Annotated in this window: 32 protein-coding genes and 4 pseudogenes; 12 read left to right on the top strand and 24 right to left on the bottom strand. The window is 60.1% G+C overall.

The genetic code is table 11. The features are described from left to right. The first annotated feature begins 273 nt into the window (after positions 1-273). Together ACZIRK_RS38605 and ACZIRK_RS38600 are read left to right on the top strand one after the other, a co-directional pair. A complete protein-coding gene (locus tag ACZIRK_RS38605) occupies positions 274-966 on the top strand; it encodes an O-methyltransferase (protein ID WP_130230477.1) in 693 nt (230 codons plus the stop codon). Positions 967-1,097: 131 nt separating this feature from the next. Continuing rightward, positions 1,098-1,766: a siderophore-interacting protein gene (locus tag ACZIRK_RS38600; RefSeq protein ID WP_245475109.1), complete on the top strand. Its 669-nt coding sequence runs from the start codon at positions 1,098-1,100 to the stop codon at positions 1,764-1,766. A gap of 340 nt (positions 1,767-2,106) precedes the next feature. On the opposite strand, the gene ACZIRK_RS38595 is transcribed toward ACZIRK_RS38600, so the two are convergent. Beyond that, positions 2,107-2,250, bottom strand: coding sequence for a hypothetical protein (locus tag ACZIRK_RS38595; protein WP_165435596.1), 144 nt, complete (start codon positions 2,248-2,250; stop codon positions 2,107-2,109). A 299-nt stretch (positions 2,251-2,549) separates the two neighbouring features. Between ACZIRK_RS38595 and ACZIRK_RS38590 the strand changes: the two genes are divergently transcribed. Then, positions 2,550-2,726, top strand: a complete 177-nt coding sequence (locus tag ACZIRK_RS38590; RefSeq protein WP_165435595.1) for a hypothetical protein — start codon at positions 2,550-2,552, stop codon at positions 2,724-2,726. Between the two features lie 266 nt (positions 2,727-2,992). Here the strand turns inward: ACZIRK_RS38590 and ACZIRK_RS38585 are convergent, their stop codons facing one another. The 14 genes and pseudogenes from ACZIRK_RS38585 to ACZIRK_RS38520 form a co-directional block, all read right to left on the bottom strand. Beyond that, entirely contained in the window at positions 2,993-3,964 is a 972-nt protein-coding gene (locus ACZIRK_RS38585; protein ID WP_028168179.1) for an ArdC family protein, read from the bottom strand. A 577-nt stretch (positions 3,965-4,541) separates the two neighbouring features. Continuing rightward, positions 4,542-5,066, bottom strand: a complete 525-nt coding sequence (locus ACZIRK_RS38580) for a cysteine hydrolase family protein (protein ID WP_130229736.1) — start codon at positions 5,064-5,066, stop codon at positions 4,542-4,544. A gap of 4 nt (positions 5,067-5,070) precedes the next feature. Continuing rightward, entirely contained in the window at positions 5,071-5,742 is a 672-nt protein-coding gene (locus ACZIRK_RS38575) for an acyl-homoserine-lactone synthase (protein WP_196237407.1), read from the bottom strand. 192 nt (positions 5,743-5,934) lie between these two features. Then, positions 5,935-6,663 carry an autoinducer binding domain-containing protein gene (locus ACZIRK_RS38570; RefSeq protein WP_474419289.1) on the bottom strand — a complete coding sequence of 243 codons (729 nt, stop codon included), beginning with the start codon at positions 6,661-6,663 and terminating at the stop codon, positions 5,935-5,937. A 118-nt stretch (positions 6,664-6,781) separates the two neighbouring features. Then, complete coding sequence (locus ACZIRK_RS38565) at positions 6,782-7,633, bottom strand: energy transducer TonB (RefSeq protein WP_130229738.1); 852 nt, start codon at positions 7,631-7,633, stop codon at positions 6,782-6,784. Further along, positions 7,630-8,106 (bottom strand): TonB system transport protein ExbD, encoded by a 477-nt coding sequence (gene exbD / locus ACZIRK_RS38560; protein ID WP_028168183.1) that lies wholly within the window; start codon positions 8,104-8,106, stop codon positions 7,630-7,632. Before exbD ends, ACZIRK_RS38565 begins: the two co-directional genes overlap by 4 nt. Positions 8,107-8,111: 5 nt before the next feature. Beyond that, positions 8,112-9,062 carry a tonB-system energizer ExbB gene (gene exbB, locus ACZIRK_RS38555; RefSeq protein ID WP_035692264.1) on the bottom strand — a complete coding sequence of 317 codons (951 nt, stop codon included), beginning with the start codon at positions 9,060-9,062 and terminating at the stop codon, positions 8,112-8,114. Between the two features lie 432 nt (positions 9,063-9,494). Further along, entirely contained in the window at positions 9,495-10,805 is a 1,311-nt protein-coding gene (locus ACZIRK_RS38550) for an HlyD family type I secretion periplasmic adaptor subunit (protein ID WP_130229739.1), read from the bottom strand. After that, positions 10,798-12,609 (bottom strand): type I secretion system permease/ATPase, encoded by a 1,812-nt coding sequence (locus ACZIRK_RS38545; RefSeq protein WP_474419288.1) that lies wholly within the window; start codon positions 12,607-12,609, stop codon positions 10,798-10,800. Before ACZIRK_RS38545 ends, ACZIRK_RS38550 begins: the two co-directional genes overlap by 8 nt. Before the next feature lie 23 nt (positions 12,610-12,632). Continuing rightward, a complete protein-coding gene (locus ACZIRK_RS38540; protein WP_051397185.1) occupies positions 12,633-13,436 on the bottom strand; it encodes a hypothetical protein in 804 nt (267 codons plus the stop codon). A 182-nt stretch (positions 13,437-13,618) separates the two neighbouring features. Beyond that, positions 13,619-17,005, bottom strand: a complete 3,387-nt coding sequence (locus ACZIRK_RS38535) for a TonB-dependent receptor domain-containing protein (RefSeq protein WP_165435555.1) — start codon at positions 17,003-17,005, stop codon at positions 13,619-13,621. 284 nt (positions 17,006-17,289) lie between these two features. Then, the gene (locus ACZIRK_RS38530) at positions 17,290-18,144 is read right to left on the bottom strand and encodes a FecR family protein (protein ID WP_245287585.1); all 855 of its coding nucleotides are present in this window, start codon (positions 18,142-18,144) and stop codon (positions 17,290-17,292) included. A gap of 24 nt (positions 18,145-18,168) precedes the next feature. Next, positions 18,169-18,315: pseudogene (locus tag ACZIRK_RS38525) on the bottom strand (DUF4880 domain-containing protein); the annotation flags it as partial. Positions 18,316-18,420: 105 nt separating this feature from the next. Next, positions 18,421-18,945, bottom strand: a complete 525-nt coding sequence (locus ACZIRK_RS38520; RefSeq protein ID WP_474419287.1) for an RNA polymerase sigma factor — start codon at positions 18,943-18,945, stop codon at positions 18,421-18,423. Between the two features lie 1,184 nt (positions 18,946-20,129). Here ACZIRK_RS38520 and ACZIRK_RS38515 point away from each other — a divergent pair. From ACZIRK_RS38515 to ACZIRK_RS38505, 3 genes and pseudogenes are all read left to right on the top strand, one after another. After that, positions 20,130-20,390 carry a hypothetical protein gene (locus tag ACZIRK_RS38515; protein WP_130232013.1) on the top strand — a complete coding sequence of 87 codons (261 nt, stop codon included), beginning with the start codon at positions 20,130-20,132 and terminating at the stop codon, positions 20,388-20,390. 110 nt (positions 20,391-20,500) lie between these two features. Further along, positions 20,501-20,887, top strand: a pseudogene (locus ACZIRK_RS38510) (transposase); the annotation flags it as partial. Between the two features lie 352 nt (positions 20,888-21,239). Then, on the top strand, positions 21,240-22,997 hold the full coding sequence (locus ACZIRK_RS38505) for a Rieske (2Fe-2S) protein (RefSeq protein ID WP_474419286.1): 1,758 nt from the start codon (positions 21,240-21,242) through the stop codon (positions 22,995-22,997). A gap of 207 nt (positions 22,998-23,204) precedes the next feature. On the opposite strand, the gene ACZIRK_RS38500 is transcribed toward ACZIRK_RS38505, so the two are convergent. From ACZIRK_RS38500 to ACZIRK_RS38480, 5 genes and pseudogenes are all read right to left on the bottom strand, one after another. Then, the gene (locus ACZIRK_RS38500) at positions 23,205-24,212 is read right to left on the bottom strand and encodes an integrase core domain-containing protein (RefSeq protein WP_245475152.1); all 1,008 of its coding nucleotides are present in this window, start codon (positions 24,210-24,212) and stop codon (positions 23,205-23,207) included. A gap of 493 nt (positions 24,213-24,705) precedes the next feature. Then, positions 24,706-26,595 (bottom strand): sulfate adenylyltransferase subunit CysN, encoded by a 1,890-nt coding sequence (gene cysN / locus ACZIRK_RS38495; protein WP_474419285.1) that lies wholly within the window; start codon positions 26,593-26,595, stop codon positions 24,706-24,708. Further along, complete coding sequence (gene cysD, locus ACZIRK_RS38490) at positions 26,595-27,494, bottom strand: sulfate adenylyltransferase subunit CysD (RefSeq protein WP_245475153.1); 900 nt, start codon at positions 27,492-27,494, stop codon at positions 26,595-26,597. Before cysD ends, cysN begins: the two co-directional genes overlap by 1 nt. 366 nt (positions 27,495-27,860) lie before the next feature. Beyond that, positions 27,861-28,582 (bottom strand): annotated as a pseudogene (locus ACZIRK_RS38485) (transposase family protein); the annotation flags it as partial. A 979-nt stretch (positions 28,583-29,561) separates the two neighbouring features. Then, on the bottom strand, positions 29,562-30,626 hold the full coding sequence (locus tag ACZIRK_RS38480; RefSeq protein ID WP_245474928.1) for an ABC transporter substrate-binding protein: 1,065 nt from the start codon (positions 30,624-30,626) through the stop codon (positions 29,562-29,564). A gap of 1,394 nt (positions 30,627-32,020) precedes the next feature. On the opposite strand from ACZIRK_RS38480, the gene ACZIRK_RS38475 reads away from it, so the two are divergent. From ACZIRK_RS38475 to ACZIRK_RS38460, 4 genes and pseudogenes are all read left to right on the top strand, one after another. Beyond that, positions 32,021-33,610, top strand: coding sequence for an amidophosphoribosyltransferase (locus ACZIRK_RS38475; RefSeq protein ID WP_245474929.1), 1,590 nt, complete (start codon positions 32,021-32,023; stop codon positions 33,608-33,610). Positions 33,611-33,617: 7 nt separating this feature from the next. Continuing rightward, complete coding sequence (locus ACZIRK_RS38470; RefSeq protein WP_130228486.1) at positions 33,618-34,298, top strand: HAD family hydrolase; 681 nt, start codon at positions 33,618-33,620, stop codon at positions 34,296-34,298. 11 nt (positions 34,299-34,309) lie between these two features. Next, on the top strand, positions 34,310-35,212 hold the full coding sequence (locus tag ACZIRK_RS38465; RefSeq protein ID WP_130228487.1) for an NAD(P)-dependent oxidoreductase: 903 nt from the start codon (positions 34,310-34,312) through the stop codon (positions 35,210-35,212). Positions 35,213-35,661: 449 nt separating this feature from the next. Then, positions 35,662-35,980, top strand: a pseudogene (locus ACZIRK_RS38460) (transposase); the annotation flags it as partial. Between the two features lie 14 nt (positions 35,981-35,994). Here ACZIRK_RS38460 and ACZIRK_RS38455 read toward each other — a convergent pair. After that, on the bottom strand, positions 35,995-37,293 hold the full coding sequence (locus ACZIRK_RS38455) for an FAD-dependent oxidoreductase (RefSeq protein WP_130228488.1): 1,299 nt from the start codon (positions 37,291-37,293) through the stop codon (positions 35,995-35,997). A gap of 465 nt (positions 37,294-37,758) precedes the next feature. Beyond that, positions 37,759-38,601, bottom strand: a complete 843-nt coding sequence (locus tag ACZIRK_RS38450) for an electron transfer flavoprotein subunit beta/FixA family protein (protein WP_028168869.1) — start codon at positions 38,599-38,601, stop codon at positions 37,759-37,761. 436 nt (positions 38,602-39,037) lie between these two features. Between ACZIRK_RS38450 and ACZIRK_RS38445 the strand changes: the two genes are divergently transcribed. Next, positions 39,038-39,223 (top strand): hypothetical protein, encoded by a 186-nt coding sequence (locus ACZIRK_RS38445; protein WP_130228489.1) that lies wholly within the window; start codon positions 39,038-39,040, stop codon positions 39,221-39,223. On the opposite strand, the gene nifA is transcribed toward ACZIRK_RS38445, so the two are convergent. Further along, positions 39,181-40,935, bottom strand: coding sequence for a nif-specific transcriptional activator NifA (nifA, locus tag ACZIRK_RS38440; protein ID WP_245474930.1), 1,755 nt, complete (start codon positions 40,933-40,935; stop codon positions 39,181-39,183). The two genes, ACZIRK_RS38445 and nifA, sit on opposite strands and share 43 nt — an antisense overlap. Here nifA and ACZIRK_RS38435 point away from each other — a divergent pair. Further along, entirely contained in the window at positions 40,927-41,100 is a 174-nt protein-coding gene (locus tag ACZIRK_RS38435) for a hypothetical protein (RefSeq protein ID WP_165435427.1), read from the top strand. The two genes, nifA and ACZIRK_RS38435, sit on opposite strands and share 9 nt — an antisense overlap. Positions 41,101-41,232: 132 nt before the next feature. Here the strand turns inward: ACZIRK_RS38435 and ACZIRK_RS38430 are convergent, their stop codons facing one another. Next, entirely contained in the window at positions 41,233-42,069 is an 837-nt protein-coding gene (locus ACZIRK_RS38430) for an SDR family NAD(P)-dependent oxidoreductase (protein ID WP_028168866.1), read from the bottom strand. Positions 42,070-42,801 lie beyond the last annotated feature (732 nt).

Below are 42,801 nucleotides of genomic sequence, written 5' to 3'. Positions count from 1 at the left end.
CAGGCGACGATCGCCAAATCGCCCCAGCCCCACCTCCATCGACATACGACCGCTCTCCACAAGACCGCCTCCCGCCAGGGAATCAGTCTTCGCCGATCTTCGCAACAAAGATGTGTGCATTAGATAGTGGCGCGCCGGGGGGCGCATTCTAGAAACCGGTTGTCCCTCGCGACCAAAGCAAGGCGTTTGCGTGGGAAGATCGTGTGCAAAACAAAGAGATGAGATCGTGATCGGATTCCATCCAATCGGATCATGACCGAAGGAGCCCGATACATGGATTCACTCAGCAGCGGCCCGGTCGCGGAGGTTCTTAAACGCCTGCATGGGGAAGCGGAAGCGGCCGATGCACCGTTGATGCAAACCTACGCGAGCGAGATGACCAATGCCGAGCAGGTGATCAGCCAGGTCATCGAGGCTGAGACCAAGGATCTGGCGGGACTGTATCACGGTTTCGCCGGCAATTTCCTCAGCGTCTCCCCGGAATTCGGGCGGTTTCTCTACATGTGCGCCCGCAGCTGCAAGGCTAGGCGCATTGTCGAGTTCGGCTCGTCGATGGGGGTTTCCGCCATCTACATGGCGGCAGCGCTGCGCGACATGGGCGGCGGCCGTCTGATCGGGACCGATCTCGAACCCAGCAAGGCGGAGCGCGCGTGGGCGAACCTCGCTGCCGCCGGGCTGGACGACCTGGTCGAGTTTCGGGTCGGCGATGCGCGCGAAACCCTCAAGCCCGGCGTCGGCGGCGACATCGACATGGTGATGCTCGACGGCGCCTTCATCCTCTATCTTCCCATTCTCAAGCTGCTGGAGCCGCATCTGAAGCCCGGCGCGATCATCATCGGCGAGAACGCGTTCTCGGAAGCCTCAGGCTATATCGACTACGTGCGCGATCCGCAGAACGGTTATCTCTCGCTGCCGCTGCCTGTCGATCCCGGGCGCGGCAATGAATTCACGGTGAAGACGAAGTGATCCGCTCGGGGCTGCGACCTCGACATGTCGGTGAATGGAGCGAATTTTTGATGCAACCCGTTCGCAGGCAAATTTCTACGCCGCCGCTCGCGCCCCCGGGCCGACTCACGCGGACGCTGCTGCGATGGCTGATGCGTCCTGCGCGCGTTGCCGCAGTCGAGACGCTCTCGCCGCAGTTTCGGCTGGCCGAGCTGGAAGGCGAAGCGCTCAGGAACGTCGCCTGGACGGCTGGCCAAAAGGTCCAGGTGGCGATCGGCTCGGGCCTCAGCGCGCGGACCTACACACCGATGTCGTGGGACGCCGGCAACGGCAGGATACGCATGCTCACCTTCGCGCATGGCGACGGTCCCGGCAGCCGATGGGCAAGGGACTTGAGCGCAGGCGACACCTGCCAGTTCTTCGGTCCGCGCCGCTCGCTCGATCTATCGGGCCTTGAATCGCCGGTGGTCCTGTTCGGCGATGAAACCTCGTTCGGCCTGGCGGCGGCGCTCCGCGAGTGCCCGCAGGCCGCCGGTGCAATCCATGTGCTCGAGGTCTCGGACGTCGCGGAGTCGCGGCCGGTGCTGGAGGCGATCGGCCTCGGCCAAGCGACGTTGATCGAGCGCCTCGCCGACGACGCCCATCTCGCAGCGGCGGAAGCCGAGATGTTGCGCCTTGCCGCACGCGGCGCGCATTTCGTTCTTACCGGCAAGGCATCGTCGATCCAGCGCGTAAGCCGGGCCCTGAAAGCAGCCGGCCTCGCATCATCGCGGGTGAAGACCAAGGCCTATTGGGCGCAGGGCAAGACCGGGTTGGACTAGATCATGATCCGATTGGACGGAAGCGGATCATGATCTCATCTCCTTGTTTGAGCATGACCTTTTCGGAAAACCGGTTTCCACTTTCCGGATCATCCTCTAGCCATCCTGTGCCAGTGGAGCGCCGTGCGCTCCGGCTGTTGAATTTGCCTGCGTTGGTGATCCAGGCCCGACGCGGATGGAAACGGTGCTTCCGTGAGCTCTGGAGCATTTTCGGTTCTGATTGAATCAGAACCGAAGCTCTCGATTCCTGTTTTGACGCGTTTTCTGCGCAGATAAGTCTACGCAATCTGCGTAAACGTGATTGCCATGCGAACCGGTGTCCACCTCGCTTGAAAACGCTCTAGCGCAGCCCGTGCATGATGGACGTCGTCAGCAGCACGGCGGTCGACGCCAGCGCCGACAGGCCGACGATGGCCTGAGCGAGGCAGATGCGCCTGAGCGTTGTTGCTTGCGGGTCCGGAAACCCCCTGAACGGGCTCGCCATCTCAGGCTCCATGATGCAGTGCACGCGCTTGCTTTTTGCGAGCTATAGAGCGAGTCGCGCCGATCGCGATCCACTAAATTTGCAGCCTGCCAGGTTGACTCGTCCGCGACTCGGCAACGGAAAAATTCGGCTCCGGATCAGGCCGCCGCGCCCGAATCGGGCAGCACAAGCTCAAGTAAACAAAGCATTAATGGCTTTGCATGCGCCGGCACTTTTCCGTGTCGTGTCCGGGATCAAATGGCTGATCGGAAACGCATGCATCGCGGCGCGGAGCTTTCGGCACAAGGGCGTTCCTCGCCATGCAGATGATCGCGGATGATCGTGTTCAGCGTGTTGGCGGGCTCGATAGATTTGCACCCGCATCGGGCGGCGCCGCATCATCTGCCTCTTTCATCACGCCACCGAACGAGGTCGACGTGCTGATGATCGTCATGGGCATCTTCCTGGTGGCCGCCGTGCTCTGGTTCGGACATTGACCGGCGCTCTGATGAGCTCGCTGAGGGCAATGTTGCGCAGTCGAGGTTCGCTCTCCCTTTGTGGTGCGGGTGGGCCCAGTTGGTTGCTGCGGCCGTGTCGACGAGGTCCGAGGTCGAGAGGCTTTGTGATCGGCGAGATGGCCTGTGGTCGCGCCGGCGGCGCCAGCCGCAAGCCGCAGCCAGAGGCGGGGAATTCCCGGCGGGCATCAGCTCGCCGGCTTGCGTGATTTGCCTTTGGGCTTGCGCCGGTCTCGCCGATAGACCCATCACGACGCGTCATCACCTTGGGCTGCTTGCGCGGCGGAGCCGCCCGCGCCGAACGCCAGCAGGAAGTCGGCGGCTTTGGAGGCTTTGCTCGCGGCGCGGAAGACGGCGCGGCTGTCCTCGCGAAGGACGTTTAGCCAGGCGCCGAGATAGTCGGCATGCCGCACGGTCGGCTTGATCGACAGCGCAGCGCAGACGAAGGCAGCCGTCAGTTCTGCGACCAGCTCTTCATTGGCATAGAGCCTTGACCCGAACGCGCCGGACAGATCACGGTTGAGGCGGCTGGCATGGCCGGTCCAATGGCCGAGCTCATGAAACAGCGTCCGGTAATAGTTGATCTGCTCGAAGAAGGCGGGCTGCGGTGGAATCTGGACGTTGTCGTTTGCGCGATCGTAGAAGGCTTTGGTGCCGCCGATGCGGATCGTGGCGCGGGTTGCCGCCGCCAGCGCCTCGGCCTGCGGCACGATCTCGCGATCCGGCAGCGCGGGTGTGTGCGCAAAGCAGTGGTCGGGCAGGCCGTCGCATTGGTCGACGTTGAAAACCGTATAGCGGCGCAGGAACGGAACGGCGGCCTGTTCCTCGTCCGCTTCCGTGCTCTCGGATCTTGCCTGCTCGGCCGCTCGCCGGTTCCGCTTCGGGACAAAGCGGTCGGCGTAGCAAACGGTGACGCCGTGCTGGCCTTTGCGGACGCTTCCGCCGAGCGTTGTTGCCTGGCGAAAGGTGAGCCAGCGCTGCGAGGTAAAGCCGGCCTCGAACAGCCTGCCCCACAAGATCAGGATATTGATGCCGGAGTACCTCGTGCCTGTCGCGGCGTTTCGCGGCAGCGCGAACGCCTGGCTGCCGCCACCGGTGCCCCACGGCCGCGCCCATGGGAAGACGCCCGCCTCAAGCTCGGCGATGATCCGAGAGGTGATTTCTTGATAGAGGCTTTGTTTCGTCGTTGTGGCACGGCGTTGCGCTGACGTTTTGGACATGACGATCTCCGCTCGCTCCTCTTCCACGCCCGGCCCCCGGAAGGCGGGGTGGGCGGCGAAGAGCGACCGGACAGCCCCGAACAGCAGAGGCAGGCAGCACCGGAACGGCCGGAGCGGATGCGGAGGACCGCGGCCAACGCAAATGATCGTCATGAGCGGCTTTGGCGGGGCGTGGTTGCGGCCTGCCGGTTCGGGGCTATACGGGAGCGCCGCCCACCCCGCCGCCGCGGGCCAGATCAAAATGTGCCGGCCGCCGGCGGCCGGCTCCATCAGGTCTGCTTGTTCGCCGTGGCCGGCGCATCCACGACGCGCTTGACCATCCGATTGGACGGAATCGGATCGATCCGATCTGTTTGTTTGAGGTGACCTTCCGATGCAAACGCTTTGCGTTTGTCGCGACCGGTTTCCACTTCTCAAGATTGTGCTTTTGACACCCTTTTTTCACAAAGGCGCGTGCGGCCAATGAGGATCGCAGTGCGGCGGCTGCGCCAGGGATTGAAGCCGAAGGCCGAGACCGCAAGACGGGCTCGGTTCACGAGAGCCCGGCCCGCAAGCGGGAGCTTGCGGGAGGCGCCTGCTACGAAAGCAAGCCTTGAATTTTTCGGCTCACGGCCGGATCGTCCAGCGACACCGCCCATTCCAACAAGGCCTGCCGGATTGTGGTCGCGACGATTCCATGGTGGGCGAGCCGATCGAGAACCAGCGCACGGTCGGCTTCCAGGCGCGCCACCGCCAGGTCTGCGAGCAGCCGGATATCGTAACCCTGTCGTGCCCCCTCCAGCGCCGCAATGAGGACCTCTTCCTCCAGAAATCCTCCGCCCAGGAAAATGACACTGACATCGGCGCGGGCAAGACGCTCTGCAAATCGATGATCTCGCCACAAGGTCAGAGCGTCCAGATCAACATGCTCAAGTGAAGCGGTGATCTGATCCGGAAGCGCGTCCCGTTCATACGCGCCGACCGCGAACTGAGGCACGGCAAAGAACTCGTGACAGACCGGAAGCAGGAACAGACTTCCGCTGCGCAGCGCGGCAAGCGCATCCGTTCTGCCACGCGTCGGGTTCAACAGAACAATGCAGCTATGGTGAGGATCGGCCAACATCGGTTCATCCTGTTTGAGCCGTGAACTCGAGACTGACCAGGCCGGCCGTCGCCCCTGCACCGGGAAGCACAACAACGGCACCGTCAAGACCGGCGTGATGGTACATCGCCTCAAGCACCCGATCGGAATCGTGCAGCAGTCCGGCCAGCGCGGTGGTTTGACCAAGTACCTGCGGCGGAGCCAATCTTTCAAGCGGCCACCCGGCGCGCCTGAGGATGCGCTCCATCCTGGTGTCAGTGACGGTTACGATTGACCGAGCGCCCCTTGCTCGCATGGTCTCCAACATCGCAGCGAACAGGGCGAAGGTCGCTCGATTGACACCCGCATGGCCGATCTGAGGCGCACGCTCGGTGTCGACGCAGAATCTCGAGCTCTCCAGGACGTGCTCGCTTCGTGGTGCGTCCTTGCAACCGAGCAAGACCGCAAAGGTATCCGACAGCATGTTCGGACCGGTGGTGGGCAGAAGCCGCACACAGCCCAAGACCGTCCCCTGCTCCGAGATAGCCAGAAGATACGTCGGATCCAGGGTGTCATATATGTCGATTTCAAAATCTCCCGACACGGAGACGGTCCAGCCAAGACGATCCTTGAAGACGCGGCGGCGCAGCCGAAACATCTCGGCAAGCAAATGGAGATGCTGTCCGGCCTGACGATGATCGAGAACAATGACGCGCATGGCGAGCTCCCTTTAAGCGAGAGCGCAGCAGAGCAGAACGCGCGCCGTCGAGCGCCTGTGCTATTTGACAGGTCAGCTGCCAAGGTCAGGAAGCTTGAGCAACCGTTAGCAAGCAAGCAGAAGCGTTTCCAGACGAAGTGAATACGCTTTTTTTGAGCTGAGCCGTATCCGGAAAGGTCGGCGCCCGCGGCGCTAGGACAGAAGGCCGCGACGGAGCGCCAGTGCGACACAATGCGCAATCGATACCGCGCCGAGCTTGCGCCGGGCGTTCTCCACGTGAAACGCGATGGTGCGAGGCGTAACGCCAACCAGGACTGCGGTCTCGGCCAACGTCTTGCCGCGCGCGGCCCATGACAGACACTGCCGCTCCCGCTGGCTGAGAATGGCCTCACCGCTGCCGGCGTCGTCTGTTGCGACTGGCGGCTTGGAAACATGGGTGTGGAAGTAGAGGCCGATCAGTTGCAGGATGTCGCCTGAGCTAGCGAGCAACCGGTCGAGCTGCAAGTTACGATCGTCGGTTGCCAAGGTGAATGCGGCGGTTCGCCCGAAACCGCTTCTGATCGGGATGGTGATGCCGGACTTGATGCCGAAGGTCGCGGCCTCGACGAAGAACCGTCGCTGCTCGTTGCTGCGCAGGCGGATTGGTCCCTGCGTGGTCCAGCCGAACAGGCTGTGTTCATGGCGGGCGCGGTGAATGACCGGATCAAGGCGCTGATAGTTCAGACGGAAGTAACGGTCGGTCCAGGATCTCGGATAAGAGGAGATCAACTTCGGCGCGTTCTCGGTCATGCTCAAATACGCAAACCATCGAAAGCCGAGGCCGTGCGCCGACCGTGCTGCCAACCGTTCGAATTCGCGATCATGCCTCGCCGTTTGCAGGGCGTCGATAAACTCTTGAAACAGGTGTTCGGGCCGGCTCATGTTTGAATCCACCGTCCAGAACGGTGTTCCTTGCTTTCACGCCCTCCTTTCGCCAGGGCGGGGTTCGAGCGAAAATCAGGACAGTAGCTTTGTCGATCCTCTGGCGCCTTGAAGCGCGCTAATTGACGTTGAAGTTCACCGGCACGGTGATCGTCCGGCTGACGCCCGGCGGTGGCGCCGGAACGGGCGAGGCCCGGTGCACCAGCGCCACCACCTCCTGATCGAGTTCTGCGAATCCGGACGATCGCACCAGGCTTGCCGACAGCACCTTGCCGGCGCCGTCGATCGTGAAGCGCACATAGGCGATCCCGCGCGCGCCGCGCTCTCTTGCGTCCGACGGATAGCGCTTGCGGCGCTCAAGATGAGCCATCAGCAGCGACTGCCAATTGGCGGGCGACATTGACGACAGTCCCGAGGCGGTCTGCGCGGCGGCAATGCGGTCCGATTGCCGAGCCTCCACGTGCGCCTGCCAGGCGACCTTCGATTCGGCAGCGGCTTGCTGCTTGCGAAGAGGCGGCTTGTTCTCCTTCGGTTTTTGCTTCTTGGTTTCCTGCTTCGGCTTCGGCTTCGGCTGCTCCGTCGGAAGCTGGACCTCCGCTTTATCCAGCACGACGGTCTTCTCCTTGATCTCCTGGTGTTCGGCCGGCTGGACCGGCCTGGTGGCCGGTTCGGCCGTCTGCTCAGGCGGCCGTTCTTCGCCTCTCTGCTCCTTCCGCCGCACGCTTTCTTCTGCCAATTTCTGGTCCGGCGTGATCTCGTTCCGCGCAGCCTGGATTGCTTCCGGCGCGGCCGCGAGCTCGATCATGATCGCGGCCGGCGGTGAATTGTCTGCAGCCACGACCACCTTCCCGCGCAGCAGCCAGGCCACGGCTCCGGCATGGACGCCGACCGTAACGAGGCCCGCAGCCAGCCACAGCAGGGCTTCGCTCACCTTGGCCCGGCGCGTGATCGAGCCATTGAAGTCGTTCATGGCGCAGCCACCGCAGGTGATGGGCGGGCCTCATCGGGTTCGCTCTTGCTTGCTGACGCCGCTTCGAGGCCGACCAGCGCGACCTTCAGATAGCTCGCCTCGCGCAGCAGGTTCATCACCTCCATGAGATGTTGATAGTCGACGGTCCTGCCAGCGCGCAGGAAGACGCGCGCATCCTTGTTGCCTCCAGTGAACGATTCGATCGCCGCTTGCAGTCTCTCCCGTGGCACCGGGTCGTTGCCGAGATTGAGCGTGAGGTCCTGCTTCAACGTCAGGTAAACCGGCTTGTCGGGAGGCGGCGCCGGCGGCGCGGTCGAGGCCGGCAGATCGACATGAACATCGACGGTCGCGAGCGGCGCCGCGACCATGAAGATGATCAAGAGCACCAGCATCACGTCGATGAACGGCGTGACGTTGATCTCATGGTTGTCCTCGAGATCGTCCTTGAAGCGATCGCGGATGCCGCCGGCCATAACGCCTACTCCGCGGCCACGGCGGAGGTCGAAGGCTGGCGGGGGCCGGGCATCTTGCGCAAGTCCAGATCGAGGCTGACGAGCCGTTCGACCTCGGCGGCCGCATCGGCGAGACCCTGCCGATAGCCGGTGACCGCGCGCGCGAACACATTATAGATGACCACCGCCGGAACAGCGGCGACGAGACCGACGGCGGTCGTGAGCAGCGCCTCGGCGATGCCGGGCGCCACCACCGCGAGATTGGTGGTCTGCGTCTGCGAGATGCCGATGAAGGCGTTCATGATCCCCCATACCGTGCCGAACAGGCCGACGAAGGGCGCGGTTGCACCAATGGTGGCGACCAGCCCGGTGCCGCGGGTCAGCCGGCGGCCAGCCTGGGCCTCGATGCGGGCGAGACGCGACGCGACGCGCTCCTTCACGCCGGCGTCCCCGGCGTGAAGGAGGATCCGGGACGACCGACGCAGTTCCTCGCCGGCGGACCGCACCATGAACACGGTGGGCCCACCCCGGTTTGCAAGAACGCGATCAGCGTCTGCAAGGCTCTCCGATGACGCAATGACCTGAGTTGTCCGCGTCGCTCTAGCGCGGGCACAGACAACCTCGACAGTCTTGGCGAGAGCCACAGTCCAGGTCGCGAGCGAGGCGAAGGCAAGGCCGATCATCACCGCCTTCACCACCCAGTCGGCCGCCATGAACATGCCCCAGGGCGACAAATCATGCGGCAGGCCGGCCCGGCGCTCCGAATCCGGGCCACGTGATGCCACGGAACGGTCGCTTGGCGTGGTCTCGGCGGGAGACGGCTTGACCGTCTTCATCGACTCTGCCGACGGCGCAGCAATGCTGGTGTCGGGCGGCGCGGCCGGCTGTTGGGCCATCCCGCAGGACATTGCCATGGTCAACACGACGAGCAGCAGCAACGGCGTGATCGTCCATTCTCGCCTCGGCAATAGTATCATGCCACGTCCTTCCAATCGTCCATCAATCGATGCCCGTAACGCGGGTCGTTGGCCCATTCGCATCCTCGCCGCGATCGCGCTTTGGTTGTGCGCCATCGACCCGCTCACGAGGCGATGCGCGCCACCGGTCGGCTCCGCACTGAAACGATCCGTCCCCGTTGGCTGGCAATCCGCCCATTCTCGTCAGGACGAAAGCTCCGGAGGATGCGTCTGTCGAACAGCGCAACGATGGCCCGCATGGTCCGACGACATTGTCCTTCGGATAGAAATGCGAAGACCGTGCAAGTGTTCACGAACATCAAGAACAAGGCGCTGAACACCAGTTCAGAAAGTGTTGTCGTCATGACTCACCCCAGCGCTTCGTTGCGGCTTTTAGGCGTTTGGCGCGGCGCGTTGCAGGAGGCTTTTCGATTTCGATCGTGGCCATCCTTGCTATTCTTCCCTGAAGGCACGGTTGATCTGATCCGAAAGCGGTTTCACAAGATAGGAAAGCGCGGTGCGTTCGCCGGTCTGGATGAAGGCCTCGGCGGGCATTCCCGGAACGAGCTTCCGTTCGCCAATACGAGCGAACTGTTCCGGCGGAACGGCGATCCTGATGACATAGAAGGATGTGCCCGTACGTTGGTCCTGCGTGAGGTCCGCAGCGACACGGCTCACTGTCCCGTCGAGCTCCGGCGTCGTGCGCAGGTTGAAGGCGGTCAGGCGCAGGATTGCATCCTGCCCGAGATGGACGTCGTGGATGTCCTTTGGCGAGATATGCGCCTCCAGCGTCAGGCGGTCTTCGTCGGGAACGATCTCCATCACTGTTTCACGTGGAGCGATGACCCCGCCGACAGTGTGAACCGACAGGTTGTGCACCCAGCCATCCTGGGGCGAGATCATGTCGATGCGCCGCAACTGATCCTCAGCGGCAATCCTGCGTTCGGAAAATTCACCAATCTGCGCCTGCGTATCGCGCAGGTCGCCGGTGACCTCGGTCTTCAAGTCTTGATCGACCTGCAAACTCTGCAATCTTGCTTCGGCGATACTGCCCGCCGCCTGCGCCTGCCCCGCGACGACCTGGCCGCGATAAGCGTCGAGTGTCGCCTTGTCACGTTCCAGTTCATTAAGCCGCTGGACGGACGTGACGCCTTTTGCCAGCAGGTCGCGCAGATCCACCAACTCCCGCTCGCGAACTCGTATTCCATGCTCAAATGCTTCCTGCTGGTCTTTCAGACCGGAAATTTGGTGCTCGTATTCCTTGATACGCTCCCCAAGCTGGGCCTTCTTGCTAATCCGCGTGTCGTGCCGTGACCGAAACAGATTCTGTTCGCTCTGCATCGCGCGCGCCACTTCGCGGTCGTTCGCATGCTCCGTGAGAAGGGGCGGAAACGTGATCGTGTCCTTGTCGTCGCGCTCGGCCTCAAGCCGAGCCTCGCGGGCGGCCAGTTCGTTGAGGCGCTTGCTGACGATGGCCAGGTTTGCACGAACCTGGGTGGCGTCGAGGCGGATCAGCACATCGCCTGCTTTGACCAGCTGACTCTCGCGAACCAACAATTCGCCGACCACACCACCGGTCGGATGTTGGACCATTTTCACATAGGACTCGACGACGAAGGTGCCGTCGGCGACTACGGCGCCAGCCAATTCTGTAGCCGCCGACCATCCGCCGATGCACGCGGTGAATGCAAGCACAGCGAAAACGCCGAAAATGAGGTGGTGCCGGATGGAGCGGACCACGGCGACAGCATCAGCGTTAGACATCGCCTTCCTCTGTTGGGACCGGAGACGTGTCGTCGGGCGCCGCTACGACTCGAAGCGGTCCGAGCGAATGTGTCCCCCTCTGATCAGCGGGTGAGCTTTTCAACCCAGGCTGGACAGAAGTCGGCCTCATCATCCGCGGCAGGATCTCATCGCGCGGGCCGAAAGCTCTTGCGCGACCGTTTTCCATCATCAGAACAAGATCGACAATGCCGAGCACACTCGGCCGGTGTGCGACGACGATTGCTATTCCTTTGCGCGCACGCACGGCGGCGATCGCCTGAATGACAGTGCCCTCTCCTTCGGTGTCGAGATTGGAATTTGGCTCATCGAGAACGACGAGGAACGGATCGCCATAAAGCGCCCGTGCGAGACCAATGCGTTGACGCTGTCCCGCAGAAAGGGCCGATCCCCCCTCGCCGATTGGCGTGTCATATCCGTTGTCGAAACGAAGAATGAGGTCATGGACGCCAGCCGCCTTCGCCGCCTTCACGACATGGTCGGGATCCGCAGAGGGATCGAGACGCGCGATGTTCTCGGCGATTGTCCCGTCGAACAGCTCGACATCCTGCGGCAGGTAGCCGATGTGGCGGCCAAGACTTTCGTCGTCCCATTGCTCGAGCGAGGCGCCGTCAAGGCGCACCGTGCCATGGGCGGGATGCCAGACCCCGACGAGAACGCGGGTCAGGGTCGATTTGCCACTGCCGCTGGGACCGATGATACCGAGCGCGCTGCCGGCGTGAATACCGAAATTGACCTCGACGACCGTTGGTTTTCTATGGCCCGGCGCCACGATGCCGACCCTCTCAGCGGTGAGATTCGCCTTCGGCTTCGGCAGCGGGGTCATGTTTGCTTGAGGTGCGACGAACGACAAGAGATCCCGCAGGCGCGCCCAACTTTGCCGAGCGATCAAAAGGGACCGCCACGTGGCGACCGCGAGATCGACAGGCGCGAGGGCGCGCCCCAAGATGACGGAACTGGCGACCATGACGCCGCCCGTGGCACTTTGTTGAGTGACGAGATACCCACCGACGCCAAGGACCGCCGATTGCAACATGATCCGAAACACGCGCGCGGTGCCGCCGAGCGCGTTGCCAACGTCTCCCGCCCTTCTGTTCGCGGCCAGATACTTCCTGTTGACCGCGATCCATCGGTCTGCACTTCGTTCACCGAGCCCTAATGCACGGATTACCTCCGCATTGCGGCGCGACCCGTCCAGGATCGCGTTGCGTTCCATGCCGTATTTGATCGTCTCCCGGACCGGAGCCGACGACAACTTGTGGGTGAGGATGGTCAGGGCCGTCAGAATGGCGGCCCCCGCCAGCGCGGTGAGGCCGATCCATACGTGGAGGCCGAAGCAGATGGCTAGATAGAGCGGCGCCCATGGCAGATCGAAAAAGGCGGCCGGCCCCTGGCCGGACAGAAAGCTGCGAATGTTGTCGAGGTCGCGCAGGGCCTGGAGACCATCACCCGGTGCGCGTGTCTGCAAAGCAAGCCGCACAACTGCCTCATGGACACGGCGGGAAAGCTCATGATCGAAAAATTCACCGGCGCGCAGCAGCACGCGCGACCGAATGATTTCGAGAAGCAATTGAAAACCATAGGCGATCATCGCCAGCACGGAGAACCCCAGCAGGGTCGGAATGCTGCGGCTTGCCAGCACGCGGTCGTAAACCTGGAGCATGAAAAGCGGTGCGGTCAGGCCGAGGATGTTGATGACCCCGCTGACCAGCGCCAGCGCGACGGCGCCTTGTTTGAAACGGGAAACAGCCGCCGCAGCCAACGGCTGCGGCGGTGTCCGCTTCATTGTTCGTGGCGCTCGTGGTGCCATCAGACGAAGGCGAAGTCGGACGCGGACAGGCTCGAGACGCCGTCGACCGTGACCGTGCTGTGCAGGCTCGCGTTGGTCGGATCGGTGTAGGTGATGGTGTTACCTGCGACGTTCACATGGCTGTCGCTGATGAACTGGCTGTAGTCGGACCAGCCATAGTTCTTGAAATCGATGAGATCGTTGCCCTGAACGAAGTCAGTGATCGTGTCGTTTCCGAAACCGTGGCTGGAATCGTAGAGGCTATGATCCCACTTGAACGTGTCGAAGTCCGAGCTTCCGCCGTTTCCGGAGAGCGCGTCGTTTCCATAGAAGCTGTACAGGTAGTCGTCGCCGGAGGTGCCGTTCTGGGTGGTGCCCGTCTCGCCGAGATAATCGACTAGCCCGGCAAAGGGCTGACCGAACTCGGTTTGGCCATAAACACTGCCGCCATGGGAGAGCACGTAGATTGCCTGATTGAACGTCGTATCCGGGCTCGTGCCGCCGGAGCCGCCGAGTTCGATCGAAAGTTCGGGCGTGGTCAATCCGAAACCAGAACTGCTGCTGCCAGTAAGACCGTGGCCAAAGTCGAGTTCGGTGATGGTGCCGCTGAATCCGCCGGGAGGCGAGTAGGTGAATCCCGAGCCATGCAGGATCACTCCGGAGTCGCCCGAAACCCCGCTATTGCCCGCCGCCCATTCCGAGTAGGGTGAGGAGGTCGGATAGAAAGCACCGTTGTCATTGTAGTTGAAGTCGTTTTCCCAGGCACCGGTAAGATATCCCAAAAGATCGCTGCTGGCCGATGTAAGGTTGATGGTGGAAGTCATCTTTACCTCTTCTCTTGCTCAAACGTTCGTCTTGCTGACGAACCTCGGACCCCACGTCGAGAGGTGGGGAAACTTGGACTCTAGCGATGCAGTCGCCGTCCGGGCCGGCGCGGAATAGGCATCCGCCTCGGACTTATCGTAACGCGCGTCGATCTCGCGGTGAAAGTGCCGCCCCCCTTGAATTAGAAGCGATAGTTCACGCCGATCTTGATCGCATGAAAATCAAGATCGTTTTCCGCCCTGCGACCGTTCGTCGTCTGGGACGAGCCAGGAACTGTGACTGTCTGGGTGCGATAGAGGCGACATCCGCCGCCGCGGGACGGAGGAAAGTAAATAGCGCAGATTTGGGTCTGTACCGCGTACGGCAGCGTCACGCCGGCGGTCGCATTCGGGAAGAGAAACTCCCTATCTCCGAAATGATCGTAAGAATACTCTCCTCTAAGAGACCAGTTATTGGTCAGCGCATATTCGAATCCCCCGCCGAACGTCCATCCGCTACGTGTCCCTGAGGCCTCTTCGCGAAAGTTGAGTTGAGTGCTAGGCACGCTTCCACTGACGGCCCGATATTGACTGCGAACTTCGCTTTCGTTCAGGAACGTCAGACCGCCCATCGCATAAACAAGCACGCGATCGAAAGCGTAGCCGACGCGGGCGCGCAGCGACGCCGTCCAGTCGAACTGGTAGTCGGTCTTGGCCTGCAGGAAGCTGCCTGTCGTGAGCTTGGGGGCTTCCGTTGCAATGGCGTCCTGCGTCTTCCGGAACTTGGTCCAGGAATAATCTCCCTCGATACCGATCACCACGCGGTTCGAGAACTGATAATTGAACCCGCCCTGCAAGCCTCTCGTCAGATCGCGGAAGCTCAGGTCAGCCGACTCCGTCGCCGGGATAGCTCCGGGCGTTCCATCGCCGGCCGTCGTGACTCCCTTGGTGCGGGCCAGGCCGTAACCGAGGTGGCCGCCGAGATAAAGACCGGTCCAGTCGCTCCCCGGAGCGCCGTCCGAGGCATTTCCGAGTCTCGCGTTAGGAAGATGACGAACGAGAGGCGTCGTTTCGTTCAGCGTCGTCGTGTAGCTGATCCGGGCGGTTCGGCCGGGCGACGGGACGGCGATCGAGGTGAGCGCGCCGAAGTAATATTGGTCCGTTAGATTCTCGATGCTGAAATTGATCGTCGAGTCGTCATCGATCTTGTAGATGCCGAACAGGTCATACACCTGATATGAGGGCCAAGTGAATGTATCGCCGCTGGTTGGCGGCCAGACGCTGCCCGAGCGTGCCGATGAGAACTGGACCCGTCCGCCCAACGTCAGCTTCTGATCGAACAACCGGATGCCGGCCGTCACGCTGCCGGCATAATTCGGCGGGACATAATTCGCAGCGTAATCGTTTTTCAGTGCGCCCGTCGGGCTCGCCAAATCAAACTGTGACGTCGGCGGCGCGCAGCTTCCTGCTGTCTCGCAATATTCAATCTTGGTGTATTTGGTGAAGGCGCCCTCGAGGAAAAACGCGCCCGAGTCATAGTTTCCGGATATTTCGAAGCCGCGGAAGTTGGCGCCGTTGATATTGTACCATACGTATTTATGGTCCGCAGCCGACCCGGTTGATCCACTGCCGGTCTGGTAGCGGACGATATAGTCATCATAGTGATTGTCGAAATAGGCGAGCTTGACGCGAAGCTTGTCGCCGGATTGGAGAACGTTGTTACGCAGGATATTCAGGCCGGCTTCGTAATCCTTGGCGATCTCGGGCTGCAAATCCGGATTATTCCAGAGCAGTCCCTGATAATGCCAGTGCGTTTCACGGAGGCTCGGAGGGCGGTAGCCTTCCTTGTACTGGCCGTAGAACTGGATTCCCTCCATGGGCGATATAACGACAGCGGCATTGGGACTAACACGCCCGCCTGACCGATCAGGAAACTTGGTGAGGTATCCTTCGCCGCTGGAATTGTAATGGTCATAGCGCAGCCCTGCGGAGAGCGTCAGCCAGTCGATCGGCCTGAGGCTTGCGTTGCTGAATGTCCCCGTCATCAGTCGCACGCCCGAAGGGCCGTAGGTTTCCCAGCCCTCCGACCCCGACACCGAACTCGGAAACTGCTCGGCCGTAGCGCGCTCACGCGTGAATTCAACGCCGTTGTCCCAGGTGAGCTGACCGAGCGGCGTGGTGAACACGGAGGTGTTGCCGACATCTCCGCCGAGCGTAGTGTCGCCGTAGGGACCAGGAAGCACGCCATGGCGTTGCGACGCAAGATCGGTCAGCCAGAGGTTGGCCCGCATTTTCACATACGGACTGTCCGACGGCTCATACTTATATTTGGCCGTGTAAGTATCGACACGGGTCTCGGACAGCGGGAATTGTCCGTAGGGTAAAATTCCCGACACTATCGCAGCCTGATAGCTCAGCTCATCAATCTCACCGTAATGGGAGTTGTAGGAGAGATAGCCGAGTTCAAGCGACTGGCCGTCGCCCCACTTCACCTTTCCTTTTGCAAGAAACGAATCCGTGTTTTCGGAGGTGTTGAAGACCTCCTGGCCAGGCTTTACGAGCGAATTGGCATTTGCGGTCGTCGTAACCGCGTTTGCAGGACGGAATGTGATTCCATCAGGGACTTTTGTTCCGGCGAAGTAGTTGCCTTGCACGTGCTTGGAATAGGCGACAATGAATTCGTAGTTCTCCTTGATCGCGGCGACGGCCGCACTGCCCGAATATGTGTCGCCGTTGAAAAAGGATGGCCGGCCATTGGCTGCCGTGTTGACAGCATTGTTCGACAGGAAACTTGGCGACTGCTCCGCTACCCCGTTGGTGACGAGGCTGCCTTTGACGCGCGTACCAAATGTCTGGCCGTCCTTGACGATGTCGCCTGCTTCGAGGGTGCGGAAATTGACGTTGCCACCGATGCTCCCAACACCCACTCCGCTGCCCGGTCCCTTGGAAATGTCGACACCGCCGATCAGATCGGGATCGACATAGGTCTCGTCGCGGTTTCCGATATAGCCCCGATAGGAGCTCGTGTTCTGGCGCGCACCGTCAATCGTCGTGCCCACGCGGCCCATGCCTTGCAGGCCCCGGATATTGGGATTGATCGACGTGCCGACATGATTGCCCGCCGAGATTACGCCGGGCGTATCGATGAACACGTCGCCGGCCGACGCCGGCGGCAGGCGATCGAGTTGCTCGCGCGAGACGTGCGAAACCGATCCGGGGGTCTCATAGGGCGTATCTCCGTTCGTCGTAGAACGATTGGCGGTCACATTGATGGGATCGAGAACAAGAGAACCGTCGGCCGCCGGCCGGCCGGCAGCGTCTGATGCGTCGGCTGAGGGTCGCCCGCCAACGACGGCCGTTCCTTGCGAGGTGATGCGGTAGCTCACGCCGGTTCCGCGCAGAAGCCGCTCGAGCGCCTGCTGCGGCGTGAAGCTACCGACAACGGAGTTGGATCGCACACCCTGCGACGCTTCGGAGGGAAATGCGACCTGAAGTCCGGACTGGCGGCCGAACTGGCTGAGCGCGTTCGTCAGCGGCTGAGCCGGAATGTTGAACTGACGCGCCGGAGCGGTCGTATCTTGCGTTTGCACGATCTGAGCGAAAGCAAGGTGCGCGTATAATACCGGCCCGGCAGACAGCGCGCAGACGCCAGCACTCCGGAGCAATCGGATAGTCGCGCGCTTCGACCTACTTTGTGTTACCGATCCAATTCTATTTGTTACGCCCCCAGTATGCATCAACTCGCTCGTCTTCACTTGTCATTGCGCAGCCACTCCGTAGGCATGCACTTCCGACCGCAAAGACGTAGAGCTGCCGCAAGATTCTCACGGTAGCGCTCGTTTTGGAGGAATTATAAGATTTGCGAGCGAACCAATTACAGACGCGACACGATCCGCACGAACGGGGTCAGGGCACGGACTTTGCCGCCGAAGGGCTCGACGAGCCCAGCGAGCGCGCGGTCAGGATCGCGCAGATCGAACAGCCCGCTCACCTTGCGGCCCGCAAGGCTTCTGTCGGGAAGCAAAATCGAGGCCGAGAAATAGCGCTGGATCAATTCGATGGCCGATTCCACGGTGACGTTGGACAGAATGACCTTTCCTTCACGCCAGGATCCGATTTCCTCAAGGGATACCGGCTCGATGCTTACATTACCTGTCATGTGATCGACGACGAACATTTGGCCAGGCTTGAGAACGGCAGATGGTTCGTCCTTCGCGGCGGGCGTGGCTTCGATGGAGCCGCGCAGCAGCGCAACTTTCGTGCTTGTCGATGAGGCCTGGATATTGAAGGCGGTGCCATGCACCTTGATTTCGACGCCCTGCGCATCGACGAGGAACGGCCGCCTGGTATCGGTTGCGACGTCGAAGAAGACCTCTCCTGCCAGCAGCGTAACGCGGCGCTCTGTCGTTCCGATATCGGCCTTGATCGCACTGCCTCCGCCGAGCTCGACGACGGAGCCATCGGCCATCCGAATATGTTCGGTGTGGCCGGCGGCGGTACGATAGTCGGCGTGGATGGCAATGAGGATTGCTGGAGCTGCAATCCACAGCACGCATGCCGCGACAACCGCGGCGACAACAATCTCGATTGGTCGACGATATGATCTGCGCACCGTCCCGGAGCGTGGAGAAAAGCCGGGTGCGGAGGTGTGCGCCACGTGCAATTTCAAGCGCGGATCGACGTCTTCCCAAACCTTCTGATCGTAGGCGGGTTTGACCGCGCCGAGCACGGTCCATGTCTTGTTGGCGCGCTCCCAGGCGCGCCGGTTCTGCTCGCAAGCCGCAAGCCAGGCTTTGAATTCATCGAATACTGCGGAGCCCTGGGACGCGTCTTCCAATCGTAGAATCCAGCCTGTCGCCTCCTCGAGCAGCTGATGCTCCGTATCGTGTTTCGCAGCCAACGTTCCAATGTTCCCTGTCGCGGTGCTGTGTCGCCGTCTACCAATGAACAAGACAAAGCCGTCAACCCGAACGAAGTCGCTGGCTTCACATGTTTCTTTACAAGACTATTCGCGGCCGTCCGAGTCCTGTTCGAGCCGAATCGTGACCGTTGCTACGGCCGCTTGGATGAGACGGTAGACCGTCGGAATAGAGACTCCGAGGTGGGCAGCCACCTCTTCGACCGAGTGTCCGCCGAACCTGTGCATTTCCAGCGCAATGCGCTGTTTCTCCGGCAGCCCGGCGATGATGTCCATGGCTCGGCGCTCGTTCTCATAATAAAGAACGGTTTCCTCAGGCGTGGGTGCGGCCTGTGAGCTGGCCCAGACCGGCGCATTGTGGGCGCTTCGCAGATTTTCCAGCCGCTTCCGCCGCAGCACGTCAACGGCCAGATTGTGCACGATACGGAACAGATATGATCGTGGACGGGCGCTCGGCGTTCTCCCGTCACCTGTCGGGATGAATTTGATGAATGCTTCCTGGACCAGGTCCTCGGCGCCCTCGCGAGAGCCGAGCAGGTACGAGGCGTAGTCGATGAGAACGGCGCGATAGGACAGATACAGAGCGAAGCGTGGATCAAGCCCTTCCTTCATCAGAGCCTTCTCCCCCGATCACGCACAATCCTGCCGCGTCCCGGTCCCGGCCTTGCCTCCATTCGCCCTTGGGCCATGACACTGGTCGGGCCCTGCCGGCCAACGCGTTGTATGACTCTTGACCCGGTCATGCGGCCCCTTCGGCCCGCTAACCTCTTGATTGATCAGGGCGCCCACTGCACGCGAAACAGTTAGAAACTCAGAAATTCGTTCGCAACGACAATAATCTATAATGCCTCTAGCTAGGGTTGAACTTGTCCGCCGCAGGCCGGTGGCTGTGTTCCATTCAGAGCTACGGAAAACGGCCGGAAGAGACTGCGCACGCCATGATCAATGGCCGCTGCGTACCGATCGACGGGGATACATGGACGACGATGGTCTTGTCCGCGTCGTATCAGGGGTATGATCGTCTCCAGTTTCGAGAGCATCACTTCAACCGGGGTCGAGAACATGACCGCGCCGCAATGGTGGCGGCGCAGTGCGCAGCCATCAGCAGCCGAGCGAACCCGGTTCTTGCTACGTCTAACGTTGAAAGACCTAGATTGTTGATCCTGTTCTAAACGATTGTGCCTGTTCGTTTCTGGCGTAGCCGGGCTTATTCTACGGTTGGCCCCCCGGGGCTGGATTGATTTGACCGCCGATCTTTCAGTTGGTTGCGGGGACGTGCAACCATCTCAAATTGCTTTTTCAGGCGGTAGCCTGAGCACGCATTGCGTCCCGAACGCAGTGAGCATCTTCTAAGTTGTTGATTTTTCTTGATGCTGCAGGTGCTTCCGTCCCGTTTTGTTCACGGTCGTTTCACCCAATTCATTGCGATTTCGTTGCGCTCAGGGATGAGAACAGTGATGGCTGCGCCAAGGTCGCAGCCAACAGTTCGCCTCGTCGAAGAGCCGGTCCAAATCCGGAGGGGGTCGAGAATTGCCCCAAGCGCGAATCCCGGGACTACGTCACCCAGTGCGCCAGGACCATTATGCGCGTCAGCGACAGACCGACCGCGAGCGCGCGGATTGACGCGAAGCCCGCAAGGGCATGGAGGACGCCGCCGCAGACCTGCGCTGATCGGAGCCACGCAGCGCGTTGAGCACTATGAAATCGCCGGGTCTTTCGGCGGCCGATCGCGACCGTGAGCCTGGTCCATGACGAAACCCTCATGCGCTTCATAACGGAGCGGACATGCGCCTTCCATGCTGAGCACCGAAGCGTTTCGCGGTACCGCAACTTCAGTCACTGCATTGCCTTTCCACGCATCACCCGTTTCGGTCTTCGCCTTGCGCTTCGATCTCGGCGTGACACATCGAGACGGCCCGCTTCAGTTCGGCCAGCTGCCCGCGAAGCGCGTCGGCAAGGCGCTGTCTGGCGAAGATCGCGGCTTTCCTCGAACGGGCGAAGAGCTGCATTGGGCATGCAATCCCACGATAATGGTTCGCTCGCAGTCGATGGGTTAAGACTGAAGAAGGTCACGGGGACCCTCAGCTTGCGTTAGTGACCGCATCAGTTCCCCCAGTTCCCTCCTCGGGCCCGCGCCGCTCTTCCTCCCTCCGCGCTGATCGCCATGAAAGCCTGGCTCATTGGCGAGCAACGCGCCTCGGGAGAGAAGAAATACTATCTCGCCAATCTTCCGGCGGCGACGGATCTGCGCACGCTGGCAGCCACCATCAAGGCACGGTGGATTTGTGAGCAAGCGCATCAGCAGTTGAAGGAGGAGCTCGGACTTGATCACTTCGAAGGGCGATCATGGCAGGGTCTTCATCGCCACGCCCTGATGACAATGATCGCCTACACCTTCCTGCAACATCGTCGCCTCGCACACGCGGGGCGGAAAAAAAAGAATCAACGGGCCTCCGCCTCAACCAACCATGCCCGCCGTACGTCACGCCATCGTCGATCTCATCCTTCGGCCACCGTCTCAGCAGTGTCCATATTGCCGAAAGCAAATCCTTGAAAAACAGTGGCGAAAACACTTTCTGCCAAAGTAGTGCTAGCGCTGGTTGGATCGGCAGGCGATTTCGGCCGGCGGTGCGACGATGGCTGCGCGCAGTTTGACCAGCCACGCAGTGCTTGTCCCTGCGTTTGCCGCTTGTCATCGCGACGCTTGTGTCGAAACTGCCGAACGCGATCGAACTGAACATCAGTTCTGTACGGCTGGATAATCCAGTGCGGTTCCTTTCGCGCAGTCCTTAAACCACGGCCTCCTCTCGCCTTTGCGCGAGAGGAGGCCTATGTTGTCGAGTACCTGCAGCAGCCCCGAAGCGACAATGGGAGGTATGCTCATGGACGCGCCCAGCAAGGAATTTGTGCTGGCGGGCAGCCTTGAGGAGCTGAAGATCAAGGGGCGGCTCGTTGTGCACGGTGCCCATCGTCCGATCCTCGTCATCTACGACCGCGGGCGCGTCTTCGCCCTCGACAATCGGTGCCCGCACATGGGCTTCCCGCTCGACCGCGGCAGCCTCGAGGACGGCATCTTGACCTGTCACTGGCACCACGCCCGCTTCGATCTCGAAAGCGGCTGCACCTTCGACCTGTGGGCGGACGACGTGCCGATCTGCGCGGTCGAGGTACGTAATGGTGACGTCTGGGTGAAGACCGCGTTCACGCAGGCCGATCCCGTCGCGCACTGGCATCAGCGGCTTGCGAACGGCCTCGCCCACGACCTCGGCCTCATCATTGCCAAGGCCATCCATGGTCAGCTCGCGGCCGGCGTACCGCAGGGCGAAATCGTCCGGCAGGTGGCGCTGTTCGGGGCGCAAAATCGCGACGGCTGGAGCGTGGGTCTTACGATCCTTACGGCACTCGCTAATCTTCTGCCTGTGCTGCCGGAGGAGGAAGCCTATCTCGCTCTCTTCCACGGCGCGCGCCGCGTGGCGGCGGACTGCAACGGCGAGGCGCCGCGGCGGGACCGCGCGCCGCTTGGAAGCCGGCCGGATCCGGCCGCGCTCAAACGCTGGCTGCGGCGTTGGACAACCGTGCGCCATCGCGAGGCGGCCGAACGCACCCTGCTTACGGCGATTGCGGCCGGCTTCTCCCCGGCTGAACTCGCTGATGCGCTGTTCGCCGCCGCGACCGAGCGGGCTTTCGCCGACACCGGGCACTCGCTCGACTTCATCAACAAGGCGTTCGAGTGCCTCGACCTGGTCGGCTGGCAACACGCGGCGGCTCTGCTGCCAACTGTCGCCGGTCAGATGGTAGCGGCTCGTGGCGCCGAGGAATCGACGGCCTGGCGCCAGCCCGTTGACCTTGTTGCGTTGTGTGAGGAATCAACCAGCAAACTCGCAAACCTGTTCGCTGCCGGACGCGGCGCGCGTGACTGGTCGGACCACGCCGCACTTGCTCAAGAGCTGCTCGGTGACGATCCGGCCAGGATCGTTGACGCGCTCAAGGCGGCGATCCGCGCCGGTGCCGCTCCTGCTGACCTTGGCCAATCCCTCGCGTACGCGGCATCACTCAGGGTGGCGCGTTTCGGCACTGCCAACGAGCACGCCGACTGGGAGACGGCGCATCACGTCTTCACCTACGCCAACGCAGTCCACCAGATGCTGACGCGCATCGGGACTGCCAACATCGACACTCACGTCACGGCCGTTCGCGGCGTATTGCACGGAGCGATGGCGCTCTACCTTGCTCGCTATCTCAATGTGCCGCCGGCGCGCATCCCGGGCGACGGCGGCGAGCAGCTCGATGCTCTGCCCGCGGATCCAGAGACGATCGGCGCCGCCTTGCTCGACGCCTTCGACCGGCAGCGACAGGTCGATCTCGCCGCGAGCCTGGTGGCACGGCATCTCACGCTCGGCCATTCGCCGCAGGCACTGATCGCCACGCTCGCGCATGCGGTGCTGCGCGAAGATGCAGGCTTCCATACGTATCAGATGCTGGAGGCCGGGGTCCGGCAATTCGGCGCGTGGGGCGACACGGACGAGGGCCGGCACATCCTCATCGCGGTTGCCCGCTATGTGGCGGCCCATTCACCGACCGAACGCGCGGCCCTGCAGACCGCCGACATCGCCCGCCGCCTGATGCGGGGTGGCGAGCTGCATCAAGAGGCTGGATCGTTCTGACGTTAAGCGCTGGGGGCACGAAGGGCGATCTGAACTGACAAAAGCCTGCGTCGGCGAACCGAGACGCGCTTCCAATGACCATTTTCGCGTTGCCTCTGCTTGGCGAATGAGTCTGACGCTCGGATCAGGTCCCGGACAGAACCGCAACATCGCGGCACGACACGGATTTCTCGTTTTTCGGTGATGCGATGCTATGCCTACCGCAAATCAAGTCCGGGCATATTGGTGGTGCAGTCCGCCCAGAATCGGGCGACAGAGAATGCGTCCAACTGTCGCGGCGCCGCGTGAAATCGGCGCGTCTTTATGCAACGACAAATGGGTGCGCGTGCCGTTGTAATAGTTCATGTACGAGAGCAGCACGTGACGCAGATGGCGCTCTCCGAACACCACGACATGATCAATGCATTCCCGGCGGATTGAACCGATCAGCCGTTCTGCACAAGCGTTTTGCCAAGGTGAGCGAGGAGACGTCGGACGGTCTCGAATCCCGATGGATCGAACCCGGCGCAGGAATATCTTTCCGTAGGCGCCGTCGCGGTCCCGGATCAGGTAACGAGGGATTTGCTCCCAGCCACACGCCTCCGTCAGTTGATTGGCGATCCATTCGGCCGTTGGGTGCGCGGTCACTCCAAGCCACAGGATCTGCCGCCGACCATGGCCCATGATCAGCAATCCATAGAGCAACCGGAACGAGATCGTCGGCACCACGAAAAGGTCCATCGCCGCGATCCCGTCAGCATGGTTGCGAAGGAACGTCTTCCATCCCTGCGAGGGGGGTCCCCTCCTCCGTGCCATGTACTTGGCGACGCTGGTCTGGCCGACATCGATGCCGAGCTTGAGAAGCTCGCCATGGAGTCTCGGTGCTCCCCACAATGGATTGGCGAGGCTCATCTCGCGGATCAGACGGCGAATCTCCAACGATACCGTTGGTCGACCGCAACAGTGGCGCGATTTCCTGCGCCAATACAGCCTAAAACCGGCGCGGTGCCAGCGGATCACGGTATCGGGTCGGACAATTGCAAGTGTATCATACATCTTGGGAAACAGCCGGCAGATACCTCCCAATATCAGCCGGTCAATCGACGCAAATCGAAGTCTCTTGGGATTGCCGCGCCGCAGCACATTGATTTGCTGCCTCAGCACCAAAATCTCCGCCTCGAGCATTGCGCGCGACCGCAGCAGATCGATCACTGTCCCGACGATCAGTTTGCACAAATCAAACATCGAGCAGCAGCATCGCCCGATTCTCGATCAACTGCCAGCGGATTGGATTTGCGGTAGGGACAGCCCTTGTACTTGTCCGCTGGTTTCTCGGTATTCGACAAACGATATGAGGAGGTCATGGACTAGTGAGCGGAGCTCGCGGTCGGCTTACATGGGGGGCGACCCCATCGCTGAGAAAAGCAACATCCAAGCATGCCATCACGAGTAGCAAGTTGGCCTGATTTGGCTGAGGGGCGTTCGCGCAGGGCTGTCGCTCCGGCGATCAGCACGAAATTCGAGGCTCGACACCGACAACGCCGACGGCACTACGATGGTTGCCGCTAGTATGAAATCAGGCGGGATGTGGAGCCCTATATCGACCATCTGTGAAGCGTTGCTTTGGGCCTTACGGCAAGCTCTGCCGATAGAACCCTTCTTTTATAGTGCAAGTTGCGGGAGCTAACCGGCTCGAGTGTTTCGGCAAGGACGGCAAATTTGGCAAACGCTAGCGGCCGCGGACGATTGCGCGGGCCATCAATAGATCGACAACGGCTTGCGCTAGGTGTTCGGGCTTCTGCCCCATGGTCTTGAGATGAATTTCGGGTCTTATTGGCGTTTCGTAGGGCGCATCGACGCCGGTGAAGTTCTTGATCTTGCCGGAGTTCGCCTTTGCATAGAGACCTTTGGGATCGCGCCGCGCGCATTCTTCGATTGGCGTGTCCACAAAAACTTCAATGAACTCATCCTCAGCAACCAGGTTGCGTACCATATCTCGCTCGGACCTGTAGGGCGAGATGAATGAGCAAATCACGATCAAACCGCTATCGGCCATCAACTTGGCGAGTTCGCCCACACGCCGAATATTTTCAACACGGTCGGCCTCGGTGAAGCCGAGGTCCCCATTTAATCCGTGCCGCACGTTGTCGCCGTCCAGCAGCATCGTGTGGCGCGACATTGCGAACAACTTCTGATCGACGACGTTGGCAATTGTCGATTTGCCCGCGCCGGACAGGCCGGTGAACCAGATGATGCAAGGCTTTTGATCCTTGAGCGCCGCCCGCTCTCTCTTACCCACTGAAATCGGTTGCCACGCGATATTGCTAGCCCGCCGTAGCGGAAACGCGATCATGCCGGCGCCGACCGTGCGGTGGGTGTAACGGTCGATGAGGATGAATGAACCGGTCTTGCGATTGACCTCGTAAGCATCGAAAGCCGTGGGCGTTGCGGTCGCAAGATTGCAGAATCCGATCTCGTTGAGGCTAAGCGTCTTGGCTGCCAGGTGCTCACGTGTGTTGACGTCGATCCGATACTTGATTGTAGTAATACGACCGGCGGCCACAGTCTGTGTTCCAATGCGAAGGATGTAGTTGCGTCCAGCAACGAGCGGGTCATTGTCCATCCAGATCAGATGAGCGGCGAATTGATCGGCGACCTCCGGCCGCTCAGCCGGACGGGCGAGAAGATCGCCACGGCTGATATCAATCTCATCTTCGACGACAATGGTGACGGCATCGCCGGCCTCAGCGCGAGGAAGATCGCCGTCCTGGGTGACGATGCGCTTGACGCGTGTAGTCCGTCCAGACGCTGCGACAACGATCTCATCTCCTGCCGTGATGCTCGCGGAAGCCACCGTCCCGGCATAGCCGCGGAAGTCCAGGTTGGGCCGATTCACGCACTGGACTGGAAAGCGGAAAGCCTGGCTTCCAGTGTCGGACTGGATATCGATGCTCTCCAAATGATCGAGCAGGCAAGGCCCCTGGTACCACTGGGTCTTGCCGGAGCGGTTGATGACGTTGTCGCCGTACCGGGCGGAGATCGGGATCGGAACGATCGACGTGAAGCCAAGACCGGCAGCAAAGGCCACATACTCACCGACGATCCGGTCAAAACTCTCCTTCTTGTAGTTGACGAGGTCGATTTTGTTCACTGCCAGGACGACATGACGAATACCGAGCAGCGAACAGATGAAGGAGTGACGCTTGGTCTGAACCATCACACCCTTGCGGGCATCGATCAGGATGATGGCGAGCTGGGCGTTCGAGGCGCCGGTTGCCATATTACGCGTGTACTGCTCGTGGCCGGGCGTGTCGGCCACCATGAACGAGCGGCGCCGGGTGGTAAAGAAGCGGTAAGCCACGTCAATCGTGATGCCCTGCTCCCGTTCGGCCTCAAGCCCGTCGACTACCAGCGCAAAGTCGATTTCATTGCCGTTGGTGCCGTGCTTGGCGCTGTCGCGTGCCAGCGCCATCAGCTGATCCTCGTAAATCATCTTGGTGTCATGCAGCAGCCGGCCGATCAGCGTCGACTTGCCGTCGTCGACCGAACCGCAGGTGATGAATCGCAGTTGGTCCTTCGTTCCGGCCTGGACCAGCTCGGCTGTCGCTTTGGAAGCCATCAGAAGTAACCTTCCCGCTTCTTCTTCTCCATCGAAGCGGCTTCATCGGTATCGATCAAGCGTCCCTGGCGCTCAGATACCCTCGCGGTCTGCATTTCCGCGACGATGTCCTCGATCGTGGTCGCGTCGGAGTCGATAGCCCCGCTCAAGGGATAGCATCCCAGCGTGCGGAAACGTATCATCCGCATCTCCGGCCTCTCGTTCGACTGAAGCGGTAATCGCTTGTCGTCGACCATGATCATTGCGCCGCTCCGCCGGACGACGGGCCTTTGCTTTGCGAAATAGAGCGGGACGACCGGGATCTTCTCGAGCATGATGTATTCCCAGACGTCGAGCTCAGTCCAGTTCGACATTGCGAACACACGCATGGTTTCGCCCTGGCGGATTCGGGTGTTGAAGAGATTCCAGAGCTCCGGTCGCTGGTTGCGTGGGTCCCACACGTGTCCGGCCGAACGGAAGGAGAATATCCGTTCTTTTGCGCGGCTCTTTTCCTCGTCACGTCGTGCTCCACCAAACGCGGCATCGAACTGATAGAGATCAAGCGCTTGCTTTAAGCCATCGGTCTTCATCACCTGCGTATGAAGAGCCGAGCCGGAATCGATCGGGTTGATCCCGCGCTCGATGCCTTCCTTGTTCACGTGGACGATCAAGTCGACGCCGAGGCGCTTGGCTGTCTCATCGCGGAAGGTGATCATCTCGCGAAACTTCCAGCCCGTGTCGACGTGAAGCAGGGGGAACGGCAACTTTGCCGGATAGAACGCCTTGATGGCGACGTGCAGCATGACGCTCGAGTCTTTTCCGATCGAATAGAGCATGACCGGCCTTTTGAACTCGGCGACAACCTCACGCATGATTTCGATCGATTCAGCTTCGAGGCGACGCAGATGTTTAGGCAGCACGTGGTTCTTCTTTGATGCAGGATGTCTGTCGTTAGCTGGCGTTTTGACGCAGCGAATTGCGCCCCAAGGCGACAAAGCCATCGTTGCGGAACTCGGGCTTGCCATAGCGCATGTCCTGTCCATCCGGTCCAACAACCTGGCCAGCCGCGAGCAGGACCGCATGCCGGGCATGCCGTATCCCGCGTCGTGCCAGCCCAGGTGTAGACACCCGCCTCGCCTTGCGCAATCAAACAGAGGTTTAGTGACGATCCCGGGGTTCCTTAAACCCCACCTCGTTCTAGATCGCACCATCGCTGCCCGGGCAGGGCTAAAGGGAGCGCATTTGGCAATCACCACTTATCTGGTCGACCGTGAAGAACCCGGATTTCAGCTTGGGAGGAGCTGAAGTCGGCGGATGAGCTGGACGAGGATTTGGCGCAGCAAAAGCTCGAGCCAGCGGATGAGGCGACGGAAGTTGTAGCCGGCGGCGGCGAGGACGGCATTGGTGGCGTCGCCCTGGCGGTGCCAGAGATAGTTTCGGCCCATTCGGTGCTGGATTTGAGGTGGCCGATCACCGGCTCCACGGCGGAGCGCCGGCGCAGCTCGCGCTTGATCTTTGGCGTCACCCGCCGCTTCTGGCCTGAGATGAACACCCTGAACTTGTAATCGAGCGGCGCATTGTGGCCGCGATAGCCTTTGTCGAGACACATGCGCTCGATGACGTTGCCGACGAGCGCCTCCATGCCTGGGATCACGGTCTTGAGCGTATGGCCGTTATAGGGGTTGCCGGTCAGCGCTTTCACATGGGTGACGAACTGACCGCCCTTGGCGGGCGCGAGGTTGGTGGCCACCGAGACCTTGACGCCGAACTCGTAGGGCCGGTGGGCCTTGCCCTTGCCGATGCACTCCACCTCCGGCGCGTGCAGCGAGTAGACCTTGGGGCCGCGCTGGTGCTGCTTCTGGTCAAGCACCCGTCGCGCCAGCGCCAGCATGCGTTCGAGGACAATCTCGCCAAGCAAGCCGGTGCGGCCTTCGATCTTGCGGGCAATATCACGGATGACGCGACCGAGATAGGTTCTGAGCATCTTCAAGGCCCGGTTGGCGCGCTTGGAGGCATCGGTTTTGACGCCCCGAGGTAGAGCAATTTGGGCAATTCAGTTGGCGACCGGCGCCCGTCTGTCACAGGTTTGCTAATCTGCGCCTGTTCGCTGATCGACGCGCACCCGGCTCCGGACGATGGACGCGCGGTCACCGCGCAGCCCCCCGTCAATACGCCGTCTCGTCGCGAAGAGCGGGGCGCAAATGCCGATGGCGCAAGGGAGAGCAGCTACAAACCTTCGTATGGCACTTCCATCCCTTGTCATGGCGCTCGCCTACCCCCGTACAATTGAGCGTTCAGTTGCGATGGACCTAGCCTTGGGCCAATCAGCAAAAGTCGATTGCCCGGCGATTACAGGGAAGATCGACGCAATCGCGACGATCCCAGCGGTCCGCACGTGGAACGCGCGCGACAGAGAAGAAGCCGCTGTTTTGCCCTGGGAGGCTGCATATGAGACTGAAGCGCTGCTTCCGCTGCCCTATTTTCCGCATGACCGCGCGGATCACAATGACCCCGCAGCCGCACTTCATTTGTGCGCGCGGTGCGACCGCGAACCAGAAATCCCGGGAAGCTATCACCGACGCGAGACCTACAGGAGATAAAGATGGGCGATAGCTCCCAATGCTCTCACCAACCTGCAGCGAAGTGCTGCGCCGTCTGCGGCGGGAAGTTTGGCCTGATCCGATATTACTCGTGGCGCACTGCGCTGTGCTCCAGGAAATGTCTGGATCGGTTCAAGGCGCGTCGGGAGCGCGATCGCCGATGGCTGTTCGGATTTCACGGAGCCTAAAACAGCTGAGGTTGAAGGCCAATGCCGCCCTGTCTTGTACTTTCTTAAACGTGTCGAGGAAGTTGTTGAACTCCGGCTTTGCTGCATATTCGACCCAGGTCTTTTCGGCCCACGTCGATCCGCGCGCGGAGTTGACGAGCTTGCCGGCAACAGCGCCGTTCAGATCAACCTGCTTTGAGGTTGCCCATTGGATGAACAGCTAGGCTGCTCCCTTCTTCTTGGAAGCGGCGTTCATCGCTAGCGACCATATCCAGATGTTGGATTCGAAGTCTTTGCCGTTTTGAGCGCGCAAGGGGGGTGCGAATGCGATCTTACCCGAGGCCGGCTTGCCGGCCACGTCGTTCCAAAAGCCAACCATGTTGGAATCGATTGCCATCGCCGTGCGTCCTGAGTTGATGCCATCGACCACTTGATACCAGTTGTCGTTAGCAAAGGACGGACCCGCGCACTTCTTGATCATGTCCACATAGTCCTTGTGGAAGGCGATTGACTCAGGTGAGTCGAGACCCGTGTCCAGCTTGCCGTCCTTAATGACGAAATCATGCACTCCGTAAGATTTGGCAATCGAGATCGCAGCCGTGTGGATGCTGCTCCAAAAGCGTACGCCCAACGGCGTGAGTGCGGGATCCGCAGCTTTTAGCTTTGCGCATGCGGCGGACATCTCCGGCGGAGTCGTCGGCACCTTGATGCCGAATTTGTCGAGGATGTCCTTACGGTAGAATAGCTGGATGTTCTCGAAGCCGTGCGGAACGGCCCACACCCGACCGCTTCCCGCTTCGATCTGCCCATCTGTCACCTTCCAGGTTAGCGCATCCCGCAGCGCGGGAAAGAAATCCTTGTAGTCATAGTTTGATGCGGTGAGTTTCGGATCGGTCAGATACCGATCGAGCGGCTCGAGCAACTGGCCTGGCGCAAGATCCCAGGCTAGCTGAACCCCCGTCCCCACGACTTCCCAAGTCGGAGATTTTGTGCTCAGTTGGATCGTTAGCTTATTCCAATAAGCGTCGTCCGGATAAAGCTCAGGCGTCACCTTGATACCGGTTAGCTTTTCGAACTCCGGCAATTGAGCCGCGACGGCGTCAGCATAGGGATGAATGTCGTATGCCCAGACGATCGAACTACCTTCGAACTGCCTCCAGTTGACGTCGTCTGCTTTGGCTTGCTGAAGGGGAATGGCCGCTCCGGTCAGAAGCGTCGAGCAAATAAGAGCGCCTCTGGCAAAATTCGCCAAATGGCCGCAAAAAGCAGCGAGCTTCCTTGGCATGCTTCCCTCCAATGGGCTCTTTGGCCCGTAAGCCCACGCGCCCTCCTCTTCCAGGGCCGCAGTGCCGAGCAGGCTACCTGTAATTTATTCTCGTCTTAAGCGGGCTTTCCAACCGAGGTTGGGTAAGATTGAGTAACGTCGGACACTTCGGGCATTTCCGCAGAAGGGGAGAATAAACGCGGATCAGCAAGCAGAGCGAGCCACACCGGGGCTGAAGTTGCAGGCTACGTCGCAACCTGTCGGTTCATGTTGCACAATTCCGGTCTTAATTTTGATCTCGTGCAGTTATACGGCTCCTTCCCCACTTTATCTGGCGCCAGTAAGCCGTCGTACCAAGGCGTCGAGTCTAGATCTCATTTTTCGATAGTCGGCTTATGTACCGGATCGATAAGAACTTGCCGCTGAGAACAAACGTGCTCCTCGGTTGTACGATATCAAGAATGGCGGCTGGAATCTCACAAAGACGTTCATCGTCGGGCTGCCGCTCGACGAGGGTGGGCACCGGGAGGCGGAGGTTGTTGAGGACCAGATACGATTCGTGCCGATCGCTCATCTCGAAGATGAAATGCCGCGCCGCGGTTCGCCGTTCGGTCGGCTATGGCATCACGATTGGAGCGCCCGCGCATGGCGAAGGCTTGGATGCTGCTATGGTTGAATGTTCGCGTTCGCCGGATCACTCGGCAGCGTCAGCCCTCGCCCTTTTCCCACGCCGGCCCCGTCTCGGCGGCGCCAGCTCCGGAGTTGTTCGCATGTTGAGCATCGGGTTGGTCAAGCTTCCCAGTGTGCGATCGTATCACCCGAGCCTTCTGAACGATAATAGGATTCCTGCAGCGAAGGTGCACCGCTGAGCACATCTGCAGCCCAGCTGCGCACACCTCTGCTGCATAAGCTGAAACTCCTCTACACACGCTATTCAACCAGTACCGGGCCCGCCGCTTCGGGTCCATTCGAATTTACCTTCATATTCGGTGCAGTTCTTTTCGATCCCACACATATCGTTCCTGATACTGTTCGCCGCATTCGACTCGCATGCACCGCGCGCAGTGCACCAACCATGACGTAAGCCAAGACTGCGGCTCCTAAGCCGGCGAATGCTGGATAACTCTCGCCTTTCCCCTGCCTACGAAAGCTAGATTGTCGCGACTATTTGCATGACGAACCTGCCGCGACTGAGACAGCGTCGTGAGAGGCAGCTTCAGGCGCGCCGACAAAGCCCTGGTACGAGCCTTGCTTGATGAAGGGCAAGACCATGTGCTTCGCGCCGAGCCGCCGGATTCCTTCCGCCTTGGTGTCTGGCTCCGGACATGGATGTCTTCAACCGGACACGGTTGAACACAACAACACGCAGCGTCAAACGATGACACGGTAACAGTCGTTGTCCAAAGGAGAGAAGCATGTCCGGTATTGCAGGCGCTTTTCTGTTGCCAAGCCGTTCACAAAAGACGGTTTACGATCGGCTCAAGCACATGGTTCCGAAGCTTGAAAACCGTGGACAGGCGGGGTTCGGCGTTGCCGCGTTCATGCATGCAAAAGGTTTTCAATATACAAAGTCATGTCGGCCACCACGCGACTTCGCAACGATTGATTATGATGAACAGGGTGCGAATTTCAGGCCACATGTAGCGATAGCACATATTCGTACTCCATCTTCCCGGGAGAACAGTGACGGCGACGTCCAGCCCCTTGACAACCATAAAGCCGGCCATCGCCACTTGACCGTTTGTTTGAACGGCGCTTTGGCCAACGCTGATGAACTTAAGGAAGAACTGCTTGCCCAAGGCTATCGGTTTGGCAGCAGAACGGATGCAGAGCTTCCGCTCAAGCTTATTGAGCGCATTTGTCAAAAAGACTATTGGCAGCACGCTTTGCCGGTTGATTACGAGAAAGTCTTTCGTGACATTGATGTCCGTATTGATGGGGCCATCATCGCACTTTTATTGGATGGTCAAGGTAATCTAACTGCTTTCCGCAATCGTAGTGATTTGCGGCCTTTGGAATTCATGAAAACCGAAGACGGTTTTGTACTCTTTGCCTCCGAAAATTGCGCTTTCTCCGGACTACAAGGCCAAGCGGACGAGATATTGCCAAGTCACATCAAGTATGTGGACGGACAAACGGGAGATTGCATCACTCGCTTTGTTGGCCGTGCTGGACACAGCCCAAAGCTTTGCGCCTATGAGACGCTCTATCTAGGAAATACGAAAACGTCGATACGAGGCCACTCTCATCTGAGCACCCGTCACAATATAGGCGTTACCCTGGGTCGAATTATCTCGCCGACTTTAGTGGTCGAAACGGGCTCCGCCCCCATCATCGTTTCTTCCATGCCGCGTACGGGAAAGCCGTATGCCGATGTTCTATTCGCATCTCTGGCCGAACAACAGGGTGCCCTCGTTCAAAGGCACGAAGTGATCGCAACATGCTGTTCGGAGCGCACGCTCATAGGCATCGCTGGCGAACGCAAATCGCTTATCGCGCAAAAGTACCGGGTCGCAAGCAAAGACGTTACAGGCCGAACCATAATTATAGCCGATGAGGCGCTCATTCGCGGCGATACAAGCCGGGCAGTGACGGAAATGCTCCTTGCCGCCGGGGCCAAGGCTGTGCATTGGGCAATCGGTTCTCCGCCCATCGTAGCGCCAAATTACTACGGCATGGGTATCGACACGATTGATGAGTTGGCGTTCTGGAAAGTCTGGAAAACATTGCCACCCGAAGCGCGACAGAACAGTCTGCGTTTCCATAAAATCGAGTCGCAAACGCTCACGGTGATCGAAAGGCACATTGCTTTGTCCATCAATGCTGCCAGCGTCACTTATCTGCCCTTTCATTCTCTCGTATCCTTGCTGCCGCAGGGGCATGATGGAATCGATCTATCTCCGTTTACGGTCGAGATGCCAACTCCTGCGGGGCAAAAACGCGCGAACGAAAACTTGAATAGATTGGTCGCCGATCTCGCCTTCACAAAAGTATCCGCTGCCTGACGTCACGATGAAGCCGGCTCTTGTATTCGATTGGAACGGCACTCTGCTCGACGATGCCGATGCCTTGCTGCAAACGACGAACGCCATTCTGAGCCGGTTCGGCCGCGCTGCCATCGACATGCAAACTTTTTTGGACCAGTGCGACGTTCCACTTTCCGTCCTTTACCGCAATCTCGGAATGTCGGAACGCGAAGTCGAAACAGTGGATAGCGATGGCAGCGCTATTTTTCACGACACCTACGAGCCGCTGGCGAGCAAAGCCGATCTGCGCGACGGCGCCCGCCGCATTTTGGAAACGGCGCGTCAACAGGCCGTTTCCACCATCATTCTGAGCAACCATATAGTCGAACCCCTCCGTACCCAATTGCGACGGCTTGGAATCGACGATTGCGTCGATGAGGTTCTGGCCTTTGAAAGCCGCGCTACTCAATACAAAAGCATGAGCAAAGGCGAACGGCTTCAGCTGTACATGCAAACACACAATCTGAACCCTGGGTCAACCGTCTTCATCGGGGACATGCCGGTCGAAACGGATATTGCACGCAATCTTGGCTTGATCAGCGTAGCCATTACCGGCGGGTTGGTGTCCGAGTCGCGTTTGCATGCGGCGCAGCCGGACTACCTCATTGATAACCATCATAAGCGGCTGCGCGTTCTGCAAGAAACCGGCTTTTTTCGAAATGCATAGTGAGCGAGAGCATGACTGAAAATCCATTATCGACCGCAACGCCTATGCCAGCGCGACAAAAGATCGGCCTGATCGGCGCAGGACGCATGGGAACCGGCATAGGGATCAGTCTTTTGCGTCATGGCGCCGAATTGCATATCAAAGCCAACAAGAACCGTAGGGGTGCGGAACGTTTAATCGGCATGGGCGCTTGTGAACGTGCTTCCATTGCTGAATTGGCCAGGCATGTAAATGTCGTCGTTTTGTCCTTGCCTTCAAGCCGCGAGGTTGAGGCAGTCTGTCTTGGGCAACACGGATTGTTCGCGCATTTACCCCGACAGAGTCTGATACTTGACTGCACAACGTCTCATCCTGCTTCAACGCTCGTTTTGGCCGAACAGGCCCAAAAGCATCGCTTAGCCTTTATAGATGCCCCCGTAACGCGAAGCCCTGAACATGCAGAGCAAGGACGTCTCAACGCCGTTGTTGGATCGGATGGGAAAAGTTTCCGTATCGCTGCCGGTATTCTTGCTGCGTTTTGCGAGAACATCGTCCCTGTCGGCGATGTCGGGCAAGGCCATAAGCTCCAGCTGGTCTATAACGGCATGACGATGGGCATAGCGGCGGTAACTGCTGAAACTTGCCGGTTTGCCGATGGCCTTGGCGTTGATCTTGCAACCTTACGCTCGTTAGTCAGTCGCGGCGCGACCAACAGCGGAATATTCCAGAATTTCGCAGCCTTTATGTTGGGCGAAAGACCGGATGTTTTGGCGATATCCATTACCAATGCCGCAAAGGATATTGATTGCGCCGTGCGGTTAGCAGGCGAAACCGCAATAGCAGTGCCGGTTCTGACTGCCGCCGCGCAAAAATTACACACCTCTGTTGCCGAAGGCAAAGGTGAACTCACCTTACCTCATCTCGCGCTTCTCTGAGGACAACGGATGACATAGTAACAGCACCCGAAAAACTGGTGTGCTGCAGACTTCGATGACCGTCGCGATTTCGGCAGTCGGCGGTTGTTCCTGACCCGGCAAGGTGCCGCAAATGTTGCTTTCGATTCTTTTCTCCTTCCCTACCGGTGCTGCCCTGAACATTTCGCTGACGGTGGATGGGCGCTGTCGCAGAAGATCGAACACAGTTCCGCTTAATCTGCGATTGGCTTCGCTGAACGACAAATCCTGAAAATTTGTGCAACCGTACAGCAGTCGCCGAAAATATGCCGAAAAGATAGGGCACTTACGGGTTGGTCGGAACTGTCTATGACGGCAGATTCCCGGCCCGAAATTACAGCGAGGCTGGCGTGAGGGTTTTCCGCAACCGGCCATCTCAGACGGGGAGGAAACTCACAGTGTCACAAACATTCATCCCGTACGCACCAACGGTCTCCGCAGGGCCGGCCGTTTTGACACTCGCACCTCCCATGTCTACCCTCATTGGGGACAAAGGCTACGATGGCGACGGCTTTCGCGCCGAAATCGTCAATCGCGGCGCGAAGCCCGTCATTCCAAACAAAATCCAACAGGGTGATCCTCCACAGATTCAGCAAACGCGTCGACAAAAAGCGCAACGTTATAGGCGCTGTTTCCGCCGGCAGAAGGATTTCAGGCGTGTTGCAATTCGCTACGACAAACTCGCCAGGAACTTCTAATGCTGCCGTCTACCTCGCGGCCATCGTCGCCTATTGGATCAATCGAGTCTGAACCCTCATACTCTTTCAACGCCAGGCGCGCGGGAAGCGGAACCCATCACCGAAGAGTCCGGTCCATGACCACACATCGCCAGAGGATTTTGAGTCCGCGTCCTTCTCCCCCGCCACTGGCCTGCCGGCAATGCGAGCGAAGTTCTGGATCGCTTTGGAGACGAGCTGCGGATAGGTGAGGAGAAAGTTGTCCGGCTGGGTGTGCATCAGCGCCGGCATATCCTTCTTTTTTAAATCCTCATACGACTCATTCAGCATCTTCTTGTACAATGATAAGCTATTCGACGTGCAGCGGCCGCCGCGCGACTTCACACGGAAGATCGCCTCCGGGGCAATTTTCCCAGAGATCATCGCAACGTTCAAACGCCCGCGATAGCTGGTGCTGTCGAGTTCGGCGGCATCGCCGATTACCACCCAGCCATCGCCGTAGAGCTGGGGTATGGTGTTGTAGCCGCTTTTCGGGATGAGGTGCGCGGAATATTCCTTGAGCTCTGAGCCGTCGATTAGTGGCACCACCGACGGATGACGCTTGAAGCGGTCGAGCAGCCCGTAAGGCGTTTCGCCCGTTCGCTGGAGATCGGAGACGAGGCAGCCGATGCCGAGTGAGATGCACTCCTTGTTCGCATAGATGAAACCCATGCCGGTCATCCCGCGCGAGATGGTGCCGGCGGCCTCGATCACGACCCCTTCGTCGCGCTTGAGATTGAAGCGGTTTTCGATGGTCTCGCGCGGCAAAAGGTGCATTTCCTCGACCTCCAGCGCAACCTGGTCGGGCGTCGGCCGCTCGCGCAAGCCCGCACACGTCCCGAGCAAGCCATTGACGCCCTCGGCGAGCACCACTACGTCGGAGTGGATTATGCCGTCCTGTCGGTCAGTACGCACACCAATGACGCGGCCACGGCGGTTCTGCGCCAGCTCGGTAACGGTAGTCTGGCACAAGAGGGTGGCGCCGGCCTCCTTCACCTTGCAGGAGAACCATTTGTCGAATTCGGGGCGGATGACGATGTACCGGTTCGGTCGCTGGTGATTGCAATCGTTGAAGCGGTAGCGCAGCCCGATATGGGAACGGCTCTCCATTATCCAAAAGCGCTGCTCGACAAGGCGGCGCTCGAGGGGGGCATTCTCGCGGAAATCTGGCGTCAGCTGCTCCAAGATGTCCGCATCGAGGACTGCCCCCTGCACGTTCTTTGATCCGGAATATTCGCCGCGCTCGAGCTGCAGCACCTTCATGCCGCGCTTGGCCATGCTCAGCGCGGCCGCGTTGCCGGCCATTCCGGCGCCAACAACGATCGCATCGAACCTCTCTTCGATCATGGGCCTCTCCTTTGTTCAGTGGCGCATGTTCTCAAACCTACCCTCGCTTGCAACGCGGTCGCCTGCATAGGGCGACGGCGGAGGCGGCGAGATCACGACCCAAGATCGTGCTTCCCAACAACAGGATCTCCGGCTCGGAGGTGTTGAAGGCCGGTCAAGGCCTTGGTGTCGGACACGTTGCGGCAATCTGCAAGCATGTTGTCGGCAACCAGATAGAAGGTCGGCGCCGTGGCAGAGTTCGACCGCGGGCGCTGCGCGTCGCCTTTGTCTCCGGACCGATCACGACCTCCGCGAGATCAACTTTCAGCTTCAGCTCCAAGGAGACTGATTGCACTGGCCGCGCTCCTGTTCGATAAAGACCCAGACATACTGCGTTGAAATTCACCGCGAGCGCCTTCTTGCCGGCGCGCCCTTCAGGAGACGCGCGAGCTCCTGTCAGATCGCTCATCATCAAGACTCTTCGGATCAGGCATCGCGGGCCAGCGCCGCAAGATCGGTCTCAAGCTTGGGCTGGTGCTTGAAGATCGCGTCGATCAATGCTTGCGCCGGCTGCTCGGCGGCTTCTACCAGCACCGCCTTCTCAGCGCGCGCGGACGGCGCGAATACACGCTTAACGACGGTCGGCGAGCCCTTGAGACCGCATTTGGAGATGTCCTCGACGCCGGCCTGCTGCGCGTTCCACTTCACGATCGGCGCCCGGGCGGCACGCAACGCATCCGCCATGGCGCCGCGGCGAATCTGGTTGGTTGCCTCCAGCATGGTGATGAGACACGGCAGCCGGGTGCGGAGCACCTGCACGCCGCCTTCGGAGCGCCGTTCCGCTTCAACTGTGCGTGCGGCAAGATCCAAGGCACTGATCTTGGCGACGTAGGTGAGCTGCAGCACACCTAGCCGCTTCGCGACGCCGGGCCCAACTTGGGCGGTGTCACCGTCGATGGTCTGCTTACCGGTGAAGATGAGGTCCGGCGGGCCATATTCCTTGCCGATTTTGCGGATGGCGGTCGCAAGTGCGTAACTCGTCGCCAGCGTATCGGCGCCCGCGAAGCAGCGATCGGTGAGCAGTACGGCGCGATCGGCGCCAAAGGTGAGCGCTTTGCGTAACGAGTCCTCGGCCGACGGCGGCCCCATCGTAAGGACGGTGATCTCGCCGCCGAATTTATCGCGCAGCTCCAGCGCGGCCTCGAGCGCGAAGAGGTCGTATGGATTGATGATGGTCGGCACGCCCTGACGCATGATCGTGTTAGTCACGGGGTGCACGCGGATTTGCGCCGAGTCGGGAACCTGCTTGATGCAGACGACGTTGTGCATATGTTTCTCCAGACATTGCAATGGCTGGCGAAGAGAACAGCAAGTTTCGTACCACTGCGCGAATTTCAAAATCAGCAGCGATACAATGCTTTTTGGAAACGTCATCTCACCCTAGCCTGACGTTTGCCGGCGACGGAATTGCGACATTGGTCCTGACTACGACAGCTCGGCTCGCGCGGCTTAATTTATCGTTGATCTGGGTCAAAGCGGGTGGCCCAAAACGGATTCGCTTCCTCGGGAAACCGCAGCACCCGCTGCGCTCATGAGGAAGCCTAAGCCTTGAGCTCATTTGCAACCGACGAGGCTTCGCATCACCAGGAGCAAGCGCCGCGTCGCAACGAGCTTGCGGCGCCTGCGGCCACGAGGCACACGGCGATACCTTCGTAGTCCCGCAGCGCGCGGCGGTTGCTCCACATGAGCGGACGCGGGCTTAGAATTGAACGCGGTCAACCAGCAGACGATGATCTCGCCGACTGAAATCCGGCGTGAGCTGATGGTCGATTGCGACATTACCCAGGCAGTGGCGATGGCAGCGCCCGCGCCGCCGATGGTCACGGCCCCGACGCGCGCCAAATCCTTTCAGAAACGCTTGATCTCGACACCGTATTTCCTCAAGGCGTAGCCAATCTGGCGCGGTGTCAGCCCAAGCAGGCGCGCCGCCTTCGCCTGCACCCAGCCGGACCTTTCCATGGCCGCGATGACACGCTCGCGATCTGTGATCTTCGCACCACCTACGAGGGATGCGCCGGCTGGTGCCAACGGAGCCAGGTCGCCGCCGAAAGGCGGGACCGGCATAGCCGCCTCAGCCGGCGGCATGGCGGGCATAATCGGCACTGATACGATCGGCCGCGGCTGCAGCGCCACCTCGTCCGATCCGGTTTTCCACAGCATCGCGGAAAGGCACTGGCCGTGGCAGCAGGCAAAGTCGTCTCTTACGATCGATGGTCCAGGTGCAAGGGTCGCGGTCCGCTGCACGCAATTCTCAAGCTCGCGCACATTTCCGGGAAAACCGCAGTTCATCAGTACTTCAATCGCACTGCTATCGAAGTCGAGCGTACGGCCGTTCTCGCTGTTGAAATTTCTGAGGAACTCGGTGGCGAGGAGCGGAATATCACCGCGCCTTTCGCGCAACGGCGGCAGCAGCAAGGGAACCACGCTGATCCGATAATAGAGGTCGGCGCGGAACTCGTTGCTTGCCACCGCCTCTTCCAGGTTCTTATTGGTGGCGGCAATCACGCGAACATCGACCTTAACGGTCTGGTTGCCGCCGACGCGCTCGAATTCCTGCTCCTGCAGGACGCGCAGTAGCTTTGCCTGGAACGAAGCCGAAATCTCGCCGATCTCGTCCAGAAATAGCGTCCCCTTGTCGGCGAGCTCGAAGCGGCCCTTGCGGGAGCTGAACGCGCTGGTAAAGGCACCCTTCTCGTGACCGAACAATTCGGATTCCAGTACCGTTTCAGGCAGCGCCGCGCAGTTGAGTTTTATGAGCGGACGCTTGGCGCGCGCCGACCGCTCGTGAATCGCCTTGGCGACCAGCTCTTTTCCGGTACCGGACTCGCCGCGCAACAGCACCGTGCTGTTTGATTTGGCCACCACCGCGATCTTCTCGAGCAGCGCCCGCAGCGCCGGGCTGTCCCCGATGATCCCCTCGACATGGACCTTCTTGCGCTCCCGTGAAGGCTGCTTGAGCTCACACAATTGCTTTTGCAGGCGGTCCTTCTCCACCATCAGTCGCTCGCGGTCACACGCGAACAGCCGATGCAGCTTCACCGTCTGCCCTACAAGGTTGGCGATCATGGTGAGCAGCCGTGCGTCGTAGTCGAGCCGGACGCTCGAGGCCTCGTCCAGCATTCGGTCGATCGTCAGCGTGCCGACGACATTCGCATCGATGCGGATGGGAACGCCGAGGAACGACACTGGCATCTCGTCGGAGGCCCCGAGTACCTCCATGTCCGCAGCACTGAAGGCCGAATGCACCGCTACGTTTTCGGCGACGAGCGGCATGTCCGACGTCACGATCTCCTGCAGTGCCTTCTGCGGCAGGCGCATCCGGTAGCGCTCGTCGCTGCCTTCGCTCCAGCCGGCGCCCACGGTAATGTCCGGCACGCCATCATCGTGGAATAGAGAGACGATACCGTGCCGCATCTGTACAAACGATTGCAGAAGATCAACAACGTTGGCCAGCGTGACTTCGAGCCGGCAGGGCGCGGTGAGTACTTTCGATATTTCGAAGATCCCGATAATCGCGCTCTCATACGACGGCACAATAGGGACCGTGTGGTCCGTCTCGGAGTTTGAGTTAAGCCTTTCGCGTACGGAAGGGATATGCAGCATGACGACGTCTCCGTTGTCATGACCATCCTCCCTGTCGCTCTGTTCGGATTTGCGAATATTGTGTTGCATGTCATCCTCGATCTCGCCCTACAGGGAATGACCGCAAGAGATAACCCCTTATTATGGCACGATGGTAAAACTTACAGCGCCTTCATCGTGGCATGACGGTAAACTTACAATGCTTTGATTTGCTTATTCTCTGCTCTTCCGAACTCGTCGCGCGGATTCCGTGGAAACACGAGTTCCATTGATGTAACTCAAATCAGCTGCGATTTTTTGTTGCAGGTAGGGGGTCGATCACAGGTGTTGGCCACCATCGATCGGCACCTCGGTGCCCGTGACATAGCTTGCCGCATCCGAGCATAGGAAGAAGATGACCTTCGCGACTTCTTCCGGTGTGCCCACCCGGCGCAGCGGAATATTTGGCACAAGACGCGCTTCCGTGTTCGGCGACAAAATGTCTGTTTTGATCTCGCCGGGCGCGATCGCGTTCACGCGAATGCCATGCGGTGCATAGTCGTGCGCCTTTTCGCGCGTGAGACACGCGAGCGCAGCTTTCGATGTCGCGTAGGCGCTGCCGGCAAACGGGTGCACCCGCGAGCCTGCGATTGAGGTCACGTTGACAATTGATCCCGACGCTGCTCTCAACTCCTCAAACAGGCCTTGCGCGAGCAGGATCGGCGCCACCAGATTGAGGTGGAACACCCTCATCCAGGTTTCGACTGACGTCGTCAAGGACGTCAGTCGTGCACCGTTCGGCGTCTTCGGCGAAATTCCGGCATTGTTGATCAATGCGTGCAATGGCGCGCCCGCGAGGCGCTCCTTGACCTCGGCGATGGCGCGCGGCAGCATCCGATGGTTGCTGAGGTCGACCTGGACATGGTTGTCGGCCCCTGACTCCCACGGGCAGCGCCCGCCATCGAACGGTTGGCGCGCGCAAGAGATGATGCGCCAGCCCGCTTCCGAAAACAGCTTTCCGGTGGCGTGACCGATGCCGCGCGACGCCCCGGTCAGCACCAACGTCTTCCGTTCTCCCTGCTGGATGCCGGCTCTATCGGTGTGAAACGGACAGCTCACGTCGGTCGCCGACCGTGGACCGGCGACCGCATCGTCGTTTCTCAGATCGAGACTCAAAACGCACCTCCCATCTTGCCCTCGCCCGCCAACGCGGTGCAGGATTTGGGCCAGTGCGATGCAGAGGAATGCTCGCACCTTTTGCGGCCCAATGTCGTGTTCGCAACAGGTTGGCGGGTTCGGGACATCGGGCGCGTTTGCTTTCGGACAGCAGCAAACGCTGGTGCACACCAAGCCGATTTTCAAGTCCTGCAAGACGTGCACGGCACTGCCCATTTGGCTCGGCTCTTGCTCCACGGCCCTAATGCGCGCTGGCTTTGCCGCAAATGTTGTCAATGCGGTCGGTCGAGGTCCGTAAATTGCGCGGATATCAGAACCGCTGGCGAATTCGTTGGCTCTCACACCATTCGATGCGGGGGAACGACGTGTTGCTGTTGAGCAATCCGCCCCTCCTGAGAACCAGGTTACCGGCCACGTCATTCCATTCATCATTCCGTGATCGAACTGGGTCTCAGGATCGGCGGCAGCGAACCCTCAACCTGCAGCGTTTCTCGGCGGCCTCCGCCATCGCAGTCTTCTTGAGCGTGGCGATATTGTCGGCAGCCTCCTTCGAGAGGCCCTCGCGGACGGCTTCAAGGCTGGGTTGAACACTCCCGGGAAATAATGTGAGCGTCATCCGGCGACCACGCACTGAGGGCTGATCTGGTCGGCTAGGAAGATCTCGTGGATTGTTTCGTCACGAGGTCACCATGTCAAAAGATAGTTGTAAGGATGGCGATAAGGATAGGCATG

The organism is Bradyrhizobium sp. Leo114 (genome assembly GCF_055229415.2).
This window is presented reverse-complemented; position numbering and strand designations above follow the sequence as displayed.

What these genes read in the sequence shown, in the direction of transcription:
- ACZIRK_RS38605 (WP_130230477.1), top strand. Translation starts at nt 274, where the DNA reads ATGGATTCACTCAGCAGCGGCCCGGTCGCGGAGGTTCTTAAACGCCTG.
- ACZIRK_RS38600 (WP_245475109.1), top strand. Translation starts at nt 1,098, where the DNA reads ATGCGTCCTGCGCGCGTTGCCGCAGTCGAGACGCTCTCGCCGCAGTTT.
- ACZIRK_RS38595 (WP_165435596.1), bottom strand. Translation starts at nt 2,250, where the DNA reads ATGGCGAGCCCGTTCAGGGGGTTTCCGGACCCGCAAGCAACAACGCTC.
- ACZIRK_RS38590 (WP_165435595.1), top strand. Translation starts at nt 2,550, where the DNA reads ATGCAGATGATCGCGGATGATCGTGTTCAGCGTGTTGGCGGGCTCGAT.
- ACZIRK_RS38585 (WP_028168179.1), bottom strand. Translation starts at nt 3,964, where the DNA reads ATGTCCAAAACGTCAGCGCAACGCCGTGCCACAACGACGAAACAAAGC.
- ACZIRK_RS38580 (WP_130229736.1), bottom strand. Translation starts at nt 5,066, where the DNA reads ATGTTGGCCGATCCTCACCATAGCTGCATTGTTCTGTTGAACCCGACG.
- ACZIRK_RS38575 (WP_196237407.1), bottom strand. Translation starts at nt 5,742, where the DNA reads ATGCGCGTCATTGTTCTCGATCATCGTCAGGCCGGACAGCATCTCCAT.
- ACZIRK_RS38570 (WP_474419289.1), bottom strand. Translation starts at nt 6,663, where the DNA reads ATGAGCCGGCCCGAACACCTGTTTCAAGAGTTTATCGACGCCCTGCAA.
- ACZIRK_RS38565 (WP_130229738.1), bottom strand. Translation starts at nt 7,633, where the DNA reads ATGAACGACTTCAATGGCTCGATCACGCGCCGGGCCAAGGTGAGCGAA.
- exbD (WP_028168183.1), bottom strand. Translation starts at nt 8,106, where the DNA reads ATGGCCGGCGGCATCCGCGATCGCTTCAAGGACGATCTCGAGGACAAC.
- exbB (WP_035692264.1), bottom strand. Translation starts at nt 9,062, where the DNA reads ATGATACTATTGCCGAGGCGAGAATGGACGATCACGCCGTTGCTGCTG.
- ACZIRK_RS38550 (WP_130229739.1), bottom strand. Translation starts at nt 10,805, where the DNA reads ATGTCTAACGCTGATGCTGTCGCCGTGGTCCGCTCCATCCGGCACCAC.
- ACZIRK_RS38545 (WP_474419288.1), bottom strand. Translation starts at nt 12,609, where the DNA reads ATGAAGCGGACACCGCCGCAGCCGTTGGCTGCGGCGGCTGTTTCCCGT.
- ACZIRK_RS38540 (WP_051397185.1), bottom strand. Translation starts at nt 13,436, where the DNA reads ATGACTTCCACCATCAACCTTACATCGGCCAGCAGCGATCTTTTGGGA.
- ACZIRK_RS38520 (WP_474419287.1), bottom strand. Translation starts at nt 18,945, where the DNA reads ATGAAGGAAGGGCTTGATCCACGCTTCGCTCTGTATCTGTCCTATCGC.
- ACZIRK_RS38515 (WP_130232013.1), top strand. Translation starts at nt 20,130, where the DNA reads ATGCTGAGCACCGAAGCGTTTCGCGGTACCGCAACTTCAGTCACTGCA.
- cysN (WP_474419285.1), bottom strand. Translation starts at nt 26,595, where the DNA reads ATGGCTTCCAAAGCGACAGCCGAGCTGGTCCAGGCCGGAACGAAGGAC.
- ACZIRK_RS38480 (WP_245474928.1), bottom strand. Translation starts at nt 30,626, where the DNA reads ATGCCAAGGAAGCTCGCTGCTTTTTGCGGCCATTTGGCGAATTTTGCC.
- ACZIRK_RS38475 (WP_245474929.1), top strand. Translation starts at nt 32,021, where the DNA reads ATGTCCGGTATTGCAGGCGCTTTTCTGTTGCCAAGCCGTTCACAAAAG.
- ACZIRK_RS38470 (WP_130228486.1), top strand. Translation starts at nt 33,618, where the DNA reads ATGAAGCCGGCTCTTGTATTCGATTGGAACGGCACTCTGCTCGACGAT.
- ACZIRK_RS38465 (WP_130228487.1), top strand. Translation starts at nt 34,310, where the DNA reads ATGACTGAAAATCCATTATCGACCGCAACGCCTATGCCAGCGCGACAA.
- ACZIRK_RS38455 (WP_130228488.1), bottom strand. Translation starts at nt 37,293, where the DNA reads ATGATCGAAGAGAGGTTCGATGCGATCGTTGTTGGCGCCGGAATGGCC.
- ACZIRK_RS38450 (WP_028168869.1), bottom strand. Translation starts at nt 38,601, where the DNA reads ATGCACAACGTCGTCTGCATCAAGCAGGTTCCCGACTCGGCGCAAATC.
- ACZIRK_RS38435 (WP_165435427.1), top strand. Translation starts at nt 40,927, where the DNA reads ATGCAGCATGACGACGTCTCCGTTGTCATGACCATCCTCCCTGTCGCT.
- nifA (WP_245474930.1), bottom strand. Translation starts at nt 40,935, where the DNA reads ATGCTGCATATCCCTTCCGTACGCGAAAGGCTTAACTCAAACTCCGAG.